General features: G+C 71.4%; 42 protein-coding genes and 2 pseudogenes (1 of these 44 running past the window's edge). 27 read left to right on the top strand and 17 right to left on the bottom strand.

The genetic code is table 11. From position 1 onward, the window contains the following. Positions 1-697, bottom strand: the 5' portion of a protein-coding gene (locus tag ACWGJB_RS28445) for a sodium/solute symporter (RefSeq protein ID WP_453382915.1). It extends 920 nt beyond the left edge of the window; the window shows 697 of its 1617 coding nt (coding positions 1-697); its start codon is at positions 695-697; its stop codon lies off the left edge, out of view. Then, positions 694-1206, bottom strand: a complete 513-nt coding sequence (locus tag ACWGJB_RS28440) for a DUF485 domain-containing protein (RefSeq protein ID WP_453382914.1) — start codon at positions 1204-1206, stop codon at positions 694-696. Before ACWGJB_RS28440 ends, ACWGJB_RS28445 begins: the two co-directional genes overlap by 4 nt. A gap of 533 nt (positions 1207-1739) precedes the next feature. On the opposite strand from ACWGJB_RS28440, the gene ACWGJB_RS28435 reads away from it, so the two are divergent. Then, positions 1740-2243, top strand: a complete 504-nt coding sequence (locus tag ACWGJB_RS28435) for a DUF1203 domain-containing protein (protein ID WP_453382913.1) — start codon at positions 1740-1742, stop codon at positions 2241-2243. 284 nt (positions 2244-2527) lie between these two features. After that, on the top strand, positions 2528-3259 hold the full coding sequence (locus ACWGJB_RS28430; protein ID WP_453383053.1) for a dienelactone hydrolase family protein: 732 nt from the start codon (positions 2528-2530) through the stop codon (positions 3257-3259). Between the two features lie 11 nt (positions 3260-3270). Here ACWGJB_RS28430 and ACWGJB_RS28425 read toward each other — a convergent pair whose 3' ends face one another. Continuing rightward, a complete protein-coding gene (locus tag ACWGJB_RS28425) occupies positions 3271-3837 on the bottom strand; it encodes a YbhB/YbcL family Raf kinase inhibitor-like protein (protein ID WP_453382912.1) in 567 nt (188 codons plus the stop codon). An 80-nt stretch (positions 3838-3917) separates the two neighbouring features. On the opposite strand from ACWGJB_RS28425, the gene ACWGJB_RS28420 reads away from it, so the two are divergent. Beyond that, on the top strand, positions 3918-4373 hold the full coding sequence (locus ACWGJB_RS28420) for a MarR family winged helix-turn-helix transcriptional regulator (RefSeq protein ID WP_453382911.1): 456 nt from the start codon (positions 3918-3920) through the stop codon (positions 4371-4373). A gap of 202 nt (positions 4374-4575) precedes the next feature. Here ACWGJB_RS28420 and ACWGJB_RS28415 read toward each other — a convergent pair whose 3' ends face one another. From ACWGJB_RS28415 to ACWGJB_RS28405, 3 genes are all read right to left on the bottom strand, one after another. After that, positions 4576-5256: an aggregation-promoting factor C-terminal-like domain-containing protein gene (locus ACWGJB_RS28415; RefSeq protein WP_453382910.1), complete on the bottom strand. Its 681-nt coding sequence runs from the start codon at positions 5254-5256 to the stop codon at positions 4576-4578. Between the two features lie 326 nt (positions 5257-5582). Continuing rightward, complete coding sequence (locus ACWGJB_RS28410) at positions 5583-6416, bottom strand: FG-GAP repeat protein (RefSeq protein WP_453382909.1); 834 nt, start codon at positions 6414-6416, stop codon at positions 5583-5585. 221 nt (positions 6417-6637) lie between these two features. Next, positions 6638-7303, bottom strand: coding sequence for a TetR/AcrR family transcriptional regulator (locus ACWGJB_RS28405; protein WP_453382908.1), 666 nt, complete (start codon positions 7301-7303; stop codon positions 6638-6640). Positions 7304-7464: 161 nt separating this feature from the next. On the opposite strand from ACWGJB_RS28405, the gene ACWGJB_RS28400 reads away from it, so the two are divergent. Then, positions 7465-8037, top strand: a complete 573-nt coding sequence (locus tag ACWGJB_RS28400; RefSeq protein WP_453382907.1) for an ester cyclase — start codon at positions 7465-7467, stop codon at positions 8035-8037. Between the two features lie 161 nt (positions 8038-8198). On the opposite strand, the gene ACWGJB_RS28395 is transcribed toward ACWGJB_RS28400, so the two are convergent. From ACWGJB_RS28395 to ACWGJB_RS28375, 5 genes are all read right to left on the bottom strand, one after another. After that, positions 8199-10922, bottom strand: coding sequence for a multifunctional oxoglutarate decarboxylase/oxoglutarate dehydrogenase thiamine pyrophosphate-binding subunit/dihydrolipoyllysine-residue succinyltransferase subunit (locus ACWGJB_RS28395; protein ID WP_453383052.1), 2724 nt, complete (start codon positions 10920-10922; stop codon positions 8199-8201). Between the two features lie 311 nt (positions 10923-11233). Beyond that, entirely contained in the window at positions 11234-12103 is an 870-nt protein-coding gene (locus tag ACWGJB_RS28390) for an ABC transporter substrate-binding protein (protein ID WP_453382906.1), read from the bottom strand. Between the two features lie 154 nt (positions 12104-12257). Next, complete coding sequence (locus tag ACWGJB_RS28385; RefSeq protein ID WP_453382905.1) at positions 12258-13013, bottom strand: SDR family NAD(P)-dependent oxidoreductase; 756 nt, start codon at positions 13011-13013, stop codon at positions 12258-12260. Beyond that, positions 13010-13693, bottom strand: a complete 684-nt coding sequence (locus tag ACWGJB_RS28380; RefSeq protein WP_453382904.1) for a TetR/AcrR family transcriptional regulator — start codon at positions 13691-13693, stop codon at positions 13010-13012. The genes ACWGJB_RS28385 and ACWGJB_RS28380 overlap by 4 nt, the downstream gene beginning before the upstream one ends. Positions 13694-13775: 82 nt before the next feature. Further along, positions 13776-13952 carry a hypothetical protein gene (locus ACWGJB_RS28375; RefSeq protein WP_453382903.1) on the bottom strand — a complete coding sequence of 59 codons (177 nt, stop codon included), beginning with the start codon at positions 13950-13952 and terminating at the stop codon, positions 13776-13778. Positions 13953-14292: 340 nt separating this feature from the next. Between ACWGJB_RS28375 and ACWGJB_RS28370 the strand changes: the two genes are divergently transcribed. The 4 genes from ACWGJB_RS28370 (at position 14293) to ACWGJB_RS28355 (ending at position 19248) form a co-directional block, all read left to right on the top strand. After that, the gene (locus tag ACWGJB_RS28370) at positions 14293-15348 is read left to right on the top strand and encodes a maleylacetate reductase (protein ID WP_453382902.1); all 1056 of its coding nucleotides are present in this window, start codon (positions 14293-14295) and stop codon (positions 15346-15348) included. Positions 15349-15412: 64 nt separating this feature from the next. Beyond that, positions 15413-16282, top strand: a complete 870-nt coding sequence (locus tag ACWGJB_RS28365) for a dioxygenase family protein (RefSeq protein ID WP_453382901.1) — start codon at positions 15413-15415, stop codon at positions 16280-16282. A 135-nt stretch (positions 16283-16417) separates the two neighbouring features. Further along, the gene (locus ACWGJB_RS28360; protein ID WP_453382900.1) at positions 16418-16906 is read left to right on the top strand and encodes a flavin reductase family protein; all 489 of its coding nucleotides are present in this window, start codon (positions 16418-16420) and stop codon (positions 16904-16906) included. Positions 16907-17028: 122 nt separating this feature from the next. Then, positions 17029-19248 carry a LuxR C-terminal-related transcriptional regulator gene (locus tag ACWGJB_RS28355; protein WP_453382899.1) on the top strand — a complete coding sequence of 740 codons (2220 nt, stop codon included), beginning with the start codon at positions 17029-17031 and terminating at the stop codon, positions 19246-19248. Positions 19249-19269: 21 nt separating this feature from the next. Here ACWGJB_RS28355 and ACWGJB_RS28350 read toward each other — a convergent pair whose 3' ends face one another. Continuing rightward, positions 19270-20796 carry a 4-hydroxyphenylacetate 3-hydroxylase family protein gene (locus ACWGJB_RS28350; RefSeq protein WP_453382898.1) on the bottom strand — a complete coding sequence of 509 codons (1527 nt, stop codon included), beginning with the start codon at positions 20794-20796 and terminating at the stop codon, positions 19270-19272. A 159-nt stretch (positions 20797-20955) separates the two neighbouring features. On the opposite strand from ACWGJB_RS28350, the gene ACWGJB_RS28345 reads away from it, so the two are divergent. The 8 genes from ACWGJB_RS28345 to ACWGJB_RS28310 all read left to right on the top strand — a co-directional run bounded on the left by ACWGJB_RS28345 (position 20956) and on the right by ACWGJB_RS28310 (position 31579). Next, on the top strand, positions 20956-23808 hold the full coding sequence (locus tag ACWGJB_RS28345; RefSeq protein WP_453382897.1) for a helix-turn-helix transcriptional regulator: 2853 nt from the start codon (positions 20956-20958) through the stop codon (positions 23806-23808). 173 nt (positions 23809-23981) lie between these two features. Continuing rightward, a complete protein-coding gene (locus tag ACWGJB_RS28340) occupies positions 23982-24152 on the top strand; it encodes a hypothetical protein (protein ID WP_453382896.1) in 171 nt (56 codons plus the stop codon). Between the two features lie 188 nt (positions 24153-24340). After that, on the top strand, positions 24341-24541 hold the full coding sequence (locus ACWGJB_RS28335) for a hypothetical protein (RefSeq protein WP_453382895.1): 201 nt from the start codon (positions 24341-24343) through the stop codon (positions 24539-24541). An 11-nt stretch (positions 24542-24552) separates the two neighbouring features. Then, entirely contained in the window at positions 24553-26136 is a 1584-nt protein-coding gene (locus ACWGJB_RS28330) for an FMN-binding glutamate synthase family protein (RefSeq protein ID WP_453382894.1), read from the top strand. 365 nt (positions 26137-26501) lie between these two features. After that, positions 26502-26759, top strand: a complete 258-nt coding sequence (locus ACWGJB_RS28325; RefSeq protein WP_453382893.1) for a hypothetical protein — start codon at positions 26502-26504, stop codon at positions 26757-26759. Then, positions 26726-26956 (top strand): hypothetical protein, encoded by a 231-nt coding sequence (locus ACWGJB_RS28320; protein ID WP_453382892.1) that lies wholly within the window; start codon positions 26726-26728, stop codon positions 26954-26956. Before ACWGJB_RS28325 ends, ACWGJB_RS28320 begins: the two co-directional genes overlap by 34 nt. Before the next feature lie 26 nt (positions 26957-26982). Continuing rightward, positions 26983-27279 (top strand): hypothetical protein, encoded by a 297-nt coding sequence (locus tag ACWGJB_RS28315; protein WP_453382891.1) that lies wholly within the window; start codon positions 26983-26985, stop codon positions 27277-27279. 226 nt (positions 27280-27505) lie between these two features. Continuing rightward, positions 27506-31579 carry a beta-galactosidase gene (locus tag ACWGJB_RS28310; protein ID WP_453382890.1) on the top strand — a complete coding sequence of 1358 codons (4074 nt, stop codon included), beginning with the start codon at positions 27506-27508 and terminating at the stop codon, positions 31577-31579. 10 nt (positions 31580-31589) lie between these two features. Here ACWGJB_RS28310 and ACWGJB_RS28305 read toward each other — a convergent pair. Continuing rightward, positions 31590-31691: pseudogene (locus tag ACWGJB_RS28305) on the bottom strand (short-chain dehydrogenase/reductase); the annotation flags it as partial. A gap of 30 nt (positions 31692-31721) precedes the next feature. Further along, positions 31722-32627: an AraC family transcriptional regulator gene (locus tag ACWGJB_RS28300; RefSeq protein WP_453382889.1), complete on the bottom strand. Its 906-nt coding sequence runs from the start codon at positions 32625-32627 to the stop codon at positions 31722-31724. A 189-nt stretch (positions 32628-32816) separates the two neighbouring features. On the opposite strand from ACWGJB_RS28300, the gene ACWGJB_RS28295 reads away from it, so the two are divergent. After that, positions 32817-33695 (top strand): oxygenase MpaB family protein, encoded by an 879-nt coding sequence (locus ACWGJB_RS28295; RefSeq protein WP_453382888.1) that lies wholly within the window; start codon positions 32817-32819, stop codon positions 33693-33695. Between the two features lie 56 nt (positions 33696-33751). Here ACWGJB_RS28295 and ACWGJB_RS28290 read toward each other — a convergent pair. Both ACWGJB_RS28290 and ACWGJB_RS28285 read right to left on the bottom strand, forming a co-directional pair. After that, positions 33752-40675: pseudogene (locus tag ACWGJB_RS28290) on the bottom strand (glycoside hydrolase domain-containing protein). Positions 40676-41248: 573 nt separating this feature from the next. Then, entirely contained in the window at positions 41249-42130 is an 882-nt protein-coding gene (locus tag ACWGJB_RS28285) for a class I SAM-dependent methyltransferase (RefSeq protein WP_453382887.1), read from the bottom strand. Between the two features lie 351 nt (positions 42131-42481). Here ACWGJB_RS28285 and ACWGJB_RS28280 point away from each other — a divergent pair, with 351 nt between their 5' ends. The 10 genes from ACWGJB_RS28280 to ACWGJB_RS28235 all read left to right on the top strand — a co-directional run bounded on the left by ACWGJB_RS28280 (position 42482) and on the right by ACWGJB_RS28235 (position 57149). Further along, a complete protein-coding gene (locus ACWGJB_RS28280) occupies positions 42482-44065 on the top strand; it encodes an ABC transporter substrate-binding protein (protein WP_453382886.1) in 1584 nt (527 codons plus the stop codon). Between the two features lie 2 nt (positions 44066-44067). Then, positions 44068-45024 carry an ABC transporter permease gene (locus tag ACWGJB_RS28275; RefSeq protein ID WP_453382885.1) on the top strand — a complete coding sequence of 319 codons (957 nt, stop codon included), beginning with the start codon at positions 44068-44070 and terminating at the stop codon, positions 45022-45024. After that, positions 45021-45920 carry an ABC transporter permease gene (locus ACWGJB_RS28270; RefSeq protein ID WP_453382884.1) on the top strand — a complete coding sequence of 300 codons (900 nt, stop codon included), beginning with the start codon at positions 45021-45023 and terminating at the stop codon, positions 45918-45920. Before ACWGJB_RS28275 ends, ACWGJB_RS28270 begins: the two co-directional genes overlap by 4 nt. Then, complete coding sequence (locus ACWGJB_RS28265) at positions 45920-47674, top strand: dipeptide ABC transporter ATP-binding protein (RefSeq protein ID WP_453382883.1); 1755 nt, start codon at positions 45920-45922, stop codon at positions 47672-47674. Before ACWGJB_RS28270 ends, ACWGJB_RS28265 begins: the two co-directional genes overlap by 1 nt. Continuing rightward, complete coding sequence (locus ACWGJB_RS28260; protein WP_453382882.1) at positions 47671-49680, top strand: CocE/NonD family hydrolase; 2010 nt, start codon at positions 47671-47673, stop codon at positions 49678-49680. Before ACWGJB_RS28265 ends, ACWGJB_RS28260 begins: the two co-directional genes overlap by 4 nt. Then, positions 49677-50345, top strand: a complete 669-nt coding sequence (locus ACWGJB_RS28255) for a TetR/AcrR family transcriptional regulator (protein ID WP_453382881.1) — start codon at positions 49677-49679, stop codon at positions 50343-50345. The genes ACWGJB_RS28260 and ACWGJB_RS28255 overlap by 4 nt, the downstream gene beginning before the upstream one ends. A 383-nt stretch (positions 50346-50728) precedes the next feature. Next, positions 50729-52207: a glutamate--cysteine ligase gene (locus ACWGJB_RS28250; protein ID WP_453382880.1), complete on the top strand. Its 1479-nt coding sequence runs from the start codon at positions 50729-50731 to the stop codon at positions 52205-52207. Positions 52208-52446: 239 nt separating this feature from the next. Beyond that, positions 52447-53673 carry an aminotransferase class V-fold PLP-dependent enzyme gene (locus tag ACWGJB_RS28245; RefSeq protein ID WP_453382879.1) on the top strand — a complete coding sequence of 409 codons (1227 nt, stop codon included), beginning with the start codon at positions 52447-52449 and terminating at the stop codon, positions 53671-53673. A 134-nt stretch (positions 53674-53807) separates the two neighbouring features. Further along, positions 53808-55868, top strand: coding sequence for a galactose-binding domain-containing protein (locus tag ACWGJB_RS28240; RefSeq protein ID WP_453382878.1), 2061 nt, complete (start codon positions 53808-53810; stop codon positions 55866-55868). Between the two features lie 300 nt (positions 55869-56168). After that, on the top strand, positions 56169-57149 hold the full coding sequence (locus ACWGJB_RS28235) for a DUF3566 domain-containing protein (protein WP_453382877.1): 981 nt from the start codon (positions 56169-56171) through the stop codon (positions 57147-57149). Positions 57150-57251: 102 nt separating this feature from the next. Here the strand turns inward: ACWGJB_RS28235 and ACWGJB_RS28230 are convergent. After that, on the bottom strand, positions 57252-57671 hold a 420-nt coding region (locus ACWGJB_RS28230), incomplete at its 5' end, for a GreA/GreB family elongation factor (RefSeq protein ID WP_453382876.1).

Raw genomic sequence — 57671 nt, 5'->3', positions numbered from 1 at the left:
GATAGGCGGGCCCCGCGCCGCTCTGCCCGGCCGCGGCGTGGAAGAGCGCCTGGGGCTGCCAGCCGAACATGCGCAGGATCAGGACGCTCACGACCAGCCCGGAGCCGAGCAGTACCACGGTCTTGATGATCTGGACGAGCGCGGTGCCGGGCATCCCGCCCAGCGCGGCATAAGTGATCATGAGGACGCCGGCCCCGGCCACGCACCCGTTCTTCATGCCGGGATCGGTGAACCCGAGGACGTACGCGAGGAGTTCACCGACCCCGGCCAGCTGTACGACCATCATCGGGACGAGCGCGGCCAGGGTGACCAGACACGCCGTGACGCGCACGGACCGGGCAGGGTGACGGCGGGCCAGCGCGTCGCCCATGGTGTAGCGGCCGGTGTTGTGGAGGGGTTCGGCCAGCAGGAACATCAGCAACAACAGGGACAGCAGGGCGCTCAGGGCCAGGACGATTCCGTCGTAGCCGCACAGGGCGATGATCCCGCCGATGGTGAGGACGGTGGCGGCGGAGATGTAGTCACCGGCGACGGCCAGCCCGTTGCGTACCGGCGAGAGGGACCGGTAACCGGTGTAGAACTCGGCGAGGTCGTCCGCCTCCGGGCCGGTGAGCACGCACAGCAGCAGGGTGAGGGCGACGACCGTGCAGAACGCGACGAGGGACCAGGACTGGGCGGAGCCGCTGAACTCGGTCATGGCGCCTGCTCCCGGTCCGCGACGGTCACGCGCGTCTGGCGGCGGGCGTGGCGTGCCAGGGGATCCACGAAGCGGTGCGCGGCGGCTTCGTAGAGGAGGACCGCGAGCCAGGTGACAGGGATCTGGACGAGGGCCAGGACCAGCCCGGTGGGCAGGCCGCCCGGGCCCGGGCGGGCCATCAGGGAGGGCGCCTTGACGGTCAGGGTGAGGAAGGCGGCGAAGTAGCCGAGCGCGGTGACGGTCGCCACGCGCCGTTGCCAGCGGTAGGCGCGCCGCAGCAGGCGCAGGGTGCGGTGGGCGCCGGAGCGCGGGTCCGGGGGACGGACGCCGGACAGCCCCGGCTGATCCGTCGACCAGGTGGGGGAGGGGCGGTCGTACAGCGAGCGGTCGTACAGCGCTCGGTCGTGCGGGGAGAGGTCGTGCGGAGAACGGTCGTCCGGGGAGCGGTTGTCCGGGGCGCGGTCGTACGGGGGCCGGTCCGAGGGTAACTCGGGGGAATCATGGGCCATTTCGGCAACTCCTCGTAGGGGAACCGACCCGCGTGTGGCGGACCGCGAGCGGGGAGAGCGGTTCGGGTGACCGCACGCCGTGCGGCTCCAAGATGGTGCGAAGCTGATGGCGCCGGTCGTCCGGGACGACGTCTCGTACGTCGCGATCGGGTGAGTCGGGCGCCATGGTCTCCGGCGTGGGAGTGGTCCGCCAGGGGTGCGGCCGGAGTCGGCGGGGGTGGTCCGCGGTGCGCGGAGCTGACCGTGGCATATCTGCCCAGGAGTGAGGAAGCATTAACGGAGCGCGAGGTGGCGCGATTGCTTCGAAGAGTGCGCCGTCGCACATCTCACGAGCCCCAGAGCGCCCGCCGGTTCACTCCCGGTCCGCCCCGCGCCTGCCACGGGCTGCGAGGGACGGGACGCGAACCCGCCATGCCACCACCGGTACCGGCCGAACGGGACTTCCGGGCCCCACCGGCGGACGCTCCTCCGGCGTGAAAGACGGCGTCCGGATCCCGCCAGCGTCCCCGCTCGGCCCGCGTCACGCTGAACCCATGACTCCCACCTTCTCTCCTCTCCCCATCCCGCCCGCGGCCCTCAAGGAACTGCGGGTTCGTGACGACGCAGGGAACCCGCCTCGCCCGTACACGGACGACGAAGGCGACGCGCCTCTGCGCTGCTGCCTGCGGTCCAGTACCCGGGGAGAGCGGATCGCCCTGGTCTCCTACGCCCCGCTGCGCCGGTGGGCGGCCGAGACGGACGCCGACCCCGGGGCGTACGACGAACAGGGGCCGGTCTTCATCCACGCCGAGGACTGCGGCGGCCCGGCCGACGAGGACTTTGGCTACCCGTGGGCGCGCCCCGGCGCCCAGCGCGTCCTGCGCCGCTATGACCGCCGGGGGTACATCACGGGCGGTCGCATGCTGGAGCTTCCCGGCGATCCCCGCGCGGCTTTCGAACAGGCGCTGGCCGAGGCCTTCGCCGACCCCGACACCGCGCAGGTACACGTCCGCGCCGTCGAATACGGCTGCTACCACTTCCGCGTGAACCGCCCCTGACAGAAACAGACATCACCACGGCAGCTGAGCCGAAAGCCGGGACCGGACCCGCGGCCGGAGCCCGGGTGGACGACGACGGCGGGACCACAGCAGGGCGGTCACGTTCCCACGTGCGGACCAGAAACACCCGAGGACCTGAGGACCCCCGTGGTAACTTCGGTGCCGCCGTGCGCTTGCTGCGAACTGGGGAGGTGAGACCGATCGACACTGTGACAGGTCGGGCCTCTCTCCCTCGCATGGCCTAGGGAGTGCCCGCAGAAGGCATCCCGAAGGGCTTGAACGCCATGCGCTTCATTTCTGAGACGTCCTCCGACGGCGTCTGCGAACAGCTTTTTGTCCTCGACGAGGTTCCCGGTGTTCTGTGGACGCCGGAAGGCGTTGCCGGGACCCGTCCGCTCATCGTGATGGGACATGGCGGCGGTCAGCACAAGAAGGCTCCCGACATCATGGACCGTGCGCGCCGCTTCGTGACCGAGTGCGGGTTCGCTGTGCTGGCGGTCGACGTGCCCGGCCATGGTGACCGGCCGTTGGACGAGGAGTTCAACCGGATCGCGACCGAGAACCAGGCACGTGTGGAGGCCGGCGAAGAACTCGCGCCGCTGGTCGCCGGATTCCAGGCGCTCGTGGCCCGCCGGACCGTTCCGGAATGGCAGGCGGTTCTGGACGCGGTCCGGCGACTCGATCACGTAGGCGATGGCCCGGTGGGCTACTGGGGAGTCTCGCTGGGATGCGGACTCGGCGTTCCCTTCGTCGCCGCCGACCCCCGCGTCCGCGCCGCTGTGCTGGGCCTCGGCGGGGCCTTGGCCTCGGGCGAGGACGCCGCACGGATCACCGTTCCGGTGGAGTTTCTGGTGCAGTGGGACGACGAGCGCGTCCCGCGTGACCAGTGCCTGGCGCTGTTCGACGCCTTCTCCTCGACCGAGAAGACGCTGCACGCCAACCCCGGCAGACACGGGGACCTGCCACCATTCGAACAGGACAGCACACTGAGGTTCTTCTCCCGGCACCTGACCTGATCACACTGGCGCTAGCTGATTTCGTATGTTCCGTCCAGCCGGGCGCGGCCGACGGCGTGGCCTGCGATGGCGGCGATCAGCTCGTCGAGGGCGAAGCCGGCCGGCAGTTGGGGGGCCCGTTCGAGGGCGTAGAGCTGGAAAACGTAGGCGTGCGGCCCATGCGATCTGATCGGCATGGGCCCGGCCCAGCCACGGCGGCCGAGCGCGCCTTTCCCGTGCCGGATTCCCGCAATCGGGCTGGGGTCGGCGAGAGCGTTCTCCGGGATGCCGTCCAGTGAGGGGTCGATGCCCAGCGCGAGCGCGTGGGTGGCCGGCTTCCCGATGGGGACGTCGGGATCCTGCACGACGAGCGCGAGTTCAACGGTGCCCGCCGGCGGTGGTGTCCAGGTGAGGGCGGGTGAGATGTTCGCGCCGAACAACCGGCCGCGGTGCTTTTCCGGTATGGGTGCCCCGTGTTCGAAGGCGGGGCTGGTCAGGGTGAAGTTCTCCGGGACCTGCAGGTCGGGGCGGGCCCAGACGAGAGTGTGGTGGCCGGCGCGCCGGTTGCGCAGGGCGACCCCGAGGGGATTTACGGGCATGGCCTCGACTCTTCCTGCCTGTGGATCTGGCTCGCACCGGATAGGTGAAGGAGAGATGTTTTTAGGTATACTAATGACCTATGGGGAAGCATGCAACTGAAGGTCGGCCCGCCGAGGGCGAGGAGACAGACCTCGGCGGGCAGGTGCGCTCCGTGGTCGGACGCCTCTACCGCCGATTCCGTAGCGAGCGCCCCGAAGGCGGCCTGGGAGACGTGGCCCTGGAGGTGCTCACCCGCCTCCACAAGCACGGACCGCAGACCCTCACCGAACTCAGCGAGCACGGCCGCGTCTCACCCGCCTCCATGAGCCAGACCGTCAACCGCCTCACCTCGGCCGGCTACGCCGTACGCACCCGCGACCCGGCCGACGGCCGCAGAGTCCTCTTCAGTGCCACCGCGGAAGGCGACGAACTCGCCGGCGCCGCCCGCGCCCGGCGCAACGCCTGGCTCGACGCTCAACTCCGCGCCCTCAGCGCCGAAGACCGCACAGTGATCGCCCGCGCCGCAGCACTGCTCGGCACCATCGCCGACTCCTGACCGCTTCGCGGGGAAGTAGGCCGGCCACCCGGTGGCGAAGGGGTCTTTCCAGCGTCGGGACGGACGAAATTCACGGCGCCCCGGCTGCCGCCTTCCGCGAACGGATCATCCCGAGGGTCCTCGGCGCCGTCACCACGGCCCGATCGGCACCCTCGCCTCACCCTCGGCGTGCGTCGGCCGACGCCGGCTGGGTCAGGGGCGGTCAGTACGCGTGGTGGACCTGCCAGAAGGCCCAGGCCTGGCAGGGGCTGCCGTAGGTGGTGTTCATGTAGTTGAGGCCCCATTTGATCTGGGTGGCCGGGTTGGTCTGCCAGTCCGCGGCGACGGAGGCCATCTTGGAGCCGGGCAGGGCCTGGACGAGGCCGTAGGCGCCGGAGGAGGGGTTGACGGCGAGGTAGTTCCAGGTGGACTCGTGGTCCACGATGTTGCTGAAGCACTGGAACTGGCCGCTGCCCACTATCTGCACGGCCATCGCCTTGAGTTGCGCCACGGTGTACGAACTCCGCACCGGGAAGCTGGCGGTGGAATCGCCGGCCGCTGCCTTGGCCTCTGCGCGCTCACTGGCGGCTTTGTCGGCGGCGGCCTTCTTGGCCTGTGCGGTCTTGGCCGCTGCCGCCCGGGCGGCCTGCTCGGCGTCCTTGCGGGCGCTCGCGTCCGCCTGGACGGCTACGGCGTCGGCCTGCTGGGTCAGGGACGCGGTCTGCACCTGTGCCTGCTGGTCGGCGGGCAGGTCCGCGAGGAGGGTGGCACCGGTCGCGGCCGCCTGGGCGTCGTTGTTCTGTGCGCTGCTGCCCGAGGCAACACCGACGACGCTTCCGACAGCGGTGACCGCGGTGGCCGAGGCCACCGCGAATCCCCTCAACGGCATGGGGCTCACGCGCATCGCATCCTCTTCGCCGGTGCCGCTGTGTGCGGTGCCCGACGGAATCATCTCGATTGCTGGGCTGGGCAGTTGGAACACTCTGGCGCGCCGGCCGGGCCGGCGCAATGCCGGCGGACGTGCGGATCCTCACACCCACCGAAAGACCTGGTCGGGCAACCCGCCTCGGGTTCCTCGACACACATTCGTGTGCCATCGCTCCCTTCGGGCGCCTCCCACCGCCCGTTCCGCACCTCAAGGCGCAGCCCAGCGGCAGCTTGCCGTGGTCCTTCGGTGGGACTGACCCGTGTGCGCTCAGGAGCCGGCGTCGTCTCCACCAGGAGGGGCCGTCAACGGCCGTGCGGGGCCAGTGTCTCGCCGAAGCGGGCGTCGGGGCCGGGAGCTTGCAGGGTGCCGCCGTTGAAGGACCACGAGCGGCTGAGGGAGAGTCCGTCGCTGGCGGCGGGGAAGACCCGGACACCGCCGTTGCCGCCGTCCTCGCCGGGCGCGCCGGATATCAGGTCGGCCCTGTCGTCGCGGTCGGCGGCGATGAGCCGCACCGCGCCGCCGAACCGGTCGCCCTTCTCGGGGACGCTGGGGACCGCGCGCGGGCTCTGGCTCAGCACGCGGATGCCCTTGGTGGTCAGGCCGGACGCGGAGCCCCGCATCACCCAGACGGTGCCGGCGTCGACGGCGCTGCCGATGTCGTTGCCCGGCGCGCCGATCGCCACCTCGTCGTAGCCGTCGCCGTCGACGTCCCGGACGCTCAGGGCGGCGCCGAAGCGGTCACCGGGCTTGTTGACGCCCGGGACGCCCGGTGAGTTCTGCGTCCAGAACTGACGGTTGTATCCGCCGCTCGGACTGCCCGGCCCGGCCGGTCCGCCGAAGTGGACGAAGAAGACACCGGCGCTGGTCAGGTTGCCCTGGGAGTCGCGCTCGTCGGGTGCACCCACCACGACGTCGGCGTAGCCGTCCTTGTTCACGTCCCCCGAGGCTCCGACCTGGCCGCCGCCGCTCAGTTCGTAGTGGTCCGCCCACCCGCCACGGCCGCCCGAGACGTAGACGGCCCTGCCGTACACGCCGGCCGCGTCGAAGGTCGCGTTGCCGAGGACGACGAGGTCGTCCGCGCGGTCCTTGTTGTAGTCGCCCATGGTGAGTCCGGTGGGACGGAAGTCCGAGGGCACGAACCACAGGCCGACTTCGACAGCACCTTCTCGCGCACTGTGCGGCAGGCGACGCCTTTATCGGTCTCTGGCGGCACCGGCTGACGACGCCTTCATCGGCTTCCCGCGGCACCGGCTGACGACGCCGGGAACCGGACCCCGCCGAGACCGCGGCGACCGGAGGCCGGCCCGCGCTGTCCTCGACGGACGCCGCACACCGAACCCTGTCCGCCTGACGGCGGTCAGTACGTTCGCCCGGCCCGGTGGTCTTCGCCGGATCCGGTCATCGGTTGGCGAGGGAGAAGCGCGGAAAGCGCCGTGCGGTACAGGACGTCCTCGGCGCGGTCCCAGGTCCAGCCGCTCTCGACCACGAGGGATTGCCAGCCGGTGGGTCCGAACCAGTGCCAGAGCAGGTCGGCTGTCTCCGCCACCGAGTAGACGGGCGGCGCGGGCAGCGTGTGCAGATGGCGGGCCGCTGTCCGCAGTGCGTCCCGGTAGTCCGCGGTCGCGCGCTCCCACAGGGCCTCGCCGTCCTCGTGGACGGGCAGCGCCTTGCGGATCGCCTCGTGCACGGTGAACTGACCCTCGTTGCCGGCCCGTGTGCCGCGGGCCAGCGTGCGCAGCACCGACTCCGGCGTCCGCTCGGCGAGCAGCGCCTCCATCGCCCGCTCGTAGCCGGAGGCGTTCACGCCCTGGTCGACGATCCGGTTCAGGATGTCGCTCTTGCTGCCCACGCTCGCGAAGACGGTCTTGGCGGCCACGCCCGCGGCCGCGGCGATGTCGGCGACGGTCACCCGCCCGTAGCCGCGTTCGGCGAACAGCTCCGTCGCCCGGCTCAGGATCAGCTCACGTGTCCGTGCGGCGGCCTGTTCACGCAGCGGGGAGACGTAGGAGCGCTTCGGCTGCATGATCGCACTCTATCGCGATGAATTCATTAGGTGTGATGTAACCTCAATTCCCGTCGGCCGAGTCCGGATGCCTTCGGGCGGCCGCACAGCCGGCCCCTCGTGGCCGGGCCCACGCCGTCACCACGACCACCCATCCGACGAGAGGCAGCCCCACCATGGGAATGGAGCCCACAGAACTGGCCCACGGACTCTTCCGGGTCCTCGCGGCGGGTGCCCCGGCACTGGCCGCCGACGTGGTCCACGAGGAGTTCCACAACCGCGAAGCGGCCGTGGCACCCGCGGCCTGCGCGCTGCCCGGCCCGGCCGGAGTCCTCGCCTCGGGCGCATGGATGCGCTCCGCCTTCAGCGACCTGCGCTTCCCGGTCCTCGGTACCGCGCTCAACGACGACGAGGTCTGGGTGCGACTGCGCATGCAGGGCCGCCACACGGGCCCCTTCGTCCGCTACCGCGACGGCGCCCTCGACCAGGCCGTACCGCCCACCGGGCGCGAGATCGACGTCGAGCAGATCCATGTGCTCGGTCTGCGCGACGGCAAGGTGATCCGGCACGAGGCCGTCCGCGACGACATCACCATGCTCGGGCAACTCGGCGTCTTCCCGCCGGCGCCGCCCACGGCACTGCGCATGATCGCCTGGCGTATGACCGGACGAGCCGCCCGCGCCGCCGCCCGGGTGGCCGCAGAGGCCGCCGAGGCGGCCGCGTCGCTGCGCGACCACGCGGAAGCGGGCAACTGAGGCCACCGTGCCGTGTCGTCCGCACCCGGACGGCTTCCGACCGGGGCCTGGTACGCCGCCGCTGCCCGGGCCGGGCGAGCGGGTCCCCTCGCGTGTCGTCGAGGGGGCCCGTGGCAACGGGTCGCGCGCTGGAGCGCGGGAACCCGGTCCGGGTGCCGTGGTCAGCGGAAAGCAGATGCCACCAGGTCCCCTTGCTCGTCGGCATGCCGCCGGGCGGAGCCCACGGCCGCGGCCGACGCCGGCGGCCGGCTGACGCAACCGAGTGGACGGCCCGCCAGCCGCCGTACGAGGGAGCTCACGAAGAGCCAGGCTCCCTGGTTCTCCGCCTCCTCCTGCACCCACCGCACCTCCGCGTCGGCGGGGAAGCGGGCGAGTTCCGCGGCGAGTTCACGCTCCGGGAAGGGGTAGAGCCGCTCCACACGGACGATCGCGGTGTCCGACAGGCCGGCGTCCCGCCGGTAGGCGTCCAGGTCGTAGAAGACCTTGCCCGAACACATCAGCACGCGCCTGACCCGGGTGGCGTCGGCCGTCTCGTCCGGCAGGACCGCGCGGAACCCGCCCGCGGTGAGCTCCGTCAGCGTGGATACGGCCGCCTTCGACCGCAGCATCGACTTCGGGGTGAACACCACCAGCGGCCTTCTGTGCTGCGGGGCAGCGAGCGCCTGCTGCCTGAGCAGATGGAAGTAGTTGCCGGGCAGGGTGGGCACGGCCACGCTCATGTTTCCCTGCGCGCACAGTTGGAGGAAACGCTCGATCCTGCCGGAGGAGTGGTCCGGTCCCTGCCCCTCCAGGCCGTGCGGCAGCAGCAGGGTCACCCCGGAACGCTGCCCCCACTTCTGCTCGGACGAGGCGATGTACTCGTCCACGACGGTCTGGGCACCGTCGGCGAAGTCGCCGAACTGGGCCTCCCACAGCACCAGGGCTTCGGGCCGTGCCAGCGAGTAGCCGTACTCGAAGCCCAGCGCGGCCAGTTCGGACAGCATCGAGTCGTACGGCGTGAAGGCCGCGGCCGGTGCGCCGAGCGAGTTGAGCGGTGTGTACTCCACGCCGGTGTGCCGGTCGGTGAGCACGGCGTGCCGCTGCCCGAACGTGCCGCGGCGGGAGTCCTGGCCGGCCAACCGCACCGGAACCCCGTCCAGCAGCAGGGAGCCGAAGGCGAGGGTCTCCGCGGTGGCCCAGTCGATGTTTCCCGCGTCCAGCATCGTGGCACGTCTGTGCAACTGCGGCAGAACACGCGGGTGCACGGTGAAGCCCTGCGGCAGGTCGGTCTGGGACGCGACGATGCGCCGGGCGGTCGCCTCCGTGATCGCGGTGGTCGGTGCGGTGGCCGCGAGCCCCGTGTCCTCGACGGTGACGTGCTCCGGCAGGCGGCCGGGCGCCGGCGACGGGTGGGTCTCGGCGAAGGCATGCTCAAGACGCTCCCGGTAGTCCCGCAGGGCACCTTCCACCTGCCGTGCGCCGATGTCTCCCCGGCGGACCAGCGCGTCGGCGTACAGCTTGCGCACCGAGGGCCTGGCGTCGATGCGGTCGTACATCTCCGGCTGCGTGATGGACGGGTCGTCGACCTCGCTGTGGCCGTGGCGCCGGTAGCAGATCAGGTCGATGACGACGTCCTTGTGGAAGGCCTGGCGGTAGTCGAAGGCGAACCGGGCAACACGGACGACGGCCTCGGGATCGTCTCCGTTCACGTGCAGGATCGGGGCCTCGACGGTCCGTGCCACATCGGTGGCGTACGCGCTCGAACGGCCGTGGGCCGGTGTGGTCGTGAAGCCGAGTTGGTTGTTGATGACGACGTGAACCGTCCCGCCGGTGTGATAACCGGGCAGCAGCGACATGTTCAGCGTCTCGCCGACCACGCCCTGACCGGCGAAGGCGGCATCTCCGTGGACGGCGACTGGGAGGACCACGAAGGCGCCGCCGCCGTCAGGGGCGACCTCCTGCCTGGCGCGGACCACTCCCTGGGCCACCGGACCCACGACCTCCAGGTGCGAGGGGTTCGCCACGACGGAGACGCCGACCGTGCTGCCGTCGAGGGCGCGATAGGTCCCCTCCGCCCCGAGGTGGTATTTCACATCGCCGGATCCCTGGACCGAGCGGATGTCCACGGCATCCTCGAACTCGTGGAAGATCTCCCGGTAGGACTTTCCGACGATGTTGGCCAGCACATTGAGCCGGCCACGGTGCGCCATACCGATGACGGCTTCTCTCACTCCGTGGGCGATGGCGCGGTGCAGCAGGGCGTCCAGCAGGACGATCGCCGACTCGCCGCCTTCGAGCGAATACCGTTTCTGGCCCACGTATTTGGTGTGCAGGAACCTCTCGAAGGCTTCCGCCGCGCCCAGCCGGTAGAGGATCTGCAATTGTTCGGCGCGGTCCGGCGGTCGCTGGGGCGATTCGATCCGCTGCTGGACCCAGCAGCGTTCCTCGGAGCTCTGGATGTGCATGTACTGGACGCCGACGGTCCGGCAGTAGGACTCTCGTAGTACGTCCAGCACGTCACGCAGCGTCATCGTGTCCCGCCCGGCGAAGTCGTCCACGACGAACGTCCGGTCCAGGTCCTCCGCACCGAGCCCGAACGTCTTGACGTCGAGCTCCGGGGGAGTGACCCCCTGCTGGTTCGTGAGCGGGTTCGTATCGGCCATCAGGTGTCCGCGTACGCGGTACGCGTGGATCAGTGCCGCGACGCGGACGGCCTTGACGGCTGTCTCCTCCGGATGGCCACTCACGGTGACCGTCTCCTCGGGTGCCCGTCCGCCCGTCGCGGGGCCGGGGAGGGCGAAGAGGTCCCGCCACGCCCGGTCGACGGAGTCCGGGTCCCGCAGGTACCGCTCGTACTGCTCGTCGACAACCCATTCGTTGAGGCCGAATTCCAGCCCGTTCGACACCGGCTGTCCGGTGCGGGATCGCAATGCCACGACGCGGATCGCCTTCTTTCCTCATCGCATACGGCCAATGGCAGACGCGCCCGACTCGGCGCAGAAAATCCTTCCGGCGCATCACACCACCACGGTAGGTGGGTACGGCAGCCGAGTAAGAGGGGTGAATGTGCCACGAGGGCCGCACATCAGGACATGGGCTCAAAGCGACGGCGCTCGCCTGAAATGCGGCCACCGTGTTCATTCCCGGGGTAAGGGAAATGGCGCCCTGCCGTGCCCGGTGACACCCGACGGATGCACGCGATACGAGGTGTCCGGCCCTAGGGGGCGGTGCGGAAGAACTCGGCCGCGGTGAAGGTGGCGGGCACGCCGAGTTCGGCGGCGACCGCGGTGATCGCGGCCTCGCCGATCGCGAGGTCGGCCTGGCCGTCGGTGGTGAAGTGCGGTGCGATGAAGGTGTCGTAATGCGCTCGGACCTCGTGCGGGGTGTGTCCGCCCAGGAACGTCTGCATGTGCCGCACCGTGGTGTCGGGGTCTTCGTGGATCACCTTCAGGGCCCGTCGGTGTGCGCGCAGGACGGCCTGGACCGCCGGGTCGTCCGGGTCGGTGTAGGTGGTGTCGACGGCCAGGCCCACGGTGGGGATCCGGAAGTGGTCGCCCATCCAGGCCAGCACCCGCCAGCCGTACTCGGCGGCCACCGCCTCCGGCGCCATGGTGCTCCCGACCAGCGCCGCGTCGATCTCACCGTCCCGCAGCCGGCGCAGGTCCATGCCGTAGTCGCCGGGCGCCCGCATGATCGTCCGGATGTCACGGTCCGGGTCGAGACCGGCCTTGCGCAGCACGATCCGGGTGAAGCACCCGGGGGCGGTGTGCGGGGCGTGCACCGCCAGCCGACGCCCGGCCAGGTCGGCCGGCGAGGTCAGTTCGGGACGGGCGAGGAACCAGAACAGCGGACTGTGGGTGTTGACATTGAGTGCGACCCACGGGGTGCCGTCGGTCAGCCGGGACAGCAGGGCCCGGCCGAGCCCGATGGTGGCGCCGCGGCGCAGCCGCTCCTCGTCCCAGGTGCAGCCGTCGCGCAGTGCGACATGGACGCCCTCGTCGGCGTAGTAGTCCTCCTGGTCGGCGATGTAGGCGGCCAGTTCCTCGTGGAGGCCGCGTCCGACGTAGGCAAGATCGTTCGTGTACATGGATACGTTCCTTGATCGTGTCACCGGCATGCGTCCGTGACGGTCGCGGTGCCGCGACGCCCGGTGCTCGGGTGACGGTGTGTCGGACGCTCTCCGGTGGTCGCCCGGACCGGGACGGCATGGTCCCGTGCGAGGGGAGGGTGGGACGGCGGCGTCAGTACATGGCCATTCCGCCGTTGACCGCGGCCGTGGTGCCGGTCATGAAGGCGTTGTCCTCGCCGGCGTAGAAGGCGACCGCCTGGGCGACGTCGGCCGGGTGTGCCAGGCGGCCCAGGGGAGTGGCGGCGACCTGCCGCTGCTTTGTCGCGTCGTCGAAAACGTCAGCGGCGATCCGGGACTCGACCGGTCCGGGCGAGACGATGTTGACGGTGATGCCCTGCGGGCCCAGTTCCTGGGCGAGGTACCTGGCGAACTGTTCCAGCGCGGCCTTGGACGTCCCGAGCGCGATCATGCCCTCCCGGGGCCGGCGGCTGAGGCCGGTGCCGAGATAGACGATGCGTCCCCAGCCCTGTGCGGTCATGGTGGGCAGCACCGCCTTGGTGACCGCGAAGGCCGCGTGCATCTCGGCGTCGAGCTTGCCGCCCAGCTCGTCCCACGTGATGTCCCGGAACGACTTGACGGCATAGGGGATGAGCGCGTTGTGCACCAGCACGTCCACGCCGCCCCAGGCCGCCCGTACCCGCTCGACCATGTCGTCGACGGCCGACACCTCGCGTACGTCGGCCTGTACGGCCATGGCCCGGCCGCCGGCCGCCTCGATGTCGGCCACGATCTCCTCGGCCGCCTTGGTGTTGCTGAGGTAGTTGACCACCACGCGCATGCCCCGCTCGGCGAGCACGCGTGCGGTGGCCGCGCCGATTCCGCTGCTGGCACCCGTCACCAGGGCCACCCTGCCGGCTGTCCCGGTCATGGGCCCACCTCCTTGTCGTCGTCACGGGCAGCCGGAATGGCCGCTCCGAGTCGTTCGTCGTCGACACCGGTGCCGGTGGGGCGGATCGCCCCGTAGAGCACGGTGTCGACGGTGGCCCGCAGCAGATCCGCCGCGGTCCACTCCAGCTCCTGCGGCAGCCGGGAGGTGAACAGCCGCTCCAGCGCACCGCGGGTGATCTCACACAGCAGTTCGGGAGGTGCGGTCAGCAGCCCCCGCCGATGCCCGTACCGGAACAGCTCTTCGATGCGTCGGTAGATCACCGCGTCCACACGTTGTTCCACGTACTGGCGGAGCATCGCGTCCCCGCCGCGCCCGGTGGCGAGCTGAGCCGCGCCGATCCGCCCGAGCTCGGTACCCGCGGCGACCAGGAACCGCTGGACCCGCACGTCGAACGGCTGCCCTTCCGCGCCCTCGGTCGCCGCCGCCAGCGTGTCCTCCACCGCCGCGAACTGCCGGTCCAGCACCGCGGCCAGCAGGCTGCGCTTGTCCGGGAAGTGGCGGTAGATCGTCTTCTTGCTCATGCCGAGCTCACGAGCGAGTGCGTCCATGCTCACGGGCGCGAGGCCCGGCGCGAAGAACAGCCGGCCGGCGGCCTCCACGATCGCCTCGGCACGCTGCTCGTCACCCTTGGAAACTCTCGAAACTGAACTGGTTTCCATGGTTTCCCATCCTGGATTCCCGTCTCTGCGCTGTCAAGACACGCCCCACGTTGGGCCGGGGCGGCGCCGACGCGGATGGGTGTCAGCGTTCGAGGACCAGGACGGCGCCCTGTCCGACGCCGATGCGGACCGTTGCGACACCGGTGCCGGAGCCGCGCAGGGCGAGCCGGTGAGCGAGGGTGCCGGCGATGACCTGGACGGCGAACGCCTCGTTCATGTCAGCCACCGTCTCGCCGGCCGTGACCACTACTTCATCCATCGCTTTTCACGCTGCCTCTCGACAATGCGGACCCACCGGGTGATTTTCCGTAGGGCAATGAACGGGAATTCGGTCGGGCTCGGCGACAGCCTTCGAACATTATGAGAATCGCGGGTCCGAACCTGCACCCACAGTCGGGCGCCCCGACCCGGTCCGGCCATACCGCAGATGAGTGATATCGCACGTGCTCCAGGGGGCATTGGGGCCGTGAGGGTCACGCGAACAAGGTATTCCCACGGGGCGGTCCGTCATCTTCCATGGATTCCGTTGACGCACCTCAATTCCATGACGACGCTTCCTTCCACCCAGAAAATGGCGCGGCAGGACCGAGGAAATCATCATGAAGACATTCGTGCACCGGGGACAGATCACCAAGGTGGTCTTCGGCAGCGGAACCCGCAGCCGTATTCCCGAAGAGGCCGATGCCCTCGGACGCCGTCGGGTGCTCGTGCTGTGCACGCCCGACCAGGTGGACCAGGCAGCGCGGATACGGGATCTGCTGGGCGCGGCAGCCGCGGGAACCTTCACCGAGGCCGCCCCGCACACCCCCGTCGAAGTCACCGAGAAGGCGGTCACGTACGCCCGGTCCGTGGCGGCCGACGCGGTGCTCGCCGTCGGCGGCGGGTCGACCGTCGGCCTGGGCAAGGCCATCACCGCCCGGGCCGGTCTTCCGCAGCTGGCGCTGCCCACCACCTACGCCGGCTCGGAGATGACACCGATCCTCGGAGAGACCCAGGGTCGCAGGAAGACCACCAGGAGGCTGGCGGAAGTACGGCCCAGGACGGTCGTGTACGACGTCGAGCTGACGCACACACTTCCGGCGCCGGTATCGGTGGTCAGCGGCATCAACGCCATGGCGCACGCCGTGGAGGCGCTCTACGCACAGGACCAGGACCCGATCGCGTTCCTGATGGCCGGTGAGGCGCTCGACGCCCTCGCCCGCTCGCTTCCGGTGATCGCGCGGCATCCGGACGACGTGGAGGCACGGGCCGACGCGCTGTACGGCGCCTGGCTGGCGGGCACCTGTCTGGGCACGGTGGGCATGGCCCTGCACCACAAGGTGTGCCATGTGCTGGGCGGCACTTTCGGACTGCCGCACGCCGAGACGCACACCGTCGTCCTGCCCCACGCCGTCGCCTACAACGCCCCGGCCGCCGGCGAAGCCATGGCACGCATCGCGCGGGCACTGCCGGGAGACGACCCCGCCGACTCCCTGTTCGACCTCGCGGGGCGCCTCGGCGCACCCGGGGCCCTGCGGGACCTCGGCATGCCCGAGTCGGGGATCGAGCAGGCGGCCGAACTCGTCGTGCGGGACGGCTACTGGAATCCGCGTCCGGTGGACCGGAGCGCGGTCCGCGCCTTCCTGACCCGCGCCTGGGCCGGCGAGGCGCCATGAGCCTCACCTGAGCATCCGCAGACCGACCAAGTCAGCGAACACCCCATCACCACAGGAGCACGCCATGCGTGATCTGACCAGCGACACCATCACCGAAGCCGTGATCGCGACCATGCGGGACACCAAGGACCCCCGCCTCGCGGAGATCCTGCACTCACTGGTCCGCCACCTCCACGCCTTCGTCCGCGAGGTCGAACTGACGGAGGACGAGTGGGCCGCGGGCGTGGATTTCCTGACACGCACCGGGCACATGTGCACACCGACGCGCCAGGAGTTCATCCTGCTCTCCGACGTACTGGGCGTCACCATGCTCGTCGACGCCCTGAGCAACCAGCGTCCCGCCAAAGCCACCCAGAACAGCGTCCTGGGCCCGTACTTCCGGGAGGACCGGCCGGAGCACTCCGACGCCGCCGACATCTCCGGCGGCCTGCCCGGCACCCCGCTGTTCTTCGAGGGACGGGTCGTGGACCGCGCGGGAACACCGGTACCCGGCGCCGGGGTCGACGTCTGGCACAGCGACGCGGACGGCCACTACGACATGGAGGTGCCCGGCCAGGTCGACACGGCCATGCGCGCGTTGTTCCGGACCGACGAGACGGGGCACTTCAGCTTCTGCTCCATCCGCCCGGCCAGTTATCCGATCCCCGGTGACGGCCCGGTCGGCCAGCTCATGAGCGCCACCGGCAGGTCGCTGATGCGTCCCGCCCACGTGCATCTGCTGATCGCGGCCACGGGATTCCAGCGCGTGACCACCATGCTCTTCCCCTCCGACGACCCGTACCTGGACATGGATCCGGTGTTCGGGGTCAAGGAGTCGCTGCTGGAGTCCTACGACACGTACGAGGCCGACACGGGTCCCTGCCGCGGCCTGACCGACGTGCCGTACACCCTGCTGCGCCGCACCTTCGTCCTCGAAGCCCTCCCCGCGGACTGACTTCACCGCCGTCGGCGCCGCACACGTCAGGCCGCGCCCGAGCGACATGTGGGCCCACACACCCACCGGGACCGGGCGCCATCCCGGGCCCCGCGCCACACACCGACGTTCCCCCGACTTTCACGGAGGCTTCCGATGACCGAAATCCTCGACACGGCAGTCGACTTCCGAGCCACCATGGGCCGGCTCGTCACGGGTGTCAGCGTGATCACCACACGCTCCGGGAGCACACCCATCGGCATGACCGCGAGCGCCGTGTCCGCCCTTTCCCTGGCCCCGCTCCAGCTGCTCGTGTGCATCGGCAACCACCTGTACACGCGGACCGCGATCGCGGAGCACGGCCGGTTCGCGGTCAACGTGCTCGGCGAGGACGGCGAGGCCCTGGCGCGGAACTTCGCCGCCTCCAAACCGGACAAGTTCGCGGGCGTCGAGACCATCGACGACCACGGCGTGCCGGTGCTGAAGGACGCCATCGCGGCCGTCGTCTGCGATGTCGCCGAGGCACTTCCCGGCGGCGATCACACCATCTTCGTCGGTGCCGTCCGCTACTGCACGCACCGCGTCGACAGCCGGCCGCTGGTCCATTTCGCCGGCGGCTTCGGCGCGCTCAGGGCCTCGCGGTAGGCCTCGGCGGCAGCCGCGGTTCCCGTGACCGGCCCACCGACGCCCCCGACGTCCGGCTCTCGCAGGCGAGCCACGGCCGTCGGGGGCTCCCGCTCGTTCCGACCCACTCCAGGGGAAGTGCCATGACCAGCTCCGTGCCGGCCTTCAAGCTGCATCCTCCGGCCCAGCCCCCGCATCTTCTGACCCGCCCGCGACTGCTGCACCGGCTCGACGCGGCGACCGAGCCCGTGGTGGTGGTCTCCGCTCCGGCCGGTGCCGGAAAGACGGTGCTGCTGACCGAGTGGTCGCGGGACCAGGCGGCTCGCGGCGCGTGCGCCTGGCTCAGCCTGGACATCTACGACAACGCCCCGGACCGGCTCTGGTCGGGCATCCTGCACGCACTTCACCAGGCACGAGCGGACCTGCCCGTCCGCCTCGACGAGTGCGGGTGGACGGCCGACTCCTGGCTCGACGGGACCCTGCCCGTTGTGCTGACGGCGGTGGGCGCGGCGGGACCGCTCACCCTGGTCCTCGACGGCCTGGAGACCGTCACGGACGCCGACGCACTGCGCACCCTCGCGGACTTCCTGACCCGGCTTCCGCACGGCTTCCGCGTCGTCCTGTCCACCCGGCACCTTCCCGGAGGCCCCCTTCCGGCTCTGCGGGCCCGTGGCCTGGTCGCCGAACTCGACCTGCACGACCTGGCCTTCACCCCCAAGGAGGCACAAGCGGTGCTCACCGCTCTGCTCGGATCCGCTCCCGCGGAGGCGACCGCGCGCGCACTGTACGAGGCCACCGAGGGATGGGCCGCCGGGCTGTGCATCATGGGGCGTGCCCTGGCCCGCGCCGGCAGCGAGGCCGACGTCGAGGGGCAGTCGGCCCGCGGCAGACAAGCGGTCACCGAGTACCTGGCCACCGAGGTCCTCGACCGGCTCACCACCGAACAGCGCCGGTTCCTGCTCCGCACCAGCGTGCTCGACGAACTCGGTGCCGGACCGTGCCAGGCCCTCGCCGGCGACCGGGCGGGCGTCCTGCTGCGCGAACTCGCACGAACCGTCCAGCTGCTGGTGCCCGTCGGCGCCGAGGCGTCCACGTACCGCCGTCACCGGGCACTGGCCGCACTGCTGTCCGACGTCCTCGCATCCGAGGGATCGGACACCGTCGCGGCCCTCCACCGGTCGGCGGCTCAGTGGTACGCACGGCAGGGACGGACGACCGAGGCCGTACGGCACTGGACGCTGGGCGGAGACGAGCCGGCGGCCGTCGCGTCGGTCCTCGGCGGGTGGGAGAAGGAGATCTCGGCGGGTCAGGGTGCGCGCGTCTCGCAGTGGCTGGACCTGCTGTCGCGTCGCACGGTGGCCGCCGACGCGCGCCTGTGTGTCGTGGCGGCCATGACGGCCCTGGCGGAAGGCGAACCCGTTACGGCCTGCCGCTGGCTGGACGTGGCCCTGCTCAGGCAGACGGGGGCCCAGACCGTCGGCGAGGGCGGCACGGTCGGCGACGCGGCGGCCGTCGCCCGGGCCGTGGCCTGCTGTCTGCAGGGTGAGGTCCTGACCGCCGACCGGCTCGGCGAGTCCGCCGTCACCGGCACCCTGCCGCTGACCTCCTGGCGCGCCCTGGCCGGTACCGCCCGCGGTACCGCTCTCCTGTGGACCGGCCGGTACGAGGAGGCGGAAGAGCTGCTCGGCGAGGCGACCCGTGACGCGCACGCCGCCGGACACGGCCTGGCACTCGTCCGCGCGCTGGGTCTGCGGACCCTGTGCGCACTGCTGGCCGGGCGTCACGAACTGGCACACGTCCTGAGCGGCGAGGCGCTCCATGAGATCGCGACGGCCGGTCTGGACCGGCACTTCGTCTCGGTGCCCGCCTACGTCGGCCGGGCCGGCCTGCTCCTGAGGGAGGCGCGCCTCGACGAGGCCGAGCAGGCGCTGGCCGATGCGGAAGCGGCACTTGCGGACTCCTCCCGGACGGAAAGCGAACCCCACGTGCGCGCGCTGTGGTACTTCACGCGGTCGCGGCTGGAGGGCGCACGGCACGGCACGAACGCGGGGCGCGGTGCCCGGGAGGCGGCCGAGCGGGCGGCGGGCAGGTGCGAGTCGCCCGGCATCCTGACGGATCTGCTGGGCGGGGCCGGCGGGAACACGGTGTTCGTGTCCGCCGGCCCTCGCCCCCAGGACCTGTCACTGGGGGAGCGCCGGGTGCTGCGCGCGCTGTGCGGCTCTCTGACGCTGCGTGAGATCGCCTCCGAGCTGTACGTGTCCCACAACACCGTCAAGACCCAGGTACGCGCGATCTTCCGCAAGCTCGACGCACACGACAGGAACGAGGCGGTCACCAGGGCCCGGGAGTGCGGTGTGCTGTGACCCGGGCCCTGGCCGCTGCTTCTAGGCGTCCTGGCGTGAGGCGTCCTGGCGCCGGGCGTAGTTCGCCTGGGCCTGGTAGGCGGTCTCCGCCTCGTCGTTCACGCTCTCGATGCCGCAGACCCTGCGCGCGAGGTCCGCCATGGCGCCGTTGGGGGACATCTCGGCGCGCTTCATGGTGAGCGAGCGGATGGCCAGCAGGGGCGTGCCGTTGAAGTTCTCGAAGACGCCGATGCGGTCGCCCCAGTCGGACAGGAACATGTCGCGGATCACGCGGCTGATCTTCAGCCGGTCGTGCGGCCTGCCGACCGGTCCGGTCTGCAGCGCCTCCAGCCACGGCCGGAGTTCGGGCTGCCGCCACTGCCCCTCGGTGGGGTAGATCAGCGCGGCACGGCCGGCCAGGTCGATGAGCTCGTGCACCATGTCGGTGATGTGCTCGATGTAGTACGCCCGCCCGAAGTCGAACATCAGGACGTTCGGCTTGAAGATGCCGCCGGGCGTGTAGAACCCCTGGGCCTCCGAGCCGACCACATGTGCCTTGAGCGACTGGTGGAAGCCGGCGAACCTGGCTATCCGGGCCTGGACCGGCGGCAGTTGGTAGGTGCCGATGTGCTCGGTGATCAACAGGGCCAGGCCGAGCATCAGTTCGGCCTTCACCATCGCCCGCACCAGCGAGTGGTAGTGCAGCCAGTCGAAGACGCGCTGCGGGTACAGCGCCGCGTGCTGCGGGTTGCCGATGTGGAAGACGCGGTTCCAAGGGATGAGCACGTCCTCGAACACGATGATGCTGTCCAGCTCGTCACCCTGCGCGGCCAGCGGGTGCTCCACCTCCTCGCCGTCGCGGACGTTGCTCTCGCGGCAGATGATGGTGACGCCGGGGGTGTCGGGCTTCACCGCGCCGTAGATGATCTGTTCGGCCACGATGCCGGGGCGGTAGAAGACACCGATGTGGATCCAGTCGCCGAAGGCCGCGCCAGTGCTGATCGCCTTCACACCCCGTACGGTGATGCCCTCGTCCGAGGTGGCGACCACCCTGAGAGCGGGCGACTCGGCCTGGGCCGAGTCACGCGAGCGGTCCGCCTGCGGGTCGACGAAGGCCGGCGTCGCGTTGAGGTCGCCGTCGCGCACCTCGTTCCAGAAGCCGAGGAGTCCCGCGGTGAGGTCCCTGCCGTCGGTCCCGACGGACTGGCTGCTCCAGGGTTCCGGGTCGTCTACGTAGGTCAGCAGGACGTAGTTGTTCACGTCCGGTGTGCGCGGGACGGCCCCGCCGCCCAGTTCGCGCTGCACGGTCTCCAGGTACTCCCGCTTGCGCCGCAGGTCGTCCGCGGAGCGGTGCTGGAACCAGGTCATGGACCGGCGTACGCCGTCCTCGTCCACGAACGTCATGACGTCCTGGAGGTCCGGGCGGTGGTGAAGGTCGTAGAAGGCCGCGAGGCTCCGGGCGTACGCCCGGGTCTTCGGGTGCGTGGCCACGTTGTCGACGAGCTCGTCGCCCACCCACACCTTGCGGCCGTCGTTCAGCGCTGCCAGGTATTCCTTGCCTGTACGCACGTCGTGCTCCTCTCCAGGGGCAAGAGATCCGGATGGCACGGAGGATGCGTCGCGACAGGGTGAGCCGACGGCCCGGAAGAGAGGTTCACCCGGGTGAAAGCCGTGGTCACCGGGGATCTGGCGTTGAGGGCGGATGCGCGCCTGGGCCATGCTTGCCCCATGCACAGCACAGACCCCGCCGGCGCCGATGCCGGTGGGCGTGGCAACCGGGCCGTGAACGGGCCGCGCCTGCGGGGACGGGACCACGAGCTCGTGGCCGCCCGTGAGGCACTGGACGTGGTGCGGGGCGGCCGGGGCGCCTGTGTCGTCGTGGAGGGCGCGGCCGGCGTCGGCAAGAGCCGGTTCCTCGCGGAGCTGGACGGGATGGCCCGGCGGTACGGGTTCGACGTGGTCTCGGTACGCGCCGACGAACTCGACCAGTACGCGGCAGGAGCCGCCCTGCAGTCCGCCCTGCAGCCCTCCGACGGCTCCCACCGGGCCCTCGCGGCCGCCGACGACCAGCGACTGTGGCTGCTGGACAGCATCGCGGACGCCCTGGAGGAGCGGGCCCAGCGAGCACCGGTGGCCGTGCTCGTGGACGACGCCCAGTGGGTCGATCCCGCCACCCTCTTCGTCCTGCGTACCCTGCCCGGGCGACTGGCCGCCTCGCGCATCCTGTGGGTGCTGGCCGTACGGTCGGACGCCGAGCGGCCGATCGTGGCCAGGGTCCGGGACGACCTCGAACGCCTCGGCGCCCGATGGCTCACCCTGGGCCCGCTGCCCCAGCGGGAACTCCAGCACATCGCGGCCGATGTCCTCGGGGCGACGCCGTCACCCGGCCTGGCCAGGCTGCTGCGTGGCGTCGCGGGCAACCCCTTCCTGGCCATCGAGCTGGTCCGCGGCTTCGCCGACGCCGACGTCGCCGGGATGGAGGCGTGCGAGACGGGCCTCCTGCGCGACGGCATCCCCGTCAGCTTCCGCCGCAGCGTCGCCGCGCGGGTCGACCGGCTCCCCGAGGACGCCGTGCACCTGCTCCAGATCGGGTCCGTCCTCGGCCGTGAATTCGACCTCGGCACGGCCGCCCGGATGATGGGCCGGCAGGTAGGCAGCCTGCTGTCCGGCGTCGACGCCGCCCTGAACGTCGGACTGCTCTCGGGCGACGGCCAACGGCTGGCCTTCCGCCACGACCTGACCCGGCAGGCGGTCCACGACAACCTGCCCCTGGCCGTGCGGACCGCCCTGCACCGCGAGGCGGCCGACAGTCTGCACGGCACCGGGGCACGGCCCGCGGAGGTGGCCTGGCACGTCGTGATGTCGGGGGGCCCGGTCGACGACGACTCCGTGGCCACCCTGACCACCGCCGTACGGGACATGTCGTCGTCGGCCCCCGACGCGGCCGCGGACCTGGCCCAGCGGGTCGCCGGCCTGCTGCCCCCGCACGACCGGCGCCGCATCGCCCTGCTGACGGACGCCGCCGAGTACCTCGGCCGCACCCGCCGGGTCCACGAGGCGCTCGACCTGGTCGACGCCACGGTGCCGGAAGGCCTCGAACCCCTGCAGGAGGCCCGGCTGCGCCTGGTGGCCGCCGAGATCCACCAGGCCGCGGGCGACGACGCCGCCGCGATGACACATCTCCAGAAGGCACTCGACCTGCCCGGGCTCCCCTCCGACCTGCGGGTCCGGCTGCTGAAGACCAAGGCGACGGGCCACCTCTACCTGGGGGACATCGCCGCCGCCGAGCAGACCGGGACCGGGCTGGTCGAGGCCTCCTACCGCAGCGACGATCCGGCCGTCGTCGTCAGCGCCATGGTGTTCCAGTCACAGGCGTTCTTCTACCGCGGCGAACTGGCCCACGCCCTCGAACTCGCCGAGGAGGCCACCCGGCGCGCCGCCACCGAGCCCGCCGTGCTCTATCTGCGGCCGCCACGGATTCCGGCGTTGTGGCTGGCCACCGTACTGACCGTCACCGACCGGCTCGGGGACACCGAGCGGACCCTGCGGGAGGGCCAGCGCGGGGCGGAGGCGCTGGGCCTGGGCTGGTCACTGCCGCACTGGCACGCCGCCCGCGCCTGCGCGCTCCTCGAACAGGGAGCGCTGGACGACGCGGCCGTGGAGGCCGAGGCCAGCCTGGCCGTGGCGGACGAGCTCGAGATCACGCTGCCGAATCCGCAGGCCCGCGCCGTGCTGGCGCTGGTGGAGCTCCGACGCGGTGACCATGCCAGGGCCAAGGACCGCCTCGGTAGCACGGACATCGGCTCCGGCCCGCACACTCAGCGGTACGGCCCCTGGATGTCCCTCGCCCGCGCCTGCCTGGCGGACGCGGAGGGCGAGGCCGGCGCAGCGGCGGCGGTACTCGCGGAGTGCTTCGAAACCCGGGAACCGGCGCGCCTGCTGGCGCTGGCTCCGTCCCACTGGCCCGAGATCGTGCGCACCGCGCTCCGCGGCGGGCACCCGTCGCTCGCCGAGGCCGTGTCGGGCGCTCTGCTGAGCCTGGCCGCACAGGAGGAGAGCCGGCAGATCATCGGGGCGGTCCGCGCCCATGTGGACGGCTTGCTCCACCACGACACGGGTGCACTGGCGTCCGCCGTCACCGGCTACCGGCACACCGGCAGACCGTTGGCCCTGGCGGCGGCCTGCGAGGACCTCGCCGAGCTGATGACAGATGACGGCGACGCGGCATCGGCGATCCCGTACTTCGAAGAAGCGGGCCGTCTCACGTCGGTCTCGGGGGCCGGACACGACCAGGAACGCGTCAGGGCGCGCCTGCGGCGGCTAGGCGTCCGTACCGCCTCGGTGCGGAGCCACACGGCAGGCCCTCGGGGATGGGAGGACCTGACCGAATCGGAGCGGAAACTCATCCCGCTCGTCGTCGAGGGCCTCACCAACCGGGCCGTCGCCGACCGGCTCTACGTGTCCGTGCACACCGTCAACACCCACATGAAGCACATCTTCGCCAAGCTCGGCATCAACTCGCGGGTCGAGCTGACCCGGCTGGCGATCGAGCGGGGCACCGGCACCGAAGCGGTCGACTGACCGGGTGCACCGACCGCGGGGTCCGACGACACAGATCCCCTGAATGGGTGACGACCGGCTCCGGCCGCACCGGTGAGGCTCGACCCGGCGGCATGGGGTCGTCCGGACCGGCGACCCCGACGGATCCGGGCGTGACCGGAGACGGGCCCGCGGAGCGAGACAGGAGCATCGGCGTGACCGGGCGGTCGTCCATGTCGCAGACCAGCAGCCGGCCGCAGCCCGGAGCGGGCGGCTCCGGTGCCTCGCCGGACCCGGAGCGCACCTATCGCGACCGGCTCCGCGCCGCCGTGTCCGCCGGCGCGGCCCGGACTACGCCCTCGTCCTCGACGCCCGGGGCGAAGTGATCGGCGAGGGGAGTGACTTCTCCAGGTATGTACGCGAGTACCTCGGGAGAGACGACGTCGAGTGACGCGGTGCGTCCGTGGAGTCGTCTGACGGCCCACGGGCCAATCACCAGATCGTGCGATGTGCTCGGCGCCGTCTCGGCCAACACTTCTTGTGTTAGCGATCGCTAATGCAAGGAGGAACGGCAATGGAAAAGCTCGTACGGCGCATCGCCACCGCGGTCGCCTCTCTCGCCGTCTTCGCAGGCGCTCTCCTCACCACCGGAGGCACCGCGACAGCGGCCACCCAGCCATCGACGGCATCCGCCCCCACCAGGGCACATACCGTCGAGGAGGCGCATGATCCGTGGATCCGGGGCCAGCTCGTGGCGTTCGGCTACATCGGCTGACCCGCCCGCACATGATCAGAACCACAGTGATCGGGTCCGTCGGGGCCGTCGCAGTCGTCCTCGGCGTCACGGCGTCGATCGTCTCGCCCTGGTGGTGGCCGCCCGCCGTGCTGTGCGCGGCGACAGCCACGATCGGCACTCACGACCTGCTCCAGAGGCGTCATTCCATTCTGCGCAACTATCCGGTCCTGGGCCATGTCCGCTTCCTGCTGGAGTCGATCCGGCCGGAGTTGCAGCAGTACTTCATCGAGCGCAACTACGACGGCCGGCCCTTCGACCGGGACGTGCGCAGTCTCGTCTACCAGCGTGCCAAGGGAGACGAAGCGGAGCTTCCGTTCGGCACCGAGCGGAACGTCTATGCCGAGGGATACGAGTATTTCGAGACCTCGATCAGACCGCTCCCGGTGGGGATCGACGAACCCCGGGTCAGCGTCGGTGGCCCGGACTGTGCCAAGCCCTACGACATGTCCTTGCTCAACGTCTCGGCGATGAGCTTCGGTTCGCTGTCCGCCAACGCCGTCCTCGCCCTCAACCACGGGGCGGCCCTGGGGGGCTTCGCCCACGACACGGGCGAGGGCGGCCTGTCGGAGTACCACCTGCGCCACGGCGGCGACCTGGTCTGGGAGATCGGTACCGGATACTTCGGCTGCCGCACCGCGGACGGCGGTTTCGACCGCGCCAGGTTTGCCGAGAAGGCCGCCCACGACCACGTGAAATGCGTGTCGCTCAAGCTGTCCCAGGGAGCCAAGCCAGGCATCGGGGGAGTGCTGCCGGGGGAGAAGGTCACCGCCGAGATCGCGCGGGTCCGCGGCGTTCCCGAGGGACGCAGCGTCATCTCGCCCTCCTATCACCGGACCTTCGGCACGCCCCGCGAACTGATCCGGTTCATCGCCGAGATGCGTGAGCTGGCCGGGGGCAAGCCGGTCGGCTTCAAGCTGTGCGTGGGCTCCCGGCGCGAGTTCCTGGCGGTGTGCAGGGCCATGCTCGAAGAGGGCACCGCGCCGGACTTCATCATTGTGGACGGAGCGGAGGGCGGTACCGGTGCGGCTCCGCTGGAGTTCGCCGACCACCTCGGAAGTCCACTCACCGAAGGACTGATCACCGTCCACAACGCGCTGGTCGGCACCGGCCTGCGGGACCGGATCAGGATCGGGGCCAGCGGCAAGGTCGCCACGGGAGCCGACATCGTCAAGCGCCTGGTGCAGGGTGCCGACTTCACCAACTCGGCGCGCGCCATGATGTTCGCCCTCGGATGCATCCAGGCGCAGAGCTGCCACACCAACGCCTGCCCCGTCGGTGTCGCCACCCAGGACCCGCGCCGCGCACGCGCGCTGAACGTCCCCGACAAGGCGGCACGGGTCCACCGCTTCCAGTCCGCGACGGTGAGGAGCGCACAGCAGATCATCGCCTCGCTGGGTGTGCGCGAGCCCGTCGATCTGCGCCCCCACATGTTGCGCCGGCGTCTGGACCCGGTCACTGTGCGCTCCTATGCGGAGCTCTACGAATGGCTGGCTCCCGGACAGTTGCTGATCGAGCCGCCCGAGTCCTGGGCCGGGGACTGGAAGGCCGCCGATCCCGACCGCTTCGGCGCCTGACGCGTCCGGCGAGCGGGCGACCGCGCCCGAGCCCGTGGCCGTACAGCGACCAATCACCAGATCATGCGATGCCCGGTGTGCCTTTCCGACCGACACTGGCCGCATGGGGAGTTACCGCTCCGGCGGAGCAGGGAGTGTGTTGCACGATGAGCGCCACGAACACCGTTCCGGGCCACGAGCGGGCCGCAACGGAGACCGCTTGCGTCACCGCCGATCCCCCCTCTCCCGGGACCGAGCCGAGTCTGACCTTCGCGTACGGACTGGATCCCTGGCTTTCGGCATGGCTGGGGGCCGGCCAGGAGACCAGCGGCGAAACGGCATAGGAATCGCCGCACCATCCAGACGTCGGAGCCGAGGAGCCGACCATGAGTGACACCGTCAAATGGCTGATCGGATTCCGCTACCGCGTCGCCCCCGACCGAACCGTCCGGTGCTTCTACCTGGTCGACGACGCCTCGGCCCGGCAACAGGCGCGGCTGATCGCCGCCGGCCGGGCCGGGACACCCGTCGAGCGCGGCAGGCGCCATCACCTCGCTCTCGACCAGGCCTGGACCGAACTGCGGCGCCTGCACCGCGACTCCATCGGCAGATGGAACCTCGAACCGGCGGCGGCAGCGTGCTGACCATCGCCCGCCACCGCCCGACACGGGCATGCGAAAAGCCCGGCGGTTCGCGCGACGGGACGCGGGGCGGCCCCGGAGCGGAACCCGAGGACGGACCGGACGTCCTGCTGCACCTGCTGGAAGGGCGCCCCCTCACCGCCGCGAACGGCGTCGAGACGACGGAACCCGGCTCCGCCGTCTCTCTCCGCAGCGCCTGACCGCCCCGACCGCACCGTGCCGAGTTGTGCACGTCTTCGGGATCGCCATGGTCATGGATCTCCTCGCCATCGCCCTGGCCGAGGCGGGGGACGAGGGCTCCGCCGCCTACGCCTTCGGGGCGGCGGCCCGTTTCTGGCAGACGGTCGGTCATCCGCAGCGCGGCACACCGGAGATGGCGTCGCTGCGGAACGAGTGCGAGTACAGGCTCGTACGCTCCATGGGGAAGCGTCGGTACGAGCGGACGTTCCAGCGGGCCGCCACGAGCGACGCCCGGTCGCTGGTGTCCTGGGGAGCGAGCGGCGGACCCGCCCCCGAGAAGTGAACCGGTCCCGGTTTCCGCCTCGACCGTGTCCTCCCGCCCCATTGTGTTGAACCTTGTGTCCCCTTACTGTTCGGCTTTGCCTGAGTCTGTTCGATGGTGATTGCTCAGGGGGATGGAGGCCGCAGTGCGGGGTAATGGGATCCGTTCAGAGGTCGCGAGACCCGATCGCCGTCGGTGGTGGAGGGCGCTCCTCGCGGCGGCCGCGACCATCGCCCTGGCCGTGGGCATGACCGCGCCCGCCGCCGCGGCCCGGGACGCCGGCCGGCAGCCGCCCGCCGCCGCACCTGCCGTCGGTCCGCGGGCGCACACGGTGACTCTCGACGGCTACTCGTTCCTCGTCGACGGCAAGCGCACCTACCTGTGGTCCGGCGAGTTCCACTACTTCCGGCTCCCGAGCCAGGACCTGTGGCGCGACATCTTCCAGAAGATGAAGGCCGCCGGCTTCAACTCCACTTCCCTGTACTTCGACTGGGGGTACCACTCGCCGAAGCCGGGTGTGTACGACTTCAGCGGGGTGCGGGACGTCGACAAGCTCCTCGACATGGCCCAGGAGGCCGGCCTCTACGTCATCGCCCGCCCGGCGCCGTACATCAACGCGGAGGTGGACAGCGGCGGCCTGCCCGGCTGGCTGACCACGAAGGCCGGGAACAACCGCAGCGACGATCCGCGGTTCCTGAAGTACGCGGACGAATGGCTGACCCAGATCGACCGGATCATCGCCCGCCACCAACTGACCAACGGCACCGGATCGGTCATCGCCTACCAGGTCGAGAACGAGTACTACAACGGCTCGGCCGCCGGCCGCTCCTACATGCAGCACCTGGAGGACAAGGCCCGCGCCGACGGCATCACGGTTCCGCTCACCGGCAACAACAACGGCACCTTCAACTCGGGCACCGGCGCCCTGGATGTGGACGGCCCGGACTCCTACCCCCAGGGCTTCGACTGCTCCAACCCCTCGAAGTGGAACGGCGTCCCCGACATCAGCTACGACCACCCCGCCGGAAAGCCGCTGTACTCGCCGGAGTTCCAGGGCGGCGCCTTCGACCCCTGGGGCGGACCGGGCTACGACAAGTGCGCGCAGCTGATCAACGACCAGTTCGCCAACGTCTTCTACAAGCAGAACATCGCCGTCGGCGCCACCGCGCAGAGCTTCTACATGACCTACGGCGGTACCAACTGGGGCTGGCTCGGCATGCCCGAGAACTACACGTCGTACGACTACGGGGCCGCGATCCGGGAGACCAGGCAGCTCGATCCGAAGTACTACGAGGACAAGCTGATCGGGTACTTCACCCAGTCGGTCGCCCCGCTGACCGAGACCGAGGCGATCAGGGCCACCCCGCCGGACGACGCCGCGATCGTCGACACCGCCCGGATGAACCCCGACAGCAAGACGCAGTTCCACGTCCTGCGGCACGGCAACTCCACGTCCACCGCGGTCGACAAGACCCATATCTCGCTGGACCTCAACGCCCAGCCGACCGCGGACACCACCTACTCCTGGGACGACCCCGACTCCGCGCTGCAGTACACCGGTTCGTGGTCGCACGTGGCCGACCAGAGCTACACCGGCGGCGACTACAAGCACACCGAGTCGTTTTCCAACAAGGCCGGTGATTCGCTCACCGTCCCCTTCGACGGCACCGCGGTCCGCTGGATCGGCTCGAAGACGAACAACCACGGCTACGCCGACGTCTACCTCGACGGCACCAAGGTGGCGACGGTCGACGACTCCGGCGGCGAGAACCAGGCGGTGCTCTTCCAGAAGACCGGCCTGACTTCCGGCGCGCACACCCTGAAGATCGTCGTCGACGGCAACCACAGCGCGGGGTCCACCGACAACTACGTAGCCATCGACGCCATCGACGTGCCGACGGCCGACACCGCGGAGCCGACCTACCCGGTGGTCCCGCAGCAGCCGGGCACCGCGATCACCCTCGACGGACGCGACTCGCACGTGATCGTGGCGAACTACCGGCTCGGGGACTCGCAGTTGCAGTACTCGACCTCGGAGATCATGACCAGCGCGACGATCGGCGACCGGGACGTCGCCGTGCTCTACGGCGACCAGGGCAGTGACGGCGAGACCGTCCTGCACTACGCGTCCAAGCCGACCGTGACCGCCACCGGCGGCACGGTCACGACCACCTGGGACGAGGCCACCGGCGACCTGCGGCTCAACTACACGCACAAGGGCCTCGTCCGTATCAGCGTCAGCGGCGGCGGGAAGCGCCCGTTGCTGCTGCTCGTGGGCGACAAGGCCACGGCGGAGACCTTCTGGCGTCAGGACACGGCGACCGGCCCGGTGCTCGTGCGCGGCACCCATCTGCTGCGGACGGCGACCAGCCGGGACGACGGTCGCACCGTGGCGCTGACCGGGGACAACGCCGACGACAAGAACATCGAGGTGTTCACCTCCGCTGCCCATGTCACCTGGAACGGGCGGGCGTTGGGAGCCAAGGCGACCGAAACGGGGAGCCTGGCCGGCACCGTCCCGGTGGCCGCCCCCATCCACCTCCCGGCGCTGACGAACTGGAAGCACGCCGAGGAATCCCCCGAAGCGGCCCCCGGATTCGACGACTCCAGCTGGCAGGTGGCCGACAGGACGACCACCAACAGCGTCTCCGGCGTCAACTCGCTGCCCGTGCTCTACGCGGACGACTACGGATTCCACACCGGCAACACCTGGTACCGCGGCCGCTTCCGCGTCACCGGCAAGGAGACCGGCATCCGCCTGGTCTCGGACTCCGGCGGCGGCGCGCAGGCGTTCTCCGCCTGGCTCAACGGCACCTTCCTGGGCAGCTCCACCACGGGCAGCGCCGACTTCACCTTCCCGGCCGGCGCGTTGAGGTCCGACGGCGACAACGTCATCTCCGTGCTCACCGTGAACATGGGACACGAGGAGGACTACAACTCCACCAACGGCAACAAGACCGCGCGCGGCCTGACCAGCGCCTCCCTCGTCGGAGCGCCGCTGACCTCCGTCACCTGGCGGCTCCAGGGCGTACGCGGCGGCGAGGACCTCCAGGACACCGTGCGCGGCCCGCTCTCGACGGGCGGCCTGTACGGCGAGCGGGCCGGCTGGTCCCTGCCGGGCTACCCGGACCGGAACTGGACCCAGGTCTCCCTGCCCACGACCGACACCCGTCCCGGCGTCTCCTGGTACCGCACCGACGCCGACCTGGACCTGCCGCACGGCCAGGACACCTCGCTGGGGCTGACGTTCACCGACGACCCGGCCCGCAAGTACCGTGCCACGATCTTCGTGAACGGCTGGCAGGTCGGCAACTACGTCAACTACCTCGGCCCCCAGCACACCTTCCCGGTCCCCGACGGCATCCTGAACCCGAACGGCCACAACAGCATCGCCATCGCCGTGTGGAACCTCGACGGCAGCACCGGCGGACTCGGCAAGGTGTCGCTGACCGACTACGGGAGTTACGCCTCGTCCCTGCGCGTCGCACAGAACGACAGCCCGCGTTACGACGCCCGGACCTACGCGATGCCGCAGGCTCCGGGAGCGGATGTCACGCTGGACGTGCCGGACACCGCCCAGCCGGGACAGGCCTTCACGGCCCGCACGACGGTGGAGGTGCCGAAGGACCGGTCGTCCGCCTCCCGGCTGACGGCCGCGCTCTCCGCGCCCGACGGCTGGAGCGTGAGTGCCACGAGCCCCACGTCGGTCGACCGTCTGCGACCCGGCACGTCGGCCACCTTCACCTGGCAGGTCCAGCCACCGGACGGGACGCTGCCGTCCGCCTCGGCGCTCACCGCCACGGTGCGCTACCGGCAGAACGGCCGGCAGGCCACCGGCACCGACGAGCGTATCGTCGGCGGGATCCCACCGGCCCCGCCGGCCGGGAAGAGCGCGGTGAGCGACCTGACGTTCCTGTCGTCCACCAACGGGTGGGGCCCGGTGGAGCGGGACAGCAGCGTCGGCGAGCAGGCCGCCGGGGACGGCCGCCCGATCACCATCGCCGGCGTCGGCCACGCCAAGGGCCTGGGCACCAACTCCGTCAGCGACGTCCAGCTCTACCTCGCCGGACAGTGCTCGCGCTTCACGGCGGACGTCGGTGTCGACGACGAGACGGGCGGCGCTGGCACCGTGACGTTCTCCGTCATCGCCGACGGCAAGACCCTGGTGACCACGCCGACCGTCCGCGGCAGACAGGTAGCGGTGCCGGTCGACGTCGACGTCAGTGGCGCCCAGGTGATCGACCTCAAGGTCGGTGACGCGGGCGACGGCAACGGCAACGACCACGGAGACTGGGGGACACCGACGCTGACGTGCGGCTAGGCCGTCGCCGTCACTTGGGCTGGGCGAGCCGGACCGCGTCGCGGCCGGCCGGGAAGCGGAGCCGGCCGGTGGTGTCGTGGACGGCTCGCCACAGCGTCTCGGCGACGTCGCATGCACGATCCTCTACAGCTTTCCGGTTTGCTCAGGGAAGGATGCTCGCGGGTGACCGGGTGGTGCCGCGCAGTCGGGCGGCGTCCCGGCTCGGGGGAGCGCCGAACTGGCGGCGGTACTCACGGCTGAACTGGGAGGCGTTGTCGTAGCCGACCCGCCGGCCGACCCCGGTCACGTCGCCGGGGTGAGTGGCCAGCAGCAGCCGGGCCTCCTGGAGCCGGATCTGCTTCTGGAACTGGATGGGGCTCATCGCCGTGACCGCCTGGAAGTTGCGGTAGAAGGCGGAGACGCTCATGCCGGACATGCGGGCCACGTCCTCGACGCGGAAGGACTGCGCGTAGTGCTCGCGGATCCAGCGCACGGCCCGGGAGACATGGCTGAGGCCGCTGTCGGCCAGGCCGAGTTCGCGTACCGTCGCCCCCTGCTCGCCGGTGATCAGACGCCACAGGATCTCGCGTTTGACCAGCGGCGTGAGCACGGCCCGGTCGCTGGGCTCGTCGAGCAGCCGCAGCAGCCGGACCACCGCGTCGAGCAGTGCGGCCGGAGCGTCGCTGACGGCGATCCCCGACGGCACGCCTCCGCCGGCCCGGGGGAGATCGCCGGGGCCGGCCTGCAACAGCAGTTCGGCGACGGCGGACGGCTCCAGGGTGAGACCGAACCCGAGGGCCGGGTGCTCGGGACCGGTCTGGGTGAACTGCCCCGTGACGGGCAGGTCGACGGAGGCGACCAGGTACTGCCCGGCGCCGTACTCGTAGACCCGGTCGCCCAGGGCCAGGCGTTTGGTGCCCTGGGCGATGACCGCGAGCACGGTGCCCGACATGGCGGGCCCCGGCGGATCCGGCCGGTCGATCTTCGAGATGAGGACGCCGTCGATGGCCGTGCTCCAGTCGGGCCGGGCATGCCGGTCCAGCAGGCTGCGGAACTCGTCGAGAGGCATGCGCCCATTGCACCATCCCGCTGCCACCCCATTCCCATGGTCGCGAGGATCGTGCAAGTGCACACGAGGATCGCCCTGACGTTCGTGCAGTAAAGCTGCTTGAGCCCCGCTGAACGGCCGGTCGGCCGGGCGAGCCGAGCTGGGCCACGCAACCATCGGGGGTGACGGGACCGGTCGGCCGGTGACACGATGCGAGAGGCGAGAAAGGTGGCAGCCGTGGTGCCGGACGTCCGTGCGTCGCTGGGCGCGATGCTCTTCCGTCGGGTGGCGGGCCCCGACGGACCGGCCACCCGCGCGCGCATCCACGGCACGCCCGGCCCCCGCTGGTTCGCCCCCGGCCGCCCGATCCGTGTCGTCCACGGGGACGCCTCCATGTTCGTCGGCGGACTGGGCGCCCTTCTTCTGCAGTCCCTGCATCCTCTCGCCATGGCCGCCGTCGCCGCGCACTCCGGATACCGCGGCGACCCGTGGGGACGGCTCCAGCGCACCAGCGCCTTCCTGGCGGTGACGACCTACGGCGTGGCAGACGACGCCCAGGCGGCCGTTGCCGCGGTGCGGGGCATCCACGACAAGGTGCGCGGGACGACACCGGACGGCGAGCCGTACCACGCCGCCGACCCGCACCTGCTCGGGTGGGTGCACGCGGCCGAGACGGAGTGCTTCCTGCGCGCTCACGAACGCTACGGCTCCCGTCCGCTGGACCGGGCCGGCTACGACGCCTACGTCGCCGACACCGCGCGGGTCGCCGAGGCACTCGGGGTGATCGGTCCGCCGCGTGACCGCCGGGAGCTGGCCGAGCGGCTGGCCGGCTACCGGACGGAGCTCAGGGCCACGCCCGAGGCCCGGTCGGCGGCACGCTTCCTGCTCCTGGAACCCCCGATGCCCCTGCCGGTCCGCCCCCTGTACGGCATACTCGCCGCCAACGCCGTGACACTGCTGCCCTCCTGGGCCCGGTCGCTGCTGCGGCTGCCCCGTCTCGCGCTCGTCGAGGACGTGACGGTGCGCCCGGCCGGCCATCTGCTCACCCGCACGATCCGCTGGGCCATGAACACCCCCGACGTCTCGTAGCGGCCCCGGCACAGCGGGAACCTGCCGTGCCCCGAAGGGCACGGCAGGTCCGGTGGTCAGCTCGTGCCCTGGGCCCAGGGCACTCCGCGTGTCCGTGCCCACTCCGTCCCCCGTGACCAGAGCCCGGCACCGCCCGACGTGCCGGAGGCGGACCGTCCGACGGGTCCCGCGACGGCGCCGTCACCCCCGGTCGCCGCCGGCCGGTTGTCGCGGTCCGTGGACTGGAACCCGACCGTGTAGGTCCGGGTGACCGAACCGTCGGCCGAGGTCACCTTGATGGTGCGGGTGGTCAACCGCGACCCGGTGGACGAGAGGACCGGACTGCCGTCGGTGACCTTCACCCGCGCCCCGGACTGCGCGGGCACGGCGGAGACGGCCGGGATCCTCGTGCTCTTCGGCCAGTCGACCACGTAGGTGGACACGCCCGGATCGAACCCGTCGATCCGAACGCCGCCCACGGTGATCACGTCGGCGTCGGCGTCGGCGGCCTTGGTGGCGTCCGAGAAGTCCGTCACCGTGACCGATCCGTCGGCGCCCACGACCACGTGCGCCGCCATCGCCGCCGCCAGGTTGATCCGCTCCCAGCTCGCGTTGCCGTCCGCGGTGAGGTCGAGCGGGTATCCGGAGTCCGTCGCGGTCTGCTCCAGGATCTGGGTCCGCTGTCCGGCGGTGAGGTCCGGGAAGGCCGTGATCAGCAGGGCCGCCGCGTCGGACGGCGCGTCGAGCGTCTGCCCGCCCTTGCCGACCTGGGAGAAACCGTAGGCAAGGCGCTGGGTGTACAGATCGACGTCCTGCGTCGTGCTCAGGCCGGCGTAGGGGTCGCCCGCGCAGGCCGCGAGCGTGTCGCCGTACCCCTCCGTCTCGCACTGCGCGAGCAGCACGTTCTCGATCTCGGTGTGGGCCTGCATCAGCAGGTTCGCGAAGTCGGGGTCCGCCCACCGGTGGGCCACGGTGGCCTGTCCGGTGATGCGGCCGCCCATGACGTCGAGCGGGTAGTGGAACCCGAGGACGATGCGGTTGTTCCCGTATTCCGAGGTGCGGGCGAGGATCGACGGCGCCAGCTCCGGCAGCAGCGTGGCGAGGACGGTCCCCGCCTCGTAGCCTCCGTAGGTGTGGCCGCTCGGGTAGGAGCCGCTGGTGGCGAGGCTGCTGTACGAGCCGTCCTGCGACTCGTAGACGTCGCCGCCGTCGCCGACGAACCCGAGCCGCGCGTACGGACGCAGGTAACCGTAGTGGTTCTTCGCCGCGTCGACTCAGTCGAGGCCCTGCGTGACGCGGGAGAACAGGGCGCTGGTCTTGGGCAGTTGGCCGCCGCTGAGGGCGTCGCGGTAGATCTGGCCGAGCCGGGAACCGAGGCCGTCGGCCATCGTGACCGTGGCGCTGTTCGTGGCGTCGGCCTCGGCCCGGTCCACCTCCTTCTGCGTCGCCGCGTTGTTGACGCGCACGGCGATCCGGTCGTTCTCTGCGGTGAGCGCGGTGCCGTAGGGCACCTTGGTGTTGGCGCCGACGGTGTCGGAGTCGAGGTCGTGGATACCGGTGAGCAGGTCGTTGAAGTAGTCCGAGGTCGGCCACTTGTCCGACCCGTAGGCCGCGTTCAGCGTGTCGTCGGGGAAGGGGGCCGACTCGTACGCCGGGTCGGCGGCGACGGGCGGGGCGGTCGCCGTGGTGTCGTCCGAGGTTCCGGCCAGGGTGACCGCGGTGACGGTGGCCGTGTGTGCCTTCGCCTTGCCCGTGGTGGTGAGCAGCGCCGTGTCCGCCGTGGCGGGAAGGTGCGCGGTGGTCCCGTCGTTCAGGGTCACGGTGTAGCCGATGACCGGGAATCCGCCGTCGCCGGCCGCCCGCCAGGTCACCCGGACCTGCTTGCCGTCGGTGAGCGCACCCGTCACGGCCGGTGTCTGCGGCTTGCCGCCGTCGGTCACCTCGGGCGCCGTGGCGGCGCTCGGAGGCGAGGCGCCGAACCTGTTTACCGCCGCGACGCGCGCCCTGTACGACCTGCCGGACCGAAGCCAGGTGAACGTGGTGCTCCGGCTGTCCCGATCGTCGACCCGGACCTGGTGGCCGTCGTCGAGGGTGATCCGGTAGCCGGTGACCGGGGAGCCGCCGTCGTCCTCGGGAGCGGACCAGGCGACCGTCACGCTGGTGCCGGACGATGTCGCCGACACCGCGTCGGGGGCGGCCGGCACTGTCCTGGGCTTCGTGGTGAGCGCGGACCTGGCGTGGTCGAGGGCCTGGTACCGGGCGGTGAGGGTCTCGTCCGTGGCCGTGTCGTCCGCGACGGCGGTCTTCGCCGCGGCGAGTGCCTCGGTGAACGCCTGCCACGACGCGTCCGTGTAGCGGTTGTCGTCGAGGGCCGACGCGGTCGCGACCAGGTCCTCCAGTTCCAGCCTCGGGAGCGGGATCAACTGGCCCGCGGCCAGGGTGAGGCTGCGGGTCTGCCCGTCGACCTCGAGCTGCGTCGCGTCGTCGGCGTCCACCAGGGCGCGTGCCGCGGCGAGTTCGCGCAGGTACACCCCGAAGTCGACGGTGTCGTACCGCTCCGCGTCGCCGGAGAGTCCCTCGTACCGGTCGATCGCCTTGCGCAGGGCGGACTTGTCCGTGGCGGCGGGCGTGTCGACGTGGTCGAAGGTGATCCGGCCCAGGTTCGCGACGTAGGGGTGGGAGGAGTCCGGGGTCGTCGTCAGCCGCAGATGGACGGCATGTGTTCCGGTGATCGCCTTGGGCAGCGTCAGGCTCGTCGTCCCTCCCGAGGACCACGCGGCTCCCGTGACCGGCAGCGGCACGGTCGCGTACGGCGTCCCGGGGTCGGCCGCGTCGAAGGAGTCCAGGTAGAGCTGGACGGCGGAACCGGTGCCGCAGCGGGCCGAGTTGTTGACGTAGGTGGTCGTGACGGTGCTCTTCGGGGAACTGCCGAAGTCGATGTCCCCGTAGTCGAGCCAGGCGCCGTCGTAGGTGCCGCCGAGGTCGGTGGCGGAGCCCGCGCCGGTCCAGCCGACCGGCTCGCTCTTGAGCCCGCCGCCGCTGTGGGAGCGGAACGCGGTGGCGTCGAAGCCCACGGGGGCGTCGGCGTCCTGCGCCAGGGTCAGCGAGTACACGTTGCCCACATACGGCTGGGCGGAGGTCTGCGTGCCGGAGACGAAGTCCGCGTACACGTCCTGGACGCCGGTGAAGACGGCCGGGTCGAGCCGCACGGTCGTGGTGGCGACGGTTCCCCAGCCGGAGCCGGTGTAGTCGAGGGGGATGTCGGCCTTCTTCGGGCCGTCCTTCGCACCGAGGTGCAGTTCGATGTGTGAGTCCGACGCCGCCCGCGACCGGGGCTTGTCATAGCTGACGGTCACGGTGTCGGCGCCGCCCTGGAGGTTCGTGTCCTTCCACCCGGCCCACGCGCCGTTCGTCACGTTCTCGAAGACGCCGTTGCCGAGGTTGAGCGGGAGCGAACCGCCGCCGGTCGTGGTGCTGTTCACCGCGGTCAGCGTGGCGAGCGTGGTGGAGGGGGACGAGGAGACCTCGTTCGGGGAGAACTGGTACCAGTCGAAGTTCGACACCCACTGCTGACCGGACGGGGCATGGAAGACGAACGTCGCGCTCTTCGCACCGAGCAGGGCGTCCGGGTCGGTGACGGCCGCCTGCGCCGTGGTGTAGTACTGCCAGCCGCCGGTCCCGGGGAGCGAGACGGTGGCCACGACCGGGCCGTCGGCGGCACCGGCGTGGATGTCGACGCTGCTCGGCTTCGCGTTCGTGGCCTGCGAGTTGGCGTAGCGGACCGAGATGCTGCGCGGGGCGACCCCGCCGAAGTCCAGCTTGGCGAACCGCTCCCACGCACCCTCGGTGACACCGCCGAGGTCCCCGTCCGAGTAGTACGCCTCGCTCACGAGGCTCGGGCCCTCCTTCTCGTCGGGGGCCTCGGCCTGCAGGACGGCGTAGCCGCCCTCGTCGAGGGTGAGTGCGTCGACGGCGGTCTGCAGCGCGTCGTGCGCGGCCATGATCGTGCCGGTCGCGGAGGCGGTGTCCGCGAGGACGGTCCGCGCACGTTCGAGCGCCGAGCGGAACAGACTCCATGAGCCGTCGGAGTAGTTGCCGCTGCGCACCAGGGACGCCTGGTCGACGAGTGCGCCGAGGGCCTTGCGGTGCACCGCGGCGGCGGAGACGAGCAGTGGGTCGGTCACGGATATCCCGGTGCCGCTCACGGTCGAGGCCGGCACCCCGTGGGCGAAGGCCGCGTCGCGGAACGTGATGCCGAAGCGTGCGTCGACCTTGGTGGTGCCGGTGAGCGACAGCGTCGCCGTACGCGAGCCGCTGACCCGGAGGTCCGCCGTGACTCCGCCGGGCAGGCCGGTCACACTCGCCGCGTCCGACTTGGTGAGGCTGGTCCCCTTGCGGGCGGCGAAGGACGCCGGCCCGGACAGGGTGAGCTTGACGCTGTCGTCGACGGTGCCGTCCGCGGCCGTCTCGACAGTGCCCGGGCGGGCGGAGACGACGGTGCCGCCCTTGCCCGTTCCCGCGCCGCCGTCACCCGTGTCGCCCGAGTCGGTGTCGAGCGAGTACGCGGGCTCGGTGCGGGCGCCCCACCGGGAGGGCTTGGAGCCCATGGTGAAGTCCAGCGTGCCGCCGGAGACGATCTGGGAGTAGTCGAGCCACGTGTTGTCGAACCGCTGGCCGTTGAGAGTCGCGTTCTGCACGTAGTAGTTGCCCGGCGACACGCCGTCGGCCTTCACCGTGAACTTGGAGCCGTTGGCGTAGGTGATCGTCGTGGAGTCGAAGAACGGGCTGCCGATCTGGAACTGGCTGGAGCCGGCGGTCACCGGGAACAGGCCGAGGGCGGCGCCGACGAACATGGTCGACATGGTGCCGGCGTCGTTGTCCATGGTCGGCAGGAAGCCGTTCGGGGAGAGCTTGTAGACCTGGGTCCTGACCGGCGGGGTGAACTGACCGCCGGAGCTGGGGGCTTCGTTCGTGGAGCCGGTCGCGATGTAGCGGTTCCAGGTCGTGCCGGTGTAGATGGCGCGCACCCACTTCTGCGTCAGGCTCGGCTCACCGACGTAGTTGAAGAGGTACGGGGCCTGGAGGTCGATCTCGTTGGCGTTGGAGTGCAGCATGGTCGAGCCGTCGTCGGCGCCGGAGTCCTCGCCGAACATGTGCTCGACGGCGGCCTTGCCGGCCTTGTCGCCGCCCATGGCCTTGATGAGGCCGCCCATGTCGTAGGCGTCGTACCAGTGGTACTGCCAGAGCGTGCCCTGGTAGAGGCCGGCCGCCTCGAACTTCTCGTAGTCGGCGCGCTGCCAGTCGCCGCCCGCGGCGCGCGGGGTGAGCAGACCGACCTCGGTGCCGTCGGTCGCCTTCCAGGCGCCGGACTTCACGAGGTTGTCGATCGCCATGGTCGACTGGGTGCGCAGCTTCTTCGCGTCCGCGTCCTTGCCGAGCGCGTCGGCGATGACCGACAGCGCCCACTGGTCGTAGCCGCGCTGGACGGTCGTACCGGGATCACCCGAGACGTATCCCTGCCGCAGCTCCGCGCCCGTGTAGTAACCGGTGTACGACAGCAGCGCCGGGTACGCCTCGTCGAGCCGGTCGAAGTTCCTGTAGCCCTTCGACAGCGCGTCGGCGACCACCACGGCCGAGCGCTCCCAGCGCACGGTCGGGACCGAGTGGGTGAGGCTGCCGAGGCTCTTGCCCGAGGTGTGCGCGTCGGCGAAGAGCTCGATGAGCGACTGCACCAGGTCCCGGTAGGTGGCCGGGTCGATGTAGGCCTCGACGGAGTACTTGCGGAAGTCGTCCCAGGTGGACCAGCCGTCGTAGTACGTGAAACCGTTCGCCTGGTGCACCGCTCCGTCCACGCCGCGGTACGTCCCGCTGGTGCTGGTGGCGTTCACCGGCAGCGCGTACATGCGGTACAGGTGCGTGTAGAACTCCTTGGTGAGCGTCGACCCGGGGTCGGACGTCGCGGAGGCCTTCACGGCGACGGCGCCGAGGGTGCAGTTCCAGTCCGCCGTCGTCTGCGCGCGCGCCTGGTCGAAGGTGAGGTGGCCCACCTCGTTCGCCTGGTCGGTCGCGGCCTGTTCCGCGCTGATCGGCGACAGTGTGATGCGCAGTTCGACGTCGTTCCCGGCGGACTTGTCGAAGCCGAGGACGGCGCCCGCGTCGGACCCGTCCTGCGTGCCGGCGTCGCTCAGTCTGCCGTCGTTGCCCCAGCTCTTCAGGGAGGTCACGGGGACGTTGGTGGTGGCGTCGTAGTACAGCTTGTACGAGGCGCCGTTGAACGACCCGGCGATGAGCCCGGTGATCGAGGTGGTGCCGTCCGGGAGCGTCGTCGCCTTCATCGTCGCGCGGGTGCGGCTGGTGAAGTTGTTCGCGAGGTCCAGGACGAGTTCGGGGTTGGACCCGGCCGGGAAGCTGTAGCGTTCGAGCGCCGTGCGCGTCGTCGCGGTCACCTCCGCGTCGATGGTCCCGGAGTCCTGCGTCACCGACGACCCGGTTCCGGAGACCGCCCCGAGACCCACCTGGTAGTAGCCGGGCGTCGCGGTCTCGTCGTCGTGGCTGTACGCGTGGGCGTACGTGCTCGGGGCGGGACGCCCGTCGTACCGCACGGAGGTCGGCACGACGAGCAGGTCGCCGCCGCCTCCCGAGCCGCCGACGCCGTCGAGGTTCGTCGCGGTGAACCCGGCGATCTGGTCCTCGTCGTGGTCGTACCCGGTGTGGTTGCGGTTCGGCGTGGTCAGCGGGTTGACCTTGGCCAGGCTGTGGGGCGCCTCGGCGCCCGGCAGGTCGTTGCCGTCGTCGCCGGCGGTCGACACGAACGGGTCGACGAGCTTCGTGTAGTCAGTGCCGGATGTCCCCGCGGCCCCCGCGGACTTGGTCACGACCGGCGTTGCCGCGGCCGTGCCGCCGTCCGCCAGTGCGGCGAGACCGAGCGCCCCGGCGAGGAGGACCGCGATCGTGGCGCGCGGTTGCCGGCGATGTCGGCGGGCGGCTCTCGAAGGCAGCATGCGGGGCAAGAGGGCATCGGGTCTGACAGGCACGGAACCTCTCCAACGTCGCGATACACGGCACGGTCCGGCCCGTCGGAGACAACGTTGTCAGCCCGGACGGCGCCCGGAGCGTGCGGACTCGGGGCCAGAAGGCAGTGGACGCACGGGATCGCACCCGCCGCGTGCACGACCGCCCGCCATCAGACACGGGGAAAGCATGCAACGGGCCAACAAGATTCGTACAGGAGATGCGCACACGGGCCGCCCCACGAAGGCGGCCTCGCACCGGGTTTGCCACCGGGCGCGCGGGACGGACACCACGTGACGTGCTCTCCGGCGAAGTGGCGAAGTGGCGAAGTGGCGAAGTGGCGAAGGCGGCCCGCTGTTTCGTCGCCCGGGGGTCGGGGGACGGGGGTCGGGGCGCCGCCGGCCGGTCCCGTTGCGGGCCGGCGACGAAGACGCCCTGCGTCTTCGCTCCCGCGAACGCCCCGGCAGGCCGACTGTGTTCGAAGCCGTCGACCACGGGAACCGCAACTCCATCGGACGTCCTCCGCACGACGTCATGGGCCCGTCGGTCCGCTACCGGCGCACTCACCCGCGGTGGCACTCCGCGACGGCCACGCGACCGGACCGCAGGGACGACCGCCGCCGCGCCGGGCTGCCCAAGGTGTGTGCGAGCGTGAGGAGATCGTCGTCCGACACCACCCGCAGGCCGTACTCCGCCAGCAGCGCGGCCAGGCGCCGCGGCCGCCACAGTGAGCGCCACGGCTCGCCCGACGTCACGGAACTGCCGAGTACGCGTGCCAGCCGCCGCCCCACGGCCGCCCTCGCCGACGGCGCCTGGTAGTTGACGACGAGCGCGCTGTCCGGGGCCGACCGGGCGGCGAGCGCGGCGACCGTCGCCCGGACCTCGTCGCGCGTGAGGTAGGGCACGACGCCCTCCCACAGCCATGTCGTCGGCGCCGACGGGTCGTGTCCGGCCGCGTCCAGGGCCGCCCCGAGATCATCGACCGCGAAATCGACCGGCGTGAACCGTGCGGAACGGGCGGCGGCCGGCAACTCGGGGATGTCGGCGAGGCGGGCGCGCTTGTCCTGCTGGGAGGCCGGATGGTCGACCTCCCACACATCCGTCCGGGCAAGCTCGGGCAGCCGCCATGCGCGGGTGTCAAGACCGGCGCCGAGTATCACGAGCTGGCCGGTGGGACGGGCGCGCAGCGCCTCGTCGATCGCGATCGTGCGCGGTACGACCACATCGGCACACGCGCGCACACTCTCGTACGCGACGCGCGCCTGCCAGCCCTCCGGCACCGTACCCGCGCGCACCTCGTCCACGGGCGCGCGCTCCTCGACGCGCAGCAGCCGTACCGCCACCGGATCCGCGAACCGGCCCACGGCCGTCTTCCCGTCCGCCACCGCCCGCCCCTGGCAGACCAGGACCGCCGTCCGGCTCGCCGCACGCTCGCTCTCGCTCATGGAGCCGTATTCAACACGACTCCCACCGCCCCGCGCGGCAGACGGCGAACTCGCCGCCCGGCAGGGCGAGTACGACACCGCGGCGCTCCGCGGCCGGCGAGCCCGTCGTCCGGCGACATCGCGGCGATGGCCCGCACGAAGCCCCTCGTCCACGTCGGGGCGCCCGGGCGGGATCACGGTCACGCGGTGACCGTGCCGTCGGCGCACGCGCCTCACCCACGCCCGTTACCGATCCGTTTCGCAGGTTAATTTCCGCGTCCGAAGGGTTGGCTGGAAGTCGTCATCTGGTTATCGTTCACGAACTTCACTCAATCGTTCCGCCGAACGAATAGCGAGAGAGACGGTCGGTCCATGTCCGACATCCACCTGCCGGGGCGCCGCTCGGTGCTCGCCGCGGGCGCGGCCGGCGCGGCCTCGCTCGGCGCGTCCTGGCTGCTCACCGGCTGTACGGGGGCAGCCGCCGCCCCCGACCTGACGGCCGCCGCCCTGAAGGGCACCCCCGACGCCGGCGGCACCCTGCGCATTGCCCGCCCGCCGGCATCCGACGCCGAGACCCTCGATCCCGCCAGCTCCCTGTCGGCGTACGAGTACCTCGGCGCCCTGTACAACCGGCTGGTCCGCGTCGGCGCGGACGGCGAACTCGCCCCCGACCTCGCCGAGTCATGGGAGTCCGACAGCAAGGCCCGTACCTGGACCTTCCGGCTGCGCAAGGGCGTCACCTTCCACGACGGACGTGCCTTCACCTCCGCCGACGCCGTCTACACGCTGCGGCACATCCTCGCCAAGGCGACCGCCTCACCCCAGGCCGCCGTTCTCGCCCCGCTCGTCGACCCCGGCACGCTGCGCACCCCTGACGCCCACACCCTCGTCGTCCCGCTGAAGACCCCGAACGCCGAGTTCCCCAGCCTGCTGACGCACTACAACTGCTATGTCGTCCCGGACGGCAGCGCCAAGGGCATCGGCCGCACCGGCATCGGCACCGGTCCCTTCAAGCTGGAGTCCTTCGCCCCCGCGGGTCCCGGCCGGGTCACCGCGAACAAGGACCACTGGGCCGGCCGCCCGGTCCTCGACGCGATCTCCTTCTACTCGGTCGCCGACATGTCCGCCCGCTCCAACGCCCTGCTCGCCGGCCAGGTGGACCTGCTGTCCCAGACCAACCTCGACTTCGCCACCGCCCGGGTGGTCGCCGCCTCCGACCGGGCCACCATCGCCCGGGTGAAGGACGCGCAGTGGTACGTGCTGCCGATGCTCACCACCGAGAAGCCCTTCACCGACGTACGGGTCCGGCAGGCGATGAAGCTCGCCTACGACCCGGAGCACGTCGTGAAGGTCGCGCTCCAGGGCGCGGGCAGCACCGGCTGGGACAACCCCGTACCGCCCACCGACCCCGCCCACATCTCCGCGCACCCCGCGCACGACCCCGAGCAGGCCCGCCACCTCCTCAAGCAGGCCGGGCACGAGGGCCTGGCCGTCGACCTCTACACCTCCTCCTACGACCCGCTGTTCACGCCGATGGCCCTCGCCTACCAGGACTCCGCCAGGCGCGCCGGCATCCGGGTCCGGGTCAGGACGGCCGCCGCGGACTCCTACTACACGCAGATCTGGATGAAGAAGCCGCTGATGGCCACCTACTGGTTCACCGGGCGGCCCGTCGACCAGCTCTTCACCCAGATCTTCCGCAGCGGCTCCTCCTACAACGAGACCGCCTGGTCCGACAAGGAGTTCGACACCGTCCTGGACCGGGCCCGCGCCGAGACCGACGACACCGAGCGCCGTGAACTGTACGGCGAGGCGCAGCGGCTGGTGATCGAGCGGGGCGGGGCGATGACCCCGATGTTCGCCGACCGGCTGGTCGGCATCTCCCGCAAGGTCCGCGGCTACGCCGAACACGGCTTCGAGTTCGACTACCTCAACATCGGCATGAAGGGGGCCTGAGCATGCTGTCGTTCACCCTGCGCCGGCTGGCCTCGGCCGTCGGCACGCTGTTCCTTTCCTCGGTCCTCGTCTTCCTCGCCGTCCAGGCCCTGCCGGGCGACGTGGCCACCCAGATCCTCGGCAAGGACGCCACCCCGGACGCCGTCGCCGCCCTCCGCGACCAGCTGGGCCTCGACCGGCCCGCCTGGGAGCGCTACCTCGACTGGGTCAGGGGCGCCCTGCACGGCGACTTCGGCACCTCGCTCGTCTCCGGGCAGGGCGTCGGCGGCGAAGTCGCCCAGTACCTCGGCAACTCCGCGCTCATCGCCCTCGTCACCGTCCTGTTCGCGGTGACCGGCTCCCTCTTCCTGGGCGTCCTCGCCGGCCTGTACCGGGACCGCTGGCCCGACCACCTCATCTCCACCGTCAGCCTGGTCGGCATGAGCGTCCCCGAGTTCGTGGTCGCCACCGTGCTGGTGCTGTGCTTCTCCGTCGCGCTGCCCTGGTTCCCCGCGGTCGTCCTCTACGGCCCCGAGGCGAGCGTCGGCCAGCTCCTGCCCGCCGTGTGGCTGCCCGCGCTCGCGCTCGCCGTCGTCATGGCCGCCTACATCGTGCGGATGGCCCGTACCTCCGTCATCGACGTGCTGGCCGGCGAGTACGTCACCACCGCCCGCCTCAAGGGTCTGTCCACCTGGCGGGTCGTCACCCGGCACGCCCTGCCCAGCGCGCTGCTGCCCACCCTGCACGTGATCGCCCTCAACGTCGCCTGGCTCGCGGGTGGGGTCGCGGTCGTGGAGAACGTCTTCAACTACCCCGGCATCGGAAAGCTGATGCTCTCCTCGGTGCAGAACCGCGACCTGCCCGTCATCCAGGCCATCGCCCTCGTCAGCGCCGTGATCTACGTCGTCTGCAACCTCGCCGCCGACCTCGGCGCCATGGCCCTCAACCCCAGGCTCCGCACCCGAGGGAGGACCCGATGACCGCGCTCGACACCACCCCGGCCGCCCCGGCCACCGCTCCGGCCGCCCCGCGCTCCGCCGCCCGCGCCTGGCGCGGCCTGCGCTCCTCCCGCACCGCCCTGGTGGGTCTGGCCGTCGTCGCCGTGCACATCCTGGTCGCGCTGCTCGCCCCGCTCCTCACCGCCTACGACCCGATCGCCAACGACGCCTCGCACGCCCTGCTCGGCCCGAGCTGGGCACACTGGGCGGGCACCGACCAGTACGGCCGCGACGTCCTCGCCCGGGTGCTGTACGGCGGCCGGTACGCGCTCGGCGTCTCCGTCGCCGCCACCCTGATCACCGTCGCCCTCGGCACGGTGATCGGCTGCGCGGCCGCCCTGCGCGGCGGCTGGTTCGACGATCTGCTCGGCCGGGTCCTCGACGCGATCCTGTCCGTGCCGTCGATCCTCGCCCTGCTCGTCGTCGTCACCGCGCTCGGCACCGGGCCCGCCGTGATCGTCCTCGCCATCGCCGTCGTCTACGTCCCCCAGGTCGTCCGCGTGGTGCGCGGCGCCGCGCTGGCCGTCGTCCCCATGGACTACGTCACCGCCGCCCGCGCCCGTGGCGAGAGCACCTGGGCGATCCTGCGCCGCGAGGTCCTGCCGAACATCACCGACGTGGTCTGCGTGGAGTTCGCGATGCGCGCCTCCTGGGTGGTGCTGCTGATCTCCTCGCTGTCCTTCCTCGGCTTCGGTGCCGACCCGCCGACCCCCGACTGGGGGTTGATGGTCGCCGAGAACCGCACCGCCATCACCGTCGTGCCGATGGCGAGCCTCGCGCCGATCATCGCCCTGGCCACGCTCGTGGTCGGGCTCAACCTCGCGGCCGACGGCCTGTCCAAGGCGTGGGGCGTGGACCGGATCAGGGAGGGTTCCTGATGACCTCTGTCGTCTCCATCGACCCCGTCACCTCTGTCGTCTCCGTCGACTCCCTCTCCGTCGCCTACCGTTCGGGCGGCCGCGACGTCCCGGTCGTGCACGAGGTGTCCCTCGAGGTGGCGCCGGGCCGGACCCTCGCCCTCGTCGGCGAGTCCGGCAGCGGCAAGTCCACGGTCGCGGCCACCCTCCTCGGCCATCTGCGGCACGGCTCCCGGATCACCGGCGGCAGCGTCCACGTCGACGGACAGGACGTGTTCGCGCTGCCCGCACCGCAGTTGCGGCGGCTGCGCGGCGGGACCGTCGCCATGGTCGCCCAGAACGCCGGGCAGGCGCTGACCCCGACCATGCGGATCGGGCGCCAGATCGAGGAGGCCGGTGGCCACATACCGGTCGTCGACCTGCTCGAACAGGTCCGGCTGCCGCGCCCCGCCGAACTCGCCCGCCGCTACCCGCACGAGCTGTCCGGCGGCCAGCAGCAGCGCGTCGCCATCGCCATGGCCGTCGCCGCCCGCCCCAAGGTGCTGGTCCTCGACGAGCCGACCACCGGCCTGGACGTCATCACCCAGCGCAGCGTCCTGGATCTGATCGCCGCCCTGCGCGACGAACTCGGCCTGGCCGCCGTCCTGGTGAGCCACGACCTCGGCGTCGTCGCCCACCTGGCCGACGACGTGTGCGTCCTCAAGACCGGCCGGGTGGTGGAGTCGGCCGCCACCCGGCGGCTGTTCGCCGCGCCCCAGGACCCGTACACGAAGCGGCTGCTGGCGAGCGTGCCGCGGCTGGACGACGCCGGTCTCGCGGTCGTGGACGAGGCGGGGGAACGGACGGTCCGCGCCAAGTCCGTGGTCCCGGACGGCTCACCGGTCGCGGTCGCCGCGAGCGACGTCACCATCGACTACGGCAGCACCCGCGCCGTGCACGGGGTCTCCTTCGACGTCCGCCGCGGCGAGGTCCTCGCCCTCGTCGGCGAGTCGGGCAGCGGGAAGTCCACGCTGGCCTGGACCCTGGCGGGCCTGCGCACCCCCTCCGGCGGCACCATGACGCACGAGGCCGGGGACCTGGCCCGCCCCGCGCCCAAACGGCCGCTGTCGCTGCGGCGCAGGGTCCAACTGGTCTTCCAGAACGCGGACACCTCCCTCAACCCCCGCCGCTCCGTCGGCGACGCCGTCCGCCGCCCGCTGCGCCTCTTCGGCACCGCGACCGGCCGCACCGAGACCGCCGAACAGGCCCGCCGGCTCATCGCCGACGTACGCCTGGACCCGGCCCTCGCCGACCGGCTGCCCGCCCAGCTCTCCGGCGGACAGCGCCAGCGCATCGGCATCGCACGGGCGTTGGCCGGAGAACCGGACGTCCTGATCGCCGACGAGATCACCACCGCCCTGGACGTCTCCGTCCAGGCCGAGGTGCTGCGCCTCCTCGACGACCTGCGCCGCGAACGGGACCTGGCCTGCCTGTTCATCAGCCACGACCTCGCCGTGGTGCGCGGCATCGCCGACCGCGTCGTCGTACTGCGGCACGGAGTCGTCGTCGAGGAAGGCCCCACGGAAGCCGTCTTCGACGCGCCCGGCCATCCCTACACCCGCCGGCTGATGGCGGCCGCCCTCGAACCCGACCCCGACGCACCGCCCCTGACCGGCGACGCCCCCGACTGGGCGGACGCCGCCGAGGCGGACGACATCTGGACGGACCTCGGTGACGGCCATCGCGTCCGCCGCTGGCAGCCCGTCAACGCCCCCGTGGCCGAAGGAGTTTCGTGAAGTACCGCGACCAGTTCGAGCGCCAGGTCGTCCGTGAGGACGTCTGGATCCCCACCCGGGACGGCGCGACCCGGCTGCACGCGCGCATCTGGCGGCCCGCGGACGCCGGGTCCGACCCGGTGCCCGCGCTGCTCGAATACCTCCCGTACCGCAAGAGCGACTGGACCGCGCCCCGCGACGCCCAGCGCCACCCCTGGTACGCCGGACACGGCTACGCCTCCGTACGGGTCGACATCCGAGGCCACGGCGACAGCGAGGGCACCCCCGGCGACGAGTACGACGCCCAGGAACTCGCGGACGGCGTCGACGTCGTCAACTGGCTTGCAGCACAACCCTGGTGCACCGGCAAGGTCGGCATGTTCGGCATCTCCTGGGGCGGCTTCAACGCCCTTCAGATAGCGGCCCTCGCCCCCGAGCCGCTCAAGGCGGTCGTCACCGTCTGCTCCACCGACGACCGCTACGACAACGACGTCCACTACACCGGCGGCGCCGTCCTCGGCATCGACATGCTCGCCTGGGCCGGCACCATGCTCGCCTTCGCCTCCCGCCCCCCGGACCCGGCGAGCGTCGGCACCGACCGCTGGCTGCCCATGTGGCGCGAACGCCTCGACACTCTCCAGCCCTTCCTGCACACCTGGCTCGACCACCAGGAGCGCGACGCCTACTGGCGGCACGGCAGCGTCTGCGAGGACTACACCGCCATCGACGCCGCCGTCCTCGCGGTCGGCGGCTGGCACGACCCCTACCGCGACACCGTGCTGCGCCTCGTCGAGCACCTGCCGGCCGACCGGGTGCGCGGCCTGATCGGCCCCTGGTCCCACCAGTACCCCGACCGCGGGCTGCCGCCGGGCCCGGCGATCGGTTTCCTCCAGGAGACCCTGCGCTGGTGGGACCAGCACCTCAAGGACACCGACACGGGGGTGCTGCGCGAGCCGCTGCTCCGCGCCTGGATCAACGACCCGGTCCCGCCCGCCACTTCGTACGACGTGCTGCCGGGCCGCTGGGTCGGGGAGACCGACTGGCCCTCCCCGCAGGTGACATGGAGCGAGCGCGCCCTCGCTCCCGACTCCGGTACCCCCGTCCTGGTACGTTCCCCGCTCCACACCGGCCTCGACGCCGGCCGGTTCTTCCCCTTCGGCAACGCGAGCGACCTGCCGCCCGACCAGCGCGAGGAGGACGGCCGTTCGGTGTGCTTCGACTCCGAACCCCTCGCCGAGCGCGTCGAGATCCTCGGCCGGCCGCGCGTCCGGCTGCGCCTGGACAGCGCCACCCCACGCGCCCACGTGATCGTCCGGCTGTGCGACGTGGCTCCCGACGGCTCCTCGACGCTGGTCACCCGGGGGGTGCTCAACCTGCTGAGCAGGCACGGCCGCGACAAGGCGGTCGAGTGGACCCCGGGCACCTACGAGGACGTCGAGGTCGAACTCACCGGCATCGGCTACGCCTTCCCGCCCGGCCACCGGGTCCGGGTCGCCGTCTCCGACGCGTACTGGCCGTGGGTGTGGCCGCACGGTGAGCGCGGCGAGCTGCGGGTCGTACCCGCCGACAGCGCCGTACTCCTGCCCGTGCGGGCGGCCGTCGAGGAACCGCCGATCGTCTTCGAGGAGCCGGAACAGGCGCCGGCGCTGCCGGTCACCTACGACCGGCCCGCCGAGCCGCGGCCCGAACGGCTCGTCACGCACGACGTGGCGGCCGGGGAGTGGACCCTGGAGGTCGACCCCAACTACGGCGGATCGCGGACGTATCCCGACGGGCTCCGCTACGAGGAGAGCGCACGCGAGACGTACCGTGTCCGCGACGCCGACCCGCTCTCCGCGAGTGCCGTGTCCCAGTGGCGGATCCGGCTGCGGCGCGGCGACGACTACGACGCTGAGATCATGACGCGTACGGAGCTGCGGGCCACGGCCGCGGACTTCGTCATGGACAGCCGTATCGAGGCACGGGCGAACGGAGAGACAGTGGCCAAGCGCTCCTGGCACCACACCAGCGCGAGGACGTCGGGATGACCGCCGCCAAGCCGCAGCGCGCCGCGAAGACCCCGCGCCGTGCCGTCGCCGCCGCCGACCGCACCCGCCAGCCCACCGAGGTCCGCCGCCGGCTGATCGTCGAGGCGGCCGTCCCGCTGATCGCGGAGCGCGGCTACGCCTCGGTGGGCGTCCGGGACGTGGCGGCCGCCGCCGGGGTCTCCGTCGGGACGGTCACCTATCACTTCGGCAGCGTCCAGGAGATCCTGTCCGAGGCCATGGTCCTGCACATCGAGCGCTACTACGCGGCGCTCAGCGAGGCCGCCGAGCAGGCGGGCAGCGGCGCCGAGGCGCTACGGCTGCTCGTCGACGCCCTCTTCACCGAGGACACCGACCGGCACTGGCGGATGTGGTTCGACTACTGGAACGCCGGCGACCCGGACACCGACGAGACGTTCACCCGCGGCCAGGCCCAGCGCTACGAAGCCTGGCACCAGCAGATCCGTGCCCTGGTCGAACGGGGCGTCGCGGACGGGGAGTTCGCCGCCGACGACCTCGACGGGTTCACCGTCCGCTTCGCCGCCCTCGCCGACGGCCTCGCCCTCCAGCGGCTGCGCCAGACGCCGCCGCTCAGCACCCAGGACGCCCGCCGGCACCTGAACCGGCTCGTGGAGACCGAACTCGCCGTCCGCCCGGACCGCGACTGACGCCGACGGCCGGGTGGACGGAACCTCCCGAGGACGCGTGCGCACGGCAGCCGGGCCGTGCTCCGGACAGGTACGCCAGGTGCAGGTGCAGGTGCAGGTGCAGGTGCAGGTGCAGGTGCCGGTCCGGGGTGCGGGGACGGTGTCCGGGCGCAGCCGGTCGGGCCGGAGGGCGCCGTCCCAGCCGTGCCCGTGAATCCGTGGAACCGCCGAGTCTCGACGTTTTGGCACGCCCAGGCCGACAAGCTGGAGGGGCTGGACCGGTCACTCTGCGCGTCCCTGCCGAGCGCACCCCGTGAGCCGGGGGCTCGGCGAGTGTCCGGTACGCCCGGGAGGTGCGACGCTGGGACGACAGGCATCCGCCGAGGGGACCCGGGGAGGGCCCGATGGGACGTGATGTGCCGGCCCGGGTGTTCACACGGGAGGACCGGCGCCGGTACCGCGAGAAGATGTACACCTGTCTCGACGTACTGGCGCAGATGCTGCGCGGGTCGGGCTTCGAGAGCGAGCGCCCCCAGGTCGGCATGGAGATCGAGCTCAACCTGGTGGACGACGACGGGCTGCCGGCGATGCGGAACACCGAGGTGCTGCGGGCGATCGCCGACCCCGCCTGGTCGAGCGAGCTCGGGCGATTCAACCTGGAGATCGACATCCCGCCCCGGGAGCTGACCTCCGGCGGCCCCGGCGCCTGGGAGCAGACGATCCGCGACGCCCTCAACCACGCCGAGGACCGCGCCGCGACGGTGGGCGCCCACCTGATCATGATCGGGATCCTGCCGACGCTGGGCGAGCCGGACGTGGGGGAGAAATCCCTGTCCGGCGACCCGCGCTACCGGCTGCTGAACGAGCAGATCTTCGCGGCGCGCGGCGAGGACCTGCGGATCCGGCTGGAGGGCGTGGACCGCCTTTCGATGTACGCCGACGCCATCACCCCCGAGGCCGCCTGCACCAGCACCCAGTTCCATCTGCAGGTGGCCCCCAAGGACTTCGCCGACTACTGGAACGCGGCCCAGGCGGTCGCCGGCGTGCAGATCGCCCTCGCCGCCAACTCACCCTTCCTCTTCGGCAGGGAACTGTGGCGCGAGACCCGTATCCCCCTGTTCGAGCAGGCCACCGACACCCGTCCCGAGGAGATCAAGGCCCAGGGGGTACGGCCGCGGGTCTGGTTCGGGGAGCGGTGGATCACCAGCGTCTTCGACCTGTTCGAGGAGAACGTGCGCTACTTCCCGGCGCTCCTGCCCCTGTGCGACGACGAGGACCCGCGGCAGGTCCTCGACGCCGACGGTGTGCCGCAGCTCGGGGAACTCACGCTGCACAACGGCACGATCTACCGCTGGAACCGCCCCGTCTACGCCGTCACCGACAGCGGGCCGCACCTGCGCATCGAGAACCGCGTCCTGCCCGCCGGCCCCACCGTGGCCGACACCATCGCCAACGGCGCCCTCTACTACGGCCTGACGCGCGCCCTCGTCGACGAGGACCGCCCGGTGTGGTCACGGATGTCCTTCGCGGTCGCCGAGGAGAACCTGCACACGGCGGCCCGTGAGGGCATCGACGCCCGTCTGTACTGGCCGGGGGTGGGCGAGGTACCGGTGACGGAACTGGTGCTGAGACGCCTGCTGCCGCTGGCCCACCGGGGTCTGGAGCTGGCCGGCCTGGACGCCTCCTGGCGCGAGCCCATGCTGGGCATCATCGAGCAGCGCTGCGTGAACGCCCGCAACGGCGCCCTGTGGCAGGCGGAGACGGTCCACCACCTGGAGCGGACCGGCACCCTCGACCGCCGGGAGGCGCTGCGGCGGATGACCACCACGTACATGGACTACATGCACCTCAATGCGGCGGCACACACGTGGCCCGTGGAGTGAGCGCCGCAACGGGCTGAGAAGGCGGCCCGGAGTTCCCCGCACCCCCGCGTCTCGATCGCGGCCGGGTTCGGGGCAGGCGCCGCGGATTCCTCTCCCGGTGGAGGGGCGGCCTCGGCGGCGAGGGTGGGGCACGGTCATGTGTTCCGGCGGCAGGGTCCCGCCGTCGACCCGGCCTCGGGGGACGATCACCGTCGTGTCAGGATGCCGGGTGACCGCTGTGTTCCCGGAGGCTTCCTGTCGTGAGTGAGACCGAGGTGGCCGTCGCGCCGCACCCGCTGCTGCTGGCCGACGGCCGACCCGCCGCCGACGCGTGGTCGCTGGACCCGGCGCTGACACACCTGAACCACGGCTCGTTCGGTGCCGTTCCGCTGGTGGCGCAGGAGCGGCAGGCGCAGCTGCGTGCCGAGATGGAGCGCGCGCCGGTGGTGTGGTTCCCGGAGCTGCCGGGACGGCTCGCCGCCACCCGCGTCGAGCTCGCCGACTTCCTGCGCGTCGACGCCGGTGACCTCGCCCTGGTGCCGAACGCCAGCGCCGGCGCCAGCGTGGTGTACAACGCCCTCGCTCGCCGCCGTGGCGGGGAGATCGTCGTCACCGACCACGGCTACGGGGCCGTCACCATGGGAGCGGAACGGCTGGCCCGCCGCTGGGGCGGCCGGGTGCGCACGGCGCGGGTACCGCTCGGCGCGGACGAGGACGAGGCGTACGAGGCCGTGGCCGCCGAGATCGGGGAGGCCACCGACCTCGTCGTGGTCGACCAGATCACCTCGGCGACCGCCCGCCGGCTGCCGGTCGAGCGGATCGGCGCGGAGGCACGCCGGCAGGGCGTACCGATGCTCGTGGACGGCGCCCACGCGCCCGGTCTGCTCGTCGCACCGCTCGACGGCGCGACGTACGACTTCTGGACCGGCAACCTCCACAAATGGGGCTGTGCCCCGCGTGGCACCGCGGCCCTGGTCGCCCGCGGGCCCCTGCGGGACCTGCTCCACCCGCTGATCGACTCGTGGGGCGCCGAGGATCCGTACCCCGACCGTTTCGACCAGCAGGGCACGCTCGACGCCACCTCCTACCTCGCCGCGCCCACCTCCCTCGACTTCGTCGAGCGCACATGGGGCTGGTCCGCCGCTCGGCGGTACATGGACGGGCTGGCGGACTACGCCGCCCACGTCGTCGGCGCCGCGTTCGCCCGGCTCACCGGTGACGACAGCCGGGCCGACGTCGGGATGCCCGTGCCGGGCATGCGTCTGGTGCGGCTGCCCGACGGCCTCGGGCGCAGCCGGATCGATGCCGACGCACTGCGCGACCGAGTGGCCCGCGAACTCGACGTCGAGGCGGCCTTCACCAGTTTCGGCGGCATCGGCTACCTGCGCGTGTCCGCCCACGTCTACAACACCCCGGCCGACTACGAGTACTTCGCCGACAAGTGTGTGCCCGTACTCGGCAACTGGGCCCGGGAGCCGCACTGTTGAGTCAGCGGGTCAAGCGTCCCCCGCCCTTGACTCGGTAGACCCGCGGCCCCATCCTCGTCCGAGGTATTGCGCGGGTCATGACAAGCTCAAGGGTTCATCAACCGCGCCTTCCCGCCGACCGAGGGACGTGGGCAGTGACGCAGACTCGACGCTCGTACCGCAGACGCAGGAACGTCACTGTGCTGTCGTTGCTGCTCCTGGTGCTGGCCGTGGTCCTCTGGCCCACCCCGAGTTCGGCGGCCGGCAACGACTGGTGGACCCCGACCGCACGACCCGCCCCGGACGTCCGGATCGACGTCACCGGCGAACCGTTCACCGGCACCACCGCCACGGGCGAGGTACGCGGGTTCGTCGACGCGCACAACCACCTGTTCGGCAACGAGGCCTTCGGCGGCCGGCTGATCTGCGGCAGGGTCTTCTCCGAGGCCGGTGTCGCCGACGCCCTGAAGGACTGCCCCGAGCACTACCCCGACGGCTCGCTCGCGCTCTTCGACTACATCACCCACGGTGGCGACGGCAAACACGACCCGGTCGGCTGGCCGACGTTCAAGGACTGGCCGGCGTACGACTCGATGACCCATCAGGCCGACTACTACGCCTGGGTGGAGCGGGCCTGGCGCGGCGGACAGCGGGTGCTCGTCAACGACCTGGTCACCAACGGCATGATCTGCTCGGTCTACCCCTTCAAGGACCGCGGTTGCGACGAGATGACGTCGATCCGGCTGCAGGCGAAGATGACATACGACCTCCAGGCGTACATCGACAAGATGTACGGCGGCACCGGTAAGGGCTGGTTCCGGATCGTCACCGACAGCGCGCAGGCGCGTGCGGTCGTCGAGCAGGGCAAGCTGGCCGTCGTCCTGGGCGTCGAGACCTCCGAGCCCTTCGGCTGCAAGCAGGTCCTCGACATCCCGCAGTGCGGCAAGGCGGACATCGACAAGGGGCTGGACGAGCTGTACGCGCTCGGCGTCCGCTCCATGTTCCTGTGCCACAAGTTCGACAACGCGCTGTGCGGCGTCCGCTTCGACTCGGGCGGCCTCGGAACGGCCATCAACGTCGGGCAGTTCCTGTCGACCGGCACCTTCTGGCAGACCGAGAAGTGCACCGGCCCGCAGCACGACAACCCCATCGGCAACGCCTCGTCGCAGGCGGAGTCGGACCTGCCGGCGGGCGTGGCCGTCCCCGCGTACGACGCGGACACCCAGTGCAACAAACGCGGCCTCACCGGACTCGGCGAGTACGCCGTGCGCGGCATGATGAAACGCAAGATGATGCTGGAGATCGACCACATGGGCGTCAAGGCCGTCGGCCAGGCGCTGGACATCCTGGAGTCCGAGTCCTACCCCGGCGTGATCTCCTCGCACAGCTGGATGGACCTGAACTGGACCGAGCGCGTCTACTCCCTCGGCGGCTTCGTCGCCCAGTACATGCACGGCTCCGAGGGGTTCGTCGCGGAAGCGGCGCGGACCAAGGCGCTGCGCGACAAGTACGGCGTGGGCTACGGCTTCGGCACGGACTTCAACGGCATCGGCGACCACCCCGCCCCGCGCGGCGCGGACACCGCGAACAAGGTGACGTACCCCTTCAGAAGCGTCGACGGGGGCTCCGTCATCGACCGGCAGACCTCCGGTGAGCGCACCTTCGACATCAACACCGACGGCGCGGCCCATGTCGGCATGATCCCCGACTGGATCGAGGACATCCGGCAGGTCGGCGGCCAGGGCGTGGTCGACGACCTGTTCCGGGGCGCCGAGTCCTACCTCGGCACCTGGAGGGCCACGGAACAGCACCAGGCCTCGGTGAACCTCGCCAAGGGGCAGTCGGCGAGCGCCGGTTCGTCCGAGTGGAACCCGTTCACCGGTTACCAGCCGGGCCGTGCCGCCGACGGCGACGACGCCACGCGCTGGGCCAGTGACTGGAGCGACGACCAGTGGTGGCAGGTCGACCTGGGCTCCACCCACCTGGTGTCCCGGGTGACGCTGGACTGGGAGCGCGCCTACGGCAGGTCGTACCGCATCGAGCTCTCCACCGACGGCACGAACTGGGGGACCGCCTGGTCCACGACCTCGGGCGACGGCGGCCTGGACACGGCCCGGTTCACGGGGACTCCGGCCCGCTACGTCCGCGTCCACGGCCTCGCCCGCGGCACCGACTGGGGATACTCGCTGTACGAGGTCGGGGTCCACAGCGCCTGAGGCGAGGGCCGCCGGGCGGCCCTCCGGCGCTCCCCGCACGGCCGGGGACCCGCGTCGGTCACCATCCTCCGCGCCGGGCCCGAAGCCACGGCTGCCGGGCGGACACCGCCATGACAGCGGGCGCCGACCCGGCCGCCGGCACCCCCCGGGTGCGTCTCCAGGAATGCAAGATCACGCAGGAGCCCATACCGTCGAAGGCAACGACCAGCAGGCCCCCACCGGCCGCCGGGCGGTCGAGGGAGGCCCGTTCGATGCGGGCAGAGCACCTGCGAGACTGCCAGGCCACTCAGGGAGACACGCATGAGTCGCGCCAAGCGCAGGACCCGTAACACCTCCCGCAAGCGCGCCACGCCCGGGCTCAACGGCACCGTCCACACCACGAGGCAGCCCGAGTCCGTCGAAGGGCCGGAAACCGCGGCACACGGCAAGGACGCCGACGAAGGAGCCGCCCCCGCACTCGCGGCACTCCTCGAGGGGCGAGTGGCGCCGGCGGAGCACGAGGGCGCCCCAGATCACGGCGAATCCGCGACGACGACCGTCGCTCAGGATGAGCCGATGCCGGACCGGCCCGCCGCGGACGGGCCCGCGCCACAGCCCACCCCCGCACTCCGCTCCCTGCCCGACGGGCCTCTGCCCGACATGTCCCTGCCCGACGCGGCAGACCGCCCCACCTCGCCGACCGTGCGCGACACGCTCCCGCGACGCCCCGCAGGGGGTCCTGCGCCTCGGCCACGGACGATGCGCATGCGCATACCGGAGGCGGAACCCTGGTCCGTGACGGTGATGAGCTTCCTGCTCCTCGGCGGTCTCGGTATCCTCACCGTCGTCACCTCGGTCGCCGCCTGGGGCCTGGCCGCGATCTTCGCGCCGGACGCCCTGCCCCGGCTGAGCACGTTCCTGAGCATCACGTTCAGCGTCATCGCCCTCGAGGTCGTCCTGGGTTCGTGCCTGGCAGCCCTGACCACCTTCCTGTACAACCTGACCGCCCCGTACAACGGCGGCCTCGAAATCTCCCTCACGCACGACCTCGGCCCCACCGAGGCGGGCGCCAACGCCCAGGTGGCCATGGACCGCGCCCACCTCCGCGCCCGCCGCTACCTCCGCGCGCACACCCCGGCCTGGGTGGTCGGCGCGGTGCGGCGCCTGTCGGCCGGCTACGTCTCCCTCTGGGACAGAGTGGGCTCCCTGCGGGACAGGTACGCCTCCCTCCGGCGCAGGAAGCCGCCCGCGCCGAGCGACAACGCGGTCCCGGTCAGCCCGGATGCCGGGCAGGGCGAGTGACGTAAGCTCTCCGCTCGAATACGCGACACACAACCACGCGAACACTCCGGCCTGCCACCTCGGACCCTGCTCAGGACCGCCCGCTGCAGAGGCGGACAGGCTCTAGGAGCCGCCCAGCGACACCACGGTGGCGTCCGTGGCTCCCTGGGGGGTCTTGAAGCTGACGGTGTCGCCGACACGGTGTCCCAGCAGTGCACGCCCGAGGGGGCTGTCCTCCGTCACCAGGTTCTCGTCCGCCGCCGAGGCGATCTCGCCGATCGCGATGTTCTGCACCGCGCCGTCGGTGAACCGCACGGTGACCGTGCTGCCGACACCGACCACGCCCGCGGGGGCCGGTCGGGCGACCGCCGCCTGGTGCAGCCGCAGCGTGATGTCCTCGATACGGGCGTCCAGGCGCCGGAGGTCTTCGGCCCGCTGCAACTCGTCGGCCTCGTCCGCATGGTCGCCCGGGGAATCGTGGCCCCGCCCCGGCGCGGCGCCGACCCGCCGGTCCGCGGGGAGAACCGCCACCTGCAGCTCCCA

It is taken from the genome of Streptomyces sp. NPDC054813 (genome assembly GCF_053611365.1).
The sequence above is the reverse complement of the archived record's forward strand: the minus strand, read 5'-3'. Positions and strand labels throughout refer to the sequence as shown.

Excerpts from the sequence above, each read along its gene's own strand:
- ACWGJB_RS28440 (WP_453382914.1), bottom strand. The coding sequence starts at position 1,206 with ATGGCCCATGATTCCCCCGAGTTACCCTCGGACCGGCCCCCGTACGAC.
- ACWGJB_RS28435 (WP_453382913.1), top strand. The coding sequence starts at position 1,740 with ATGACTCCCACCTTCTCTCCTCTCCCCATCCCGCCCGCGGCCCTCAAG.
- ACWGJB_RS28430 (WP_453383053.1), top strand. The coding sequence starts at position 2,528 with ATGCGCTTCATTTCTGAGACGTCCTCCGACGGCGTCTGCGAACAGCTT.
- ACWGJB_RS28425 (WP_453382912.1), bottom strand. The coding sequence starts at position 3,837 with ATGCCCGTAAATCCCCTCGGGGTCGCCCTGCGCAACCGGCGCGCCGGC.
- ACWGJB_RS28420 (WP_453382911.1), top strand. The coding sequence starts at position 3,918 with ATGGGGAAGCATGCAACTGAAGGTCGGCCCGCCGAGGGCGAGGAGACA.
- ACWGJB_RS28415 (WP_453382910.1), bottom strand. The coding sequence starts at position 5,256 with ATGCGCGTGAGCCCCATGCCGTTGAGGGGATTCGCGGTGGCCTCGGCC.
- ACWGJB_RS28405 (WP_453382908.1), bottom strand. The coding sequence starts at position 7,303 with ATGCAGCCGAAGCGCTCCTACGTCTCCCCGCTGCGTGAACAGGCCGCC.
- ACWGJB_RS28400 (WP_453382907.1), top strand. The coding sequence starts at position 7,465 with ATGGAGCCCACAGAACTGGCCCACGGACTCTTCCGGGTCCTCGCGGCG.
- ACWGJB_RS28390 (WP_453382906.1), bottom strand. The coding sequence starts at position 12,103 with ATGTACACGAACGATCTTGCCTACGTCGGACGCGGCCTCCACGAGGAA.
- ACWGJB_RS28385 (WP_453382905.1), bottom strand. The coding sequence starts at position 13,013 with ATGACCGGGACAGCCGGCAGGGTGGCCCTGGTGACGGGTGCCAGCAGC.
- ACWGJB_RS28380 (WP_453382904.1), bottom strand. The coding sequence starts at position 13,693 with ATGGAAACCAGTTCAGTTTCGAGAGTTTCCAAGGGTGACGAGCAGCGT.
- ACWGJB_RS28375 (WP_453382903.1), bottom strand. The coding sequence starts at position 13,952 with ATGGATGAAGTAGTGGTCACGGCCGGCGAGACGGTGGCTGACATGAAC.
- ACWGJB_RS28370 (WP_453382902.1), top strand. The coding sequence starts at position 14,293 with ATGAAGACATTCGTGCACCGGGGACAGATCACCAAGGTGGTCTTCGGC.
- ACWGJB_RS28365 (WP_453382901.1), top strand. The coding sequence starts at position 15,413 with ATGCGTGATCTGACCAGCGACACCATCACCGAAGCCGTGATCGCGACC.
- ACWGJB_RS28360 (WP_453382900.1), top strand. The coding sequence starts at position 16,418 with ATGACCGAAATCCTCGACACGGCAGTCGACTTCCGAGCCACCATGGGC.
- ACWGJB_RS28355 (WP_453382899.1), top strand. The coding sequence starts at position 17,029 with ATGACCAGCTCCGTGCCGGCCTTCAAGCTGCATCCTCCGGCCCAGCCC.
- ACWGJB_RS28345 (WP_453382897.1), top strand. The coding sequence starts at position 20,956 with ATGCACAGCACAGACCCCGCCGGCGCCGATGCCGGTGGGCGTGGCAAC.
- ACWGJB_RS28335 (WP_453382895.1), top strand. The coding sequence starts at position 24,341 with ATGGAAAAGCTCGTACGGCGCATCGCCACCGCGGTCGCCTCTCTCGCC.
- ACWGJB_RS28330 (WP_453382894.1), top strand. The coding sequence starts at position 24,553 with ATGATCAGAACCACAGTGATCGGGTCCGTCGGGGCCGTCGCAGTCGTC.
- ACWGJB_RS28325 (WP_453382893.1), top strand. The coding sequence starts at position 26,502 with ATGAGTGACACCGTCAAATGGCTGATCGGATTCCGCTACCGCGTCGCC.
- ACWGJB_RS28320 (WP_453382892.1), top strand. The coding sequence starts at position 26,726 with ATGGAACCTCGAACCGGCGGCGGCAGCGTGCTGACCATCGCCCGCCAC.
- ACWGJB_RS28310 (WP_453382890.1), top strand. The coding sequence starts at position 27,506 with ATGACCGCGCCCGCCGCCGCGGCCCGGGACGCCGGCCGGCAGCCGCCC.
- ACWGJB_RS28300 (WP_453382889.1), bottom strand. The coding sequence starts at position 32,627 with ATGCCTCTCGACGAGTTCCGCAGCCTGCTGGACCGGCATGCCCGGCCC.
- ACWGJB_RS28295 (WP_453382888.1), top strand. The coding sequence starts at position 32,817 with ATGCGAGAGGCGAGAAAGGTGGCAGCCGTGGTGCCGGACGTCCGTGCG.
- ACWGJB_RS28285 (WP_453382887.1), bottom strand. The coding sequence starts at position 42,130 with ATGAGCGAGAGCGAGCGTGCGGCGAGCCGGACGGCGGTCCTGGTCTGC.
- ACWGJB_RS28280 (WP_453382886.1), top strand. The coding sequence starts at position 42,482 with ATGTCCGACATCCACCTGCCGGGGCGCCGCTCGGTGCTCGCCGCGGGC.
- ACWGJB_RS28275 (WP_453382885.1), top strand. The coding sequence starts at position 44,068 with ATGCTGTCGTTCACCCTGCGCCGGCTGGCCTCGGCCGTCGGCACGCTG.
- ACWGJB_RS28270 (WP_453382884.1), top strand. The coding sequence starts at position 45,021 with ATGACCGCGCTCGACACCACCCCGGCCGCCCCGGCCACCGCTCCGGCC.
- ACWGJB_RS28265 (WP_453382883.1), top strand. The coding sequence starts at position 45,920 with ATGACCTCTGTCGTCTCCATCGACCCCGTCACCTCTGTCGTCTCCGTC.
- ACWGJB_RS28255 (WP_453382881.1), top strand. The coding sequence starts at position 49,677 with ATGACCGCCGCCAAGCCGCAGCGCGCCGCGAAGACCCCGCGCCGTGCC.
- ACWGJB_RS28250 (WP_453382880.1), top strand. The coding sequence starts at position 50,729 with ATGGGACGTGATGTGCCGGCCCGGGTGTTCACACGGGAGGACCGGCGC.
- ACWGJB_RS28235 (WP_453382877.1), top strand. The coding sequence starts at position 56,169 with ATGAGTCGCGCCAAGCGCAGGACCCGTAACACCTCCCGCAAGCGCGCC.